Origin of the sequence: Mesorhizobium sp. CU3 (genome assembly GCF_006442965.1) — a bacterium.
GTDB lineage: Bacteria > Pseudomonadota > Alphaproteobacteria > Rhizobiales > Rhizobiaceae > Mesorhizobium.
Genome location: NZ_VFWX01000002.1, coordinates 1 through 56,051, shown reverse-complemented (window position 1 = coordinate 56,051; position 56,051 = coordinate 1). Strand labels below are relative to the sequence as shown.

The 56,051-nt window shown below is 63.8% G+C and carries 56 protein-coding genes (1 of these 56 running past the window's edge); 41 read left to right on the top strand and 15 right to left on the bottom strand.

Annotated features, from left to right (window positions below; all coding sequences use genetic code 11):
• The 7 genes from FJ988_RS03670 to FJ988_RS03640 form a co-directional block, all read left to right on the top strand.
• Positions 1-237: the 3' portion of a metal-dependent hydrolase gene (locus FJ988_RS03670; RefSeq protein ID WP_140815407.1), read on the top strand. 471 nt of this gene lie to the left of the window's left edge; 237 of the gene's 708 nt are visible here — the last part of the coding sequence; the start codon falls outside the window, past its left edge; its stop codon occupies positions 235-237.
• Positions 238-356: 119 nt separating this feature from the next.
• Positions 357-743, top strand: a complete 387-nt coding sequence (locus FJ988_RS03665; protein ID WP_246688429.1) for a hypothetical protein — start codon at positions 357-359, stop codon at positions 741-743.
• 103 nt (positions 744-846) lie between these two features.
• On the top strand, positions 847-1,134 hold the full coding sequence (gatC, locus tag FJ988_RS03660; RefSeq protein WP_140815405.1) for an Asp-tRNA(Asn)/Glu-tRNA(Gln) amidotransferase subunit GatC: 288 nt from the start codon (positions 847-849) through the stop codon (positions 1,132-1,134).
• Between the two features lie 3 nt (positions 1,135-1,137).
• On the top strand, positions 1,138-1,596 hold the full coding sequence (locus FJ988_RS03655; RefSeq protein WP_140815404.1) for a GNAT family N-acetyltransferase: 459 nt from the start codon (positions 1,138-1,140) through the stop codon (positions 1,594-1,596).
• A complete protein-coding gene (locus tag FJ988_RS03650; RefSeq protein WP_140815403.1) occupies positions 1,596-3,161 on the top strand; it encodes an amidase in 1,566 nt (521 codons plus the stop codon). Before FJ988_RS03655 ends, FJ988_RS03650 begins: the two co-directional genes overlap by 1 nt.
• Before the next feature lie 100 nt (positions 3,162-3,261).
• The gene (locus FJ988_RS03645) at positions 3,262-4,047 is read left to right on the top strand and encodes a hypothetical protein (protein ID WP_140815402.1); all 786 of its coding nucleotides are present in this window, start codon (positions 3,262-3,264) and stop codon (positions 4,045-4,047) included.
• Between the two features lie 13 nt (positions 4,048-4,060).
• On the top strand, positions 4,061-4,858 hold the full coding sequence (locus FJ988_RS03640) for a YdcF family protein (protein ID WP_140815847.1): 798 nt from the start codon (positions 4,061-4,063) through the stop codon (positions 4,856-4,858).
• Here the strand turns inward: FJ988_RS03640 and FJ988_RS03635 are convergent.
• A complete protein-coding gene (locus tag FJ988_RS03635) occupies positions 4,831-5,550 on the bottom strand; it encodes a DUF599 domain-containing protein (RefSeq protein WP_140815401.1) in 720 nt (239 codons plus the stop codon). The genes FJ988_RS03640 and FJ988_RS03635 overlap by 28 nt on opposite strands.
• Before the next feature lie 180 nt (positions 5,551-5,730).
• Between FJ988_RS03635 and FJ988_RS03630 the strand changes: the two genes are divergently transcribed.
• The 3 genes from FJ988_RS03630 (at position 5,731) to FJ988_RS03620 (ending at position 8,479) form a co-directional block, all read left to right on the top strand.
• Entirely contained in the window at positions 5,731-7,134 is a 1,404-nt protein-coding gene (locus FJ988_RS03630) for an L-serine ammonia-lyase (RefSeq protein WP_140815400.1), read from the top strand.
• Positions 7,135-7,218: 84 nt separating this feature from the next.
• Positions 7,219-7,656: a DUF1489 family protein gene (locus tag FJ988_RS03625; protein WP_140815399.1), complete on the top strand. Its 438-nt coding sequence runs from the start codon at positions 7,219-7,221 to the stop codon at positions 7,654-7,656.
• A 124-nt stretch (positions 7,657-7,780) separates the two neighbouring features.
• Complete coding sequence (locus FJ988_RS03620; RefSeq protein ID WP_140815398.1) at positions 7,781-8,479, top strand: molecular chaperone DnaJ; 699 nt, start codon at positions 7,781-7,783, stop codon at positions 8,477-8,479.
• A gap of 41 nt (positions 8,480-8,520) precedes the next feature.
• Here the strand turns inward: FJ988_RS03620 and FJ988_RS03615 are convergent, their stop codons facing one another.
• Positions 8,521-9,960, bottom strand: a complete 1,440-nt coding sequence (locus tag FJ988_RS03615) for a D-alanyl-D-alanine carboxypeptidase (RefSeq protein WP_140815397.1) — start codon at positions 9,958-9,960, stop codon at positions 8,521-8,523.
• 286 nt (positions 9,961-10,246) lie between these two features.
• On the opposite strand from FJ988_RS03615, the gene FJ988_RS03610 reads away from it, so the two are divergent.
• The 6 genes from FJ988_RS03610 to FJ988_RS03585 all read left to right on the top strand — a co-directional run bounded on the left by FJ988_RS03610 (position 10,247) and on the right by FJ988_RS03585 (position 15,640).
• Positions 10,247-10,576, top strand: a complete 330-nt coding sequence (locus tag FJ988_RS03610; RefSeq protein WP_059185707.1) for a phasin family protein — start codon at positions 10,247-10,249, stop codon at positions 10,574-10,576.
• Between the two features lie 277 nt (positions 10,577-10,853).
• Positions 10,854-11,180, top strand: a complete 327-nt coding sequence (gene clpS, locus FJ988_RS03605; protein WP_040972327.1) for an ATP-dependent Clp protease adapter ClpS — start codon at positions 10,854-10,856, stop codon at positions 11,178-11,180.
• 6 nt (positions 11,181-11,186) lie between these two features.
• Positions 11,187-13,661 carry an ATP-dependent Clp protease ATP-binding subunit ClpA gene (gene clpA / locus FJ988_RS03600; RefSeq protein ID WP_140815395.1) on the top strand — a complete coding sequence of 825 codons (2,475 nt, stop codon included), beginning with the start codon at positions 11,187-11,189 and terminating at the stop codon, positions 13,659-13,661.
• A gap of 46 nt (positions 13,662-13,707) precedes the next feature.
• Positions 13,708-14,352 (top strand): chloramphenicol phosphotransferase CPT family protein, encoded by a 645-nt coding sequence (locus FJ988_RS03595; protein WP_140815394.1) that lies wholly within the window; start codon positions 13,708-13,710, stop codon positions 14,350-14,352.
• A gap of 203 nt (positions 14,353-14,555) precedes the next feature.
• Positions 14,556-15,293, top strand: a complete 738-nt coding sequence (locus FJ988_RS03590; protein ID WP_140815393.1) for an AzlC family ABC transporter permease — start codon at positions 14,556-14,558, stop codon at positions 15,291-15,293.
• Positions 15,290-15,640 (top strand): AzlD domain-containing protein, encoded by a 351-nt coding sequence (locus tag FJ988_RS03585; protein ID WP_140815846.1) that lies wholly within the window; start codon positions 15,290-15,292, stop codon positions 15,638-15,640. Before FJ988_RS03590 ends, FJ988_RS03585 begins: the two co-directional genes overlap by 4 nt.
• 12 nt (positions 15,641-15,652) lie before the next feature.
• Here FJ988_RS03585 and FJ988_RS03580 read toward each other — a convergent pair whose 3' ends face one another.
• The 4 genes from FJ988_RS03580 to FJ988_RS03565 all read right to left on the bottom strand — a co-directional run bounded on the left by FJ988_RS03580 (position 15,653) and on the right by FJ988_RS03565 (position 18,650).
• Positions 15,653-16,081, bottom strand: coding sequence for an HIT family protein (locus FJ988_RS03580; protein ID WP_140815392.1), 429 nt, complete (start codon positions 16,079-16,081; stop codon positions 15,653-15,655).
• 97 nt (positions 16,082-16,178) lie between these two features.
• Positions 16,179-17,393, bottom strand: a complete 1,215-nt coding sequence (locus FJ988_RS03575) for a GNAT family N-acetyltransferase (RefSeq protein ID WP_140815391.1) — start codon at positions 17,391-17,393, stop codon at positions 16,179-16,181.
• Positions 17,394-17,448: 55 nt separating this feature from the next.
• Positions 17,449-18,177, bottom strand: a complete 729-nt coding sequence (locus FJ988_RS03570; RefSeq protein WP_140815390.1) for a glycerophosphodiester phosphodiesterase — start codon at positions 18,175-18,177, stop codon at positions 17,449-17,451.
• 8 nt (positions 18,178-18,185) lie between these two features.
• Positions 18,186-18,650: a RidA family protein gene (locus tag FJ988_RS03565; protein WP_140815389.1), complete on the bottom strand. Its 465-nt coding sequence runs from the start codon at positions 18,648-18,650 to the stop codon at positions 18,186-18,188.
• Between the two features lie 139 nt (positions 18,651-18,789).
• On the opposite strand from FJ988_RS03565, the gene FJ988_RS03560 reads away from it, so the two are divergent.
• The 4 genes from FJ988_RS03560 to tsf all read left to right on the top strand — a co-directional run bounded on the left by FJ988_RS03560 (position 18,790) and on the right by tsf (position 21,948).
• Positions 18,790-19,620 (top strand): cell envelope integrity EipB family protein, encoded by an 831-nt coding sequence (locus FJ988_RS03560; protein ID WP_140815388.1) that lies wholly within the window; start codon positions 18,790-18,792, stop codon positions 19,618-19,620.
• Positions 19,621-19,645: 25 nt separating this feature from the next.
• Complete coding sequence (locus FJ988_RS03555; RefSeq protein WP_140815387.1) at positions 19,646-19,924, top strand: DUF4031 domain-containing protein; 279 nt, start codon at positions 19,646-19,648, stop codon at positions 19,922-19,924.
• Between the two features lie 203 nt (positions 19,925-20,127).
• On the top strand, positions 20,128-20,907 hold the full coding sequence (gene rpsB, locus FJ988_RS03550; RefSeq protein WP_140815386.1) for a 30S ribosomal protein S2: 780 nt from the start codon (positions 20,128-20,130) through the stop codon (positions 20,905-20,907).
• Positions 20,908-21,027: 120 nt separating this feature from the next.
• Positions 21,028-21,948: a translation elongation factor Ts gene (tsf, locus tag FJ988_RS03545; protein ID WP_140815385.1), complete on the top strand. Its 921-nt coding sequence runs from the start codon at positions 21,028-21,030 to the stop codon at positions 21,946-21,948.
• Positions 21,949-21,999: 51 nt separating this feature from the next.
• Here tsf and FJ988_RS03540 read toward each other — a convergent pair whose 3' ends face one another.
• Complete coding sequence (locus FJ988_RS03540; protein WP_140815384.1) at positions 22,000-22,926, bottom strand: LysR family transcriptional regulator; 927 nt, start codon at positions 22,924-22,926, stop codon at positions 22,000-22,002.
• Positions 22,927-23,038: 112 nt separating this feature from the next.
• Here FJ988_RS03540 and FJ988_RS03535 point away from each other — a divergent pair, with 112 nt between their 5' ends.
• The 13 genes from FJ988_RS03535 (at position 23,039) to lpxB (ending at position 36,197) form a co-directional block, all read left to right on the top strand.
• Positions 23,039-23,566: a nuclear transport factor 2 family protein gene (locus FJ988_RS03535; RefSeq protein WP_140815383.1), complete on the top strand. Its 528-nt coding sequence runs from the start codon at positions 23,039-23,041 to the stop codon at positions 23,564-23,566.
• 39 nt (positions 23,567-23,605) lie between these two features.
• Positions 23,606-24,715: an aldo/keto reductase gene (locus FJ988_RS03530; RefSeq protein ID WP_140815382.1), complete on the top strand. Its 1,110-nt coding sequence runs from the start codon at positions 23,606-23,608 to the stop codon at positions 24,713-24,715.
• Between the two features lie 175 nt (positions 24,716-24,890).
• Positions 24,891-25,613, top strand: a complete 723-nt coding sequence (gene pyrH / locus FJ988_RS03525) for a UMP kinase (protein WP_140815381.1) — start codon at positions 24,891-24,893, stop codon at positions 25,611-25,613.
• 90 nt (positions 25,614-25,703) lie between these two features.
• Complete coding sequence (gene frr, locus FJ988_RS03520; protein WP_140815380.1) at positions 25,704-26,258, top strand: ribosome recycling factor; 555 nt, start codon at positions 25,704-25,706, stop codon at positions 26,256-26,258.
• A 30-nt stretch (positions 26,259-26,288) separates the two neighbouring features.
• On the top strand, positions 26,289-27,008 hold the full coding sequence (locus FJ988_RS03515; RefSeq protein ID WP_140815379.1) for an isoprenyl transferase: 720 nt from the start codon (positions 26,289-26,291) through the stop codon (positions 27,006-27,008).
• A 12-nt stretch (positions 27,009-27,020) separates the two neighbouring features.
• Positions 27,021-27,836 carry a phosphatidate cytidylyltransferase gene (locus tag FJ988_RS03510; RefSeq protein WP_140815378.1) on the top strand — a complete coding sequence of 272 codons (816 nt, stop codon included), beginning with the start codon at positions 27,021-27,023 and terminating at the stop codon, positions 27,834-27,836.
• 105 nt (positions 27,837-27,941) lie between these two features.
• Positions 27,942-29,084 carry an RIP metalloprotease RseP gene (gene rseP, locus FJ988_RS03505; RefSeq protein WP_140815377.1) on the top strand — a complete coding sequence of 381 codons (1,143 nt, stop codon included), beginning with the start codon at positions 27,942-27,944 and terminating at the stop codon, positions 29,082-29,084.
• A gap of 218 nt (positions 29,085-29,302) precedes the next feature.
• On the top strand, positions 29,303-31,678 hold the full coding sequence (gene bamA, locus FJ988_RS03500; RefSeq protein WP_140815376.1) for an outer membrane protein assembly factor BamA: 2,376 nt from the start codon (positions 29,303-29,305) through the stop codon (positions 31,676-31,678).
• A gap of 76 nt (positions 31,679-31,754) precedes the next feature.
• Positions 31,755-32,810, top strand: coding sequence for a UDP-3-O-(3-hydroxymyristoyl)glucosamine N-acyltransferase (lpxD, locus tag FJ988_RS03495; protein WP_140815375.1), 1,056 nt, complete (start codon positions 31,755-31,757; stop codon positions 32,808-32,810).
• Complete coding sequence (gene fabZ, locus FJ988_RS03490) at positions 32,803-33,264, top strand: 3-hydroxyacyl-ACP dehydratase FabZ (RefSeq protein ID WP_140815374.1); 462 nt, start codon at positions 32,803-32,805, stop codon at positions 33,262-33,264. Before lpxD ends, fabZ begins: the two co-directional genes overlap by 8 nt.
• A gap of 15 nt (positions 33,265-33,279) precedes the next feature.
• Positions 33,280-34,116, top strand: a complete 837-nt coding sequence (gene lpxA / locus FJ988_RS03485) for an acyl-ACP--UDP-N-acetylglucosamine O-acyltransferase (RefSeq protein WP_140815373.1) — start codon at positions 33,280-33,282, stop codon at positions 34,114-34,116.
• Complete coding sequence (locus FJ988_RS03480; RefSeq protein WP_140815372.1) at positions 34,103-35,020, top strand: LpxI family protein; 918 nt, start codon at positions 34,103-34,105, stop codon at positions 35,018-35,020. The genes lpxA and FJ988_RS03480 overlap by 14 nt, the downstream gene beginning before the upstream one ends.
• Positions 35,010-36,197, top strand: coding sequence for a lipid-A-disaccharide synthase (lpxB, locus tag FJ988_RS03475; protein ID WP_140815371.1), 1,188 nt, complete (start codon positions 35,010-35,012; stop codon positions 36,195-36,197). Before FJ988_RS03480 ends, lpxB begins: the two co-directional genes overlap by 11 nt.
• Before the next feature lie 62 nt (positions 36,198-36,259).
• Here lpxB and gltA read toward each other — a convergent pair whose 3' ends face one another.
• Both gltA and gltX read right to left on the bottom strand, forming a co-directional pair.
• Positions 36,260-37,588, bottom strand: a complete 1,329-nt coding sequence (gene gltA / locus FJ988_RS03470) for a citrate synthase (protein ID WP_140815370.1) — start codon at positions 37,586-37,588, stop codon at positions 36,260-36,262.
• Positions 37,589-37,768: 180 nt separating this feature from the next.
• Positions 37,769-39,193 carry a glutamate--tRNA ligase gene (gene gltX, locus FJ988_RS03465; protein WP_140815369.1) on the bottom strand — a complete coding sequence of 475 codons (1,425 nt, stop codon included), beginning with the start codon at positions 39,191-39,193 and terminating at the stop codon, positions 37,769-37,771.
• 102 nt (positions 39,194-39,295) lie between these two features.
• Between gltX and FJ988_RS03460 the strand changes: the two genes are divergently transcribed.
• Positions 39,296-41,752, top strand: coding sequence for a ComEC/Rec2 family competence protein (locus FJ988_RS03460; RefSeq protein WP_140815368.1), 2,457 nt, complete (start codon positions 39,296-39,298; stop codon positions 41,750-41,752).
• Here FJ988_RS03460 and lexA read toward each other — a convergent pair.
• The gene (lexA, locus tag FJ988_RS03455) at positions 41,746-42,483 is read right to left on the bottom strand and encodes a transcriptional repressor LexA (RefSeq protein WP_140815367.1); all 738 of its coding nucleotides are present in this window, start codon (positions 42,481-42,483) and stop codon (positions 41,746-41,748) included. The two genes, FJ988_RS03460 and lexA, sit on opposite strands and share 7 nt — an antisense overlap.
• A gap of 461 nt (positions 42,484-42,944) precedes the next feature.
• On the opposite strand from lexA, the gene kynU reads away from it, so the two are divergent.
• Both kynU and FJ988_RS03445 read left to right on the top strand, forming a co-directional pair.
• Positions 42,945-44,192 carry a kynureninase gene (kynU, locus tag FJ988_RS03450; RefSeq protein WP_140815366.1) on the top strand — a complete coding sequence of 416 codons (1,248 nt, stop codon included), beginning with the start codon at positions 42,945-42,947 and terminating at the stop codon, positions 44,190-44,192.
• A 51-nt stretch (positions 44,193-44,243) separates the two neighbouring features.
• Complete coding sequence (locus tag FJ988_RS03445) at positions 44,244-45,074, top strand: alpha/beta hydrolase (RefSeq protein ID WP_140815365.1); 831 nt, start codon at positions 44,244-44,246, stop codon at positions 45,072-45,074.
• A 32-nt stretch (positions 45,075-45,106) separates the two neighbouring features.
• On the opposite strand, the gene glp is transcribed toward FJ988_RS03445, so the two are convergent.
• The 5 genes from glp to FJ988_RS03420 are packed head-to-tail and all read right to left on the bottom strand — an operon-like array spanning position 45,107 to position 50,515.
• A complete protein-coding gene (glp, locus tag FJ988_RS03440; protein ID WP_140815364.1) occupies positions 45,107-46,312 on the bottom strand; it encodes a gephyrin-like molybdotransferase Glp in 1,206 nt (401 codons plus the stop codon).
• A gap of 1 nt (position 46,313) precedes the next feature.
• Positions 46,314-46,793, bottom strand: a complete 480-nt coding sequence (moaC, locus tag FJ988_RS03435) for a cyclic pyranopterin monophosphate synthase MoaC (RefSeq protein WP_140815363.1) — start codon at positions 46,791-46,793, stop codon at positions 46,314-46,316.
• A gap of 2 nt (positions 46,794-46,795) precedes the next feature.
• Entirely contained in the window at positions 46,796-47,608 is an 813-nt protein-coding gene (gene trpC / locus FJ988_RS03430) for an indole-3-glycerol phosphate synthase TrpC (protein ID WP_140815362.1), read from the bottom strand.
• Between the two features lie 4 nt (positions 47,609-47,612).
• Positions 47,613-48,623, bottom strand: coding sequence for an anthranilate phosphoribosyltransferase (gene trpD / locus FJ988_RS03425; RefSeq protein ID WP_140815361.1), 1,011 nt, complete (start codon positions 48,621-48,623; stop codon positions 47,613-47,615).
• Positions 48,620-50,515 (bottom strand): peptidyl-prolyl cis-trans isomerase, encoded by a 1,896-nt coding sequence (locus FJ988_RS03420; protein WP_140815360.1) that lies wholly within the window; start codon positions 50,513-50,515, stop codon positions 48,620-48,622. The genes trpD and FJ988_RS03420 overlap by 4 nt, the downstream gene beginning before the upstream one ends.
• 142 nt (positions 50,516-50,657) lie before the next feature.
• Here FJ988_RS03420 and tpiA point away from each other — a divergent pair, with 142 nt between their 5' ends.
• From tpiA to FJ988_RS03395, 5 genes are all read left to right on the top strand, one after another.
• A complete protein-coding gene (gene tpiA, locus FJ988_RS03415; protein WP_140815359.1) occupies positions 50,658-51,425 on the top strand; it encodes a triose-phosphate isomerase in 768 nt (255 codons plus the stop codon).
• 322 nt (positions 51,426-51,747) lie between these two features.
• A complete protein-coding gene (gene secG, locus FJ988_RS03410; protein ID WP_140815358.1) occupies positions 51,748-52,269 on the top strand; it encodes a preprotein translocase subunit SecG in 522 nt (173 codons plus the stop codon).
• A gap of 214 nt (positions 52,270-52,483) precedes the next feature.
• Positions 52,484-53,608 carry a L,D-transpeptidase gene (locus tag FJ988_RS03405; protein WP_140815357.1) on the top strand — a complete coding sequence of 375 codons (1,125 nt, stop codon included), beginning with the start codon at positions 52,484-52,486 and terminating at the stop codon, positions 53,606-53,608.
• A 174-nt stretch (positions 53,609-53,782) separates the two neighbouring features.
• Positions 53,783-55,420, top strand: coding sequence for a CTP synthase (locus FJ988_RS03400; protein ID WP_140815356.1), 1,638 nt, complete (start codon positions 53,783-53,785; stop codon positions 55,418-55,420).
• Positions 55,421-55,435: 15 nt separating this feature from the next.
• Positions 55,436-56,017, top strand: a complete 582-nt coding sequence (locus FJ988_RS03395; RefSeq protein ID WP_140815355.1) for a DUF1697 domain-containing protein — start codon at positions 55,436-55,438, stop codon at positions 56,015-56,017.
• Positions 56,018-56,051 lie beyond the last annotated feature (34 nt).

Here is a 56,051-nt window from a genome sequence, read left to right as displayed (position 1 = left end):
ATCAACGAGCTGCATGAGCCGAAGATCGGCATAGTGCCTGTCGGCGACCGTTTCACCATGGGCGGCGCCGTGGCGGCCCTTGCCTGCCGCCGCTTTTTCGGCTTCGATACCGTCGTGCCCTGCCATTTCGGCACCTTCCCGATGATCGACCAGACCGCCGACAAATTCGTCGCGGGCATGGAAGGCTCTGGCGTCAAGGTGGCGTTGCCGGAGATCGGCAAGGCGATCACCATCTAGCCTCTTCGTTTTACGCAATTCCAGACGGAAAACCACTCACACTCTTTCTGGAATTGCTCTGTTCGGTTCATCGATTGCGGAATGAAAACATGGCTTTGAGGCGGACACTTTGTGTTTCGATGCTGGTCGCGGCAACGCCCGCGCCGGCGGCCGACGATTTCATCGAAGGCGTCTACCTGCAATCCGAGGAACTCTGCGGCAAGGCCAAGAACGAGACGCTGCAGACCGTGATCGACGCCGGCAACATCGTGCTGACGGCCGAGGGATTGCAAAGCGTCGAGTATAATTGCGAGTTCCTCCAAGTCACCAAGGCACAAAGCGCGCCGAGCTGGGCCGTGACCGCGATCTGCCAGGAACCCGACCATGTGTTTCCGGACGTGCTTTCGGTCACTCAGGTCAATGCAAAGCAGATTGACCTTGTCTCGGTTCGGCCGGTCGACGACGAGGGTGAGTCCGGCAACGGCGGCAGCTACTACCATTGCGAAGGCGTGGCGCTGCCCCAGTAGCCGAACGGGCAACCGCCGTGGCGGTCGGAACCGACATGATCCATGTTGCGCGCCAAGCGCCGCGCCGCTATAGCCCGCTCTGGTTTTCCCGAGGCGATAGAACATGTCCGTTGATCTTCAGACCGTGAAGCGCGTCGCGCGCCTTGCCCGCATTGCGGTGAGCGAGGAGGATGCCCAGCGCATGACCGGCGAATTGAACGCCATCCTCGGCTTCGTCGAGCAATTGAACGAGGTCGACGTCAAGGGCGTCGAGCCGATGACCTCGGTGACGCCGATGGAGATGAAGAAGCGCCGGGATGGCGTCACCGACGGCAACAAGGCCGCCGATATCGTCGCCAACGCGCCGGCCACGGAAGAGAATTTCTTCCTCGTTCCGAAGGTGGTGGAGTAAAGCGTGGCTGTCGAGATCGCCGTCGAGACGCCCTTGCAGGACGACGTGCGCGCGCTGGTCGGCGAGCTCAACGCGGCGCTGCTCGAGCTGACGCCGCCGGAGCATTGCTATCATCTCACCGTCGAGCAGATGGCCGGCGAGGATACGACCGTGTTCATCGCCCGCGACAACGGTATTGCCGTCGGCTGCGGCGCGCTGAAGCGCCATGACGCGGCGACTGGCGAGGTCAAGCGCATGTACACGCGCCCGTCGCATCGCGGCCAAAAGATCGGCGCGCAAATCGTCGGACGGGTCGAGGCGTTGGCCAGGCAGGAAGGGCTGACGCGGCTGGTGCTCGAAACCGGCGATCGTCACCCCGCCGCCTGGACCGTCTATGAGCGCGCCGGCTTCTCGCGTTGCGGACCGGTGCTGGATTATCCCGACTCCGAATGGTCGGTGTTTTACGAAAAGAGCCTTGCCTGATGAGCGATCTCACCCATCTCACCATTTCCGAGGCCCGCGCCAAGCTGCGCGGCAAGGAGATCTCGGCCGCCGAGATCACCGAGGCCTATCTTTCGGCCATCGATCGCGCCAATCCGGTGCTCAACGCCTATGTGACGGTGACCGCCGACAAGGCGCGCGACATGGCGAAGAGCTCCGACGCGAAGCTCGCCAAGGGCGAGGGCGGTGCGCTGGAAGGCATCCCGCTCGGCATCAAGGACCTGTTCGCCACCGAAGGCATCCACACACAGGCCTGCAGCCATGTGCTGGACGGTTTCAAGCCGCGCTATGAGTCGACCGTGACCTCGAACCTGTGGGCCGACGGCGCTGTCATGCTCGGCAAGCTCAACATGGACGAGTTCGCCATGGGCTCGTCCAACGAGACTTCGTACTACGGCCCGGTCATAAATCCGTGGCGGCGCTCGCGGCTCGACACGGTCGTGATGCCGACGACGCATCAGGGCGATGGCGGCTTCGTCTCCGCCGGCGGCACCAAGACCGCGCGTACGCTGGATAACGCCCAGCTGGTGCCCGGCGGCTCGTCCGGCGGCTCGGCATCGTCGGTGGCTGCGTTCCTGTGCGCCGGCGCCACCGCCACCGACACCGGCGGCTCGATCCGCCAGCCCGCGGCTTTCACCGGAACGGTCGGCATCAAGCCGACCTATGGCCGCTGCTCGCGCTGGGGCATCGTCGCTTTTGCCTCGTCGCTCGACCAGGCCGGCCCGATCGCGCGCGACGTGCGCGACGCCGCGATCCTGTTGAAGTCGATGGCTTCCGTCGACCCGAAGGACACGACCTCGGTCGACCGCCCGGTGCCGGACTACGAGGCGGCGATCGGCAAGCCGATCAAGGGCATGAAGGTCGGCATTCCGAAGGAATACCGCGTCGACGGCATGCCGGAAGATATCGAGGCGCTATGGCAGAAGGGCATTGCCTGGCTGAAGGACGCCGGCGCCGAGATCGTCGACATCTCGTTGCCGCACACCAAATACGCGCTGCCTGCCTATTACATCGTGGCGCCGGCCGAGGCGTCCTCGAACCTCGCGCGCTATGACGGCGTGCGCTACGGCCTGCGCGTGCCGGGCAAGGACATCATCGACATGTATGAGAAGACCCGCGCCGCCGGCTTCGGCCGCGAGGTCAAGCGCCGCATCATGATCGGCACCTATGTGCTGTCGGCAGGCTATTATGATGCCTATTACCTGCAGGCGCAGAAGGTGCGCAATCTGATCAAGCGCGACTTCGAAAACGTCTTTGCCGCAGGGGTCGACGTCATCCTGACGCCGGCTACCCCGTCAGCCGCCTTCGGCGTCGCCGACGAGGACATGGCTTCCGACCCGGTGAAGATGTATCTCAACGACATCTTCACGGTGACGGTGAACATGGCCGGCCTTCCCGGCATCGCGGTGCCGGCAGGCCTGGATGGCAAGGGCCTGCCGCTCGGCCTGCAACTCATCGGCCGCCCGTTCGATGAGGAGACGCTGTTCCAGACGGCGCATGTGATCGAGCAGGCGGCGGGCAAATTTCAGCCGGAAAAGTGGTGGTAGCTACCCAACGTCTGTACTGGAAGCCACAAGAATATTTCCAATTATGACTTACTATGTCAATCATGCTCCTCTGATTTGACTTGGGTAAATGGGGGAGCCGATGCACTCAAAAGCCTTGCTCGCATTGATCATTGCCGCAATTGCACCCATGGCGGCGGCTGCGGCTGAGGACCCCGTTGGGTTTGTTCAGCGTGAGTTGGCGAAAAATCTGATTGAGCCCCTAAACTACGAATTGGTCAGCAATCAGAGCAACCGCGCGGTTGTGAGCCTCACCGCGATTGCTCCGGAGGTAGCCTACTTCAAGGAACAGCTCCCCGCTCAGAGGATGAACCTATACGTCTATCTGGTCAGGGATGGGGAAAGCTGGGGTATTTCAGGGTCGGCGAACGCGATGCCGAAACCAGCGCGCATGAGCTTCAGATATGGTCTGTCTCAATCTGCCGCCGATATGACAAATACGTCGTCCGTCACTCTCAAGAGAGCGGAGTGGATACACTCCCATGCGGTGCTTGTTGCGTCTACCGATGATGTGCTGATTGCTCATTTCCGTAAGAAGAGAGAAACCATCGATAGGATACGTGACAAGGTTAGGATTCATGGAAGAAGTCAATATCCGAATATCGATCATGATGCGCTTGGTTACAAGGATCTGCTTGACGAGGCTTCAATCGAGTATGTCGATCTGAAAAACGGCATCGGCGGAGACGAAACGGAAAGTTGCGGCTTCGCTGATTGTTTTGCCTTGATTCTGGCGTTTGACTCACCTCACTACGAAATTGGGTATCTTCACGTGACGCGCCCTGAGGATGTCCCGCCAATTTCGGAGGGCGGATATATCGTCGTTCGCTCTCTCGGCGACGGATGGTATTTTTTCCGCCGCGTGTAAAAGGAAATCAGGTCTGTTTTTCTATCTTTCCAAGGTCTTCTGGTTCTTCATCCAGCCGGTCAACCTGGCGATCTTCCTGCTGTTTGCCGGGCTGCTCATGGGCCTGTTCGGCCGCCGTAAGCTGGCTGCAACCAGCAGTGTGGTCGCCTTCCTGATCCTGGCGCTGTCGGCCTGGACCTCGGTCGGGGCGATGATGCTGACGCCGCTGGAAGAACGCTTTTCGAAGCCCGCACTGCCGGAAAAAGTCGACGGCATCGTCGTGCTCGGCGGCGGCTTCGAGGGCGCCATCAACCTCGCGCGCGGCGGTTATGAGTTGAACAGCAGCGGCGACCGCATGGTGGAGACGGCGATCCTTGCCCGGCGCTTTCCAAACGCCCGGATCGTGGTTTCGGGCGGCAACGGCTCGCTTTTCCTCGACGGCGAGGGCGATGCCGACACCGCACCGCGCCTGCTCGGCGCTCTCGGCGTTGCGGCCGACCGCCTGATCCTCGAGGACAAATCGCGCAACACCTATGAGAATGCCGTCTTCAGCCGCAGCTTGGTCGCTCCGAAGCCCGGCGAGACCTGGCTTTTGATCACCTCCGCCTTCCATATGCCGCGCGCCAAGGCGCTGTTCGACAAGGCGGGCTTCGCGACCATTCCATGGCCGGTCGATTATCGCACCTCAGGGCGGGAGGGCGTCGGTGTCTACCGCGACAATCCGATCGACGCGCTGCAGACGACCAACATCGCGGTTCGCGAATGGATCGGCCTGTTCGCCTACCGGCTCTCCGGCAAAATCGATCAGTTCTTCCCCGGGCCGGGCGGCTGACCGATCACCGCTTGCCGCGCGGCCGAGAAGAACTGGCGGCGCACCAGCACCGCGAGCAACAGCACCGTCGACATCACGAAAACCACCGGATCGACGAACCAGCCGAGATAGCCGATCGAGAAGAAGACGGCGCGCAGGCCGGAATTGAAGTGCTTGCCGGCCAACACGTTCATCCGCGTCGCGCGCCATACCGCTGTCTCGGTGACCGGGTTGCGCGAGGCCGCGCCATGCGGCGTCGGCACGGCGCCGATAAGAATCGTGCAGTAATTGAACAGCCGGTAGGCCCAGCCGAATTTGAAGAAGGCGAAGGCCAGGATCAGCACCAGGCCGAACACTTTGGTCTGGAAGGCTTCGCGTGTCGAAGCCGCGCCGAACGGCAGGTCGGCCAGCACCTGAAGCACGCGGTCCGATGCGCCAAGCAGCGCGAAGCAGCCGCCGAGCGCGATCAGCGAAGAGGAAGCGAAGAAGGCGGTTCCCTGTTGCAGGCCGCTCATGATGGCGGTGTCGACGATGCGCACCTCGCGCTCGGCCATGTTGCGCATCCAGGCCTCGCGATGGACGTTCATTGCCCTGGACAGCGAGATGCGGCTGACCAGCTTACCGTCGGAGGCATAGGTATGCAGCACCCAGACCACCAGGAAGAAGCCAAGTGCTGCGAGATCGGCCGCCGAAAGATGCAGTGAATCGCCCATGCGGTTCCTTCTATCATAAGGCGGGCCGGCGCTTCGACGGGTTGATGCGGCCGAGACCGCCGATGTCGCTGGCGGAGCAAACAAGGTCGGCTGACGTTGCGCCGCGACACGCAAAACAGCACAAACATCATCGGAATTCCTATATGTGAGTTCGACCAGCTATCCGGAGACAGAAGCGCAGTGTTTCTTTCGGTTTTTGACCTGTTCAAGATCGGCATCGGCCCGTCGAGTTCGCACACGATGGGGCCGATGACGGCTGCGCGCCGCTTCCTGGACGAGATCGTCAGCGGCGACTGGCCGCGTCCGGCCGGCGTGAAGGTCGATCGCATCGGCGCCAGCCTGCACGGCTCGCTCGCCTATACCGGCATCGGCCATGGTTCCGACCGCGCCGTCATTCTCGGGCTTGCCGGCCAGACGCCCCAGACCGTCGATCCGGACGAGGCCGACGGCATCGTGGCCCGGATCTGTGCCGACAAACGCATCTCGCCGCCAGGGCACCCGGCCTACCGCTTCGATCCCGCCAAGGACCTCGTGCTCGACCGCAAGACTCCGCTGGCCGGTCATGCCAACGGCATGGCTTTCTATGCCTATGACAATTCCGACCGGCTGCTGCTCAGGCGCATCTATTATTCGATCGGCGGCGGCTTCGTCGTCTCCGAGGAAGAGTTGCAGCGCATGAAGGCCAAGGGCTCGGTGACGACCGAGGGCAGGAAGGTACCGTATCCCTTCAAGAACGCCGTCGAGATGCTGGCGATGGCGGCCAAGAGCGGGCTTTCGATCGCCGAGATGAAGCGCGCCAACGAGGAAAAGCATATGTCGCGCGAGGAGCTCGACGCTGGCCTCGACGCGATCTGGGGCGCCATGAAGGGCTGCATCGACCGCGGCCTGTCGCAGGACGGCATCATGCCGGGTGGGCTCAAGGTGCGGCGCCGCGCGCGCCAGCTACACGACAAGCTGCAGGAACAGTGGCAGCAGAACCGGCCCAACCCATTGCTCGCCAATGACTGGCTGTCGATCTATGCCATGGCCGTCAACGAGGAGAACGCCGCCGGCGGCCGCGTCGTCACGGCGCCGACCAATGGTGCCGCCGGCACGCTGCCGGCCGTGCTGCGCTACTGGCTGCATTTTCACCCTGAAGCCGACCAGCCGAGCATCCGCGACTTCCTGCTCAGTGCGGCCGCTGTCGGCGGCATCATCAAGTCGAACGCCTCGATCTCGGGCGCCGAAGTCGGCTGCCAGGGCGAGGTGGGCTCGGCTTCGGCGATGGCTGCGGCGGGCCTTTGCGCCGTCATGGGCGGCACGCCCGAACAGGTCGAGAATGCCGCCGAGATCGCGTTGGAGCATCACCTCGGCATGACATGTGACCCAGTAGGCGGCCTGGTGCAGGTGCCCTGCATCGAGCGCAATGCGCTGGGCGCGGTCAAGGCCGTGACGGCTGCCTCGCTCGCCATCAAGGGCGACGGTACGCATTTCGTGCCGCTGGACGCCGCGATCGAGACCATGCGCCAGACCGGCCTCGACATGAATGAGAAATACAAGGAAACCAGCCTGGGCGGGCTGGCGGTCAATGTCGTGGAGTGCTGAGGCCCCACTTTCAGACGTGACTGGCCCTGTGGAGAAGTCGCCCAAGGCGTTGACGGTTCTGCCCCGACAGCTAAATCTTGGGCCATGTCTCTCAACATCCTAAAACTCTGTGTCGGCTGCGACAGCGTCGAGGATCTGGAAGAGTGGATCGCTTTCCGCCTCGACGAGCGGCGGCGGGCCGGCGAGCCGGCCGAACACTGGCACACCACCCGCATGGTACCGACACGGGGCGACGAGGTCACCGATGGCGGCTCGCTCTATTGGGTGATCAAGGGCAGCGTCCAGTGCCGGCAGTTGATCACCGAGATCCGGCCCTTCACCGACGGCGAAGGCATCGGCCGCTGTCATCTGGTGCTTGGCCCCGAGGTCGTGCGGACCGAATGGCAGCCGCGCCGTGCCTTCCAGGGCTGGCGCTATCTCAAGCCCGCCGACGCGCCCGCCGATCTCGGCAAGGGCAGGGCGGCGCTCGCCGAAATGCCGCCGAAGCTCAGGCTGGAGCTTGCCGATCTCGGCCTGTTGTAGCGGCGGGCGCAACTACCGGTTTTGCCGCTGGCCCTTCGCCTGGTCCTACCTGGGGCTTGCAAGGGCCGGACCCAAGCCCCATCCTCATTGTCATGCTTACCCATTCGCATGACGGCGCAAACCGATGGGCGTGATCCTCGCGTTGGCGGCAATCCTCGTGGTGCTTTTCGGTGCCGCGATGCTTTTCGTGCGCGCCGATCCGGCAAGGATGGCGGACGGTCTGAGGTCGCTCGGGCCGGCACTGCTTGGCCTTGTCGGCGCGCCGATGCTGATCTTCGGTCGCAGCCTCATCGGCGGGCTGCTGCTTTTGGCAGCGCTTGCCTGGGTCGGCTGGATCCGCACCCGGCGGCCGGCGGCAAGAGCAGCGGCCGCGAAACATTCGACGGTGCGCACGGCGGCGCTGGAGATGGACCTCGATCACGACAGCGGCAAGCTGGAAGGGCTTGTGCTTGCCGGGCGCTACGAAGGCAAGATGCTCGGCGCCATGGGCATTGCCGACCTGCAGCGGCTTTACGGCGAGCTCAGCCCCGACCCGGAAAGCCGCCAGCTTCTAGAGACGTATCTTGACGGCCGTTTTCCCATTTGGCGCAAGGACGCGCAGCCGCACGGTGGCGAAGGGCTGGGTGTTGCGCCAGGTGCGGGCGCCATGACTAAGGAGGAGGCCTACAAGATCCTTGGTCTTGAAGCGGGGGCCGCCGCGGCGGATATCCGCAAGGCGCACCGCCGCCTGATGCAGCGCCTGAACGCCGATATCGGCGGCACGTCTGTCCTGGCGGCGCGGATCAATGAAGCCAAGGACGTCCTGCTCTCCAATCACGACTAGTCTCCTTCGACGCTGAACTTTCCGGGAGTTTCAGGCACCGCCTACTGCTCGACGGCGTAACACGAGATTTTCTTGCGCTTCAGCGCATCGCAGGCCTTCCACGCGGCACTCTTAGAGTCGAAACCGCCGAAGCGAGCGCGGTAGAAGGTGGTGCCGTCCTTGTCGAAAGCGACGGTGAAGCCCGACGCATCGGCCAGGATCCTCGGCGCCTGCTTGGCGGTCTGGTCGAGCAGGCTCTGGGCGCCCGATTTCGTCGGCGACGAGGCGACCTGCACCACCCAGCCGGACGGCACGGACGCGGTCTGGACCGGGTCGATTGCCGGAGCGGCGGATGCCGGTTCGGCATAGGCCGCGACTGTGGTGTCCTGAGGCTTCGGAGCCGGCGCCATGGCGGCCACAGCGATCGTCTTCACCTTCTTGACCTTGATGACGGGCTTGGTCTCTTCGGCAACCTGCTGGGTATCGCTCTGGGCGTCGTCGGCCGAAGCGACACCGTCGTCGGCCGAGGCGACAACGGTGTCGTCGGTTACCGGCTTGGCATCCGGCGTCGGCGCGTCATGCCTCGGCAGCAAGACCTTAGCCAGCGTCTTGATCGGATTATCGCCGCCGGCCTTGGCAATCAGGTTGCCGCCGCCGCGGGTCGAGGTGCGCGGCATGTAGGTGTTGATCAGCGCGGCCATCTGGTTGTCGCGGCTGCGGCCGGACGTGCCGCCCATCACAACCGCGACGAGGCGGCGATCGCCGTCGGCGACGGAGGAGACGAGGTTGAAACCGGAAGCGCGGGTGTAACCGGTCTTGATGCCGTCGACGCCCTTGATGCGGCCGAGCAGGCGGTTGTGACCGTTGATGCGCTGGCGGCCGTAAAGGAAGGAGCGCTGGGAGAAATAGCCGTAATATTGCGGATAGTGCTCGCGCAGCGCGATGCCCAGCATCGCCATGTCGTGCGCGGTGGTGAACTGGCCGGGGTCGGGCAGGCCGTTGGCGTTGCGGAAGACGGTGCCGTTCATGCCGAGCTGGCGCGCCTTGGCCGTCATCATGCGGGCGAAATTCTCTTCGCTGCCGCCGAGCATTTCGCCGAGAGCGGTCGCCGAGTCATTGGCGGATTTCGTCACGATCGACAGGATCGCGATCTCGACCGGAACCGAACTGCCGGCGCGCACGCCAAGCTTGGTCGGCGCCTCGGCGGAAGCGTGCGCGGAAAACGGAACCGGCGTGTTCTTGCTGATCCTGCCCTTCGCCATCGCTTCAAAGGTGAGATAGAGCGTCATCATCTTGGTGAGCGAGGCGGGATAGCGGCGGCCGTTGGCGTCGGCCGAATAGAGAACCTTGCCCGTCTTGGCGTCGATCACGATGGCCGCGGAGCGCGCGGCAAGGGCCGACGCGACATCGGCGGCGACGATCGTCACCGCCAGCGCGGCGATCATGATCGCCTTGAGGGAGAGAGAAGATTTGGAGACGAACCCCGTCAACGCCTGACGCACCGCTACTTACCCTGAATTTTCGTTGCCCCGGAGGCGGCAGAGGGAGTGCCAACCTCGCTTCCGGACAAGCTATCGCGGGCAGCGTTACCAATCCGTTTATGGTAACCAGCGCGTTCACACTTTTTCGGCAAATCGAGCTTCTCTTTAATCGATTTGTACCGGCCGCCGGCGCTGAAGCCCGTGTACCCCAAGGGATTCTTGACTTTTGTGCATCGCACAATATATTGAGGTGCATTGCACAAGGGCGCCCGGGGCCAAAGGGCGTTTCAACCAAGGGAAGAATGAAATGACCCAGACCTATGAGGACTTCACGAAATACGGCAAGGAATTTGCCGACACCGGGCTGAAGAGCTTCGCCTCGCTCACCAAGGGCGCGCAGGCGATCGCTACCGAGGCCGGCGAATACACCAAGAAGAGCTTCGAGGCCGGCAGCGCCGCCGTCGAGAAGCTGTTCTCGGCCAAGTCGATCGAGAAGGCTATCGAGATCCAGACCGACTACGCCAAGCAGAGCTATGAGAGCTTCGTGGCCGAGGCCAGCAAGATCGGCAACCTCTATGCCGAGCTCGCCAAGGAAGCCTACAAGCCGTTCGAATCGGTCGTCGCCAAGGCGAAGTAATTTCGTCCGATCTCATCGGATTCAGGCCCACCGGCCTGTCAAAGGACCCGGTCGCGGAAGCGCGGCCGGGTTTTTTCTTGCTCAATCGCAACCCTGTGCCGCCCGCGGCATTCACGATTGAGAAATTCGCTGAGGTTTGCCCACCTAGCCATATTGTCAGCTAAACAGAAGGGCTTAAAATCGGCCATCGAACACCTACATGTTGAATTCGCATGAGGATCGGAAGAGGCAGGACTAAGTGACGACTGGCTACACTGCCACGGCACACGTGGTGCGAATGCAAAGTGACGGCGACCGCAACGATCCCGGTCGCGGCACCGCCGTCATCACGCGCACCAAGACCAAGACCAAAAAACCCAGCCTCTACCGTGTCCTCATCCTTAACGACGACTACACGCCCATGGAGTTCGTCGTTCATGTGCTGGAACGTTTTTTCCAGAAGGATCGCGAAGCCGCCACACGCATCATGCTGCATGTTCACAATCATGGAGTGGGCGAGTGCGGGGTCTATACATTCGAGGTGGCCGAGACCAAAGTGTCTCAGGTCATGGATTTCGCCCGACAGAATCAGCATCCGCTGCAATGCGTGATGGAGAAGAAGTGAGGTAACATGCCGGCTTTCTCCCAAGGCCTGGAAAAGGCGCTACATCAGGCGCTCACATTCGCCAACGAGCGGCATCATGAGTATGCGACGCTCGAGCATTTGCTGCTCGCCCTGATCGACGACACCGAGGCAGCCGCCGTGATGCGCGCCTGCAACGTCGACCTCGATGAGCTCAAGCACACGGTTCTTACCTATATCGACACCGAGCTCGACAACCTCGTCACCGGTTACGACGAGGATTCCAAGCCGACCGCAGGCTTCCAGCGCGTTATCCAGCGCGCGGTGATCCATGTGCAGTCGTCCGGTCGCGAGGAAGTCTCCGGCGCCAACGTGCTCGTCGCCATCTTCGCCGAGCGCGAGAGCCATGCCGCCTATTTCCTGCAGGAACAGCAGATGACCCGTTACGACGCGGTCAACTATATCTCGCACGGCATCGCCAAGCGCCCGGGCGCTTCGGAGCAGCGCACGCCACGCGGCGCCGAGGACGAGCAGGGTGGCCAGAGCGGCGCCGAGCCGCAGGAGGACAACGGCAAGAAGAAGCAGCAGGACGCGCTGACCGCCTACTGCGTCAACCTCAACAACAAGGCCCGCGCCGGCAAGATCGATCCGCTGATCGGCCGCGACAGCGAGATCAACCGCACCATCCAGGTGCTGTGCCGCCGTTCCAAGAACAACCCGCTCTATGTCGGCGATCCCGGCGTCGGCAAGACGGCGATCGCCGAGGGCCTGGCCAAGCGCATCGTCGAAGGCGATGTGCCGGAAGTGCTGCAGGATGCCACCATCTTCGCGCTCGACATGGGCACGCTCTTGGCCGGCACGCGCTATCGCGGCGACTTCGAGGAGCGGCTGAAGCAGGTCGTCAAGGAGCTCGAGGATTATCCGGGCGCGGTGCTGTTCATCGACGAGATCCACACCGTGATCGGGGCAGGGGCGACGTCGGGCGGCGCCATGGATGCGTCGAACCTTCTGAAGCCGGCGCTGTCGTCCGGCGCCATACGCTGCATTGGATCGACCACCTACAAGGAGTTCCGCCAGTTCTTCGAGAAGGACCGCGCGCTGGTGCGGCGCTTCCAGAAGATCGACGTCAACGAGCCGACCATCGAGGACGCCATCGAGATCATGAAGGGCCTGAAGCCTTATTTCGAGGAGTTCCACAAGGTCCGCTACACCAGCGAGGCGATCAAGGCTTCGGTGGAGCTTTCGGCACGCTACATCAACGACCGCAAGTTGCCGGACAAGGCGATCGACGTGATCGACGAGACCGGCGCCTCGCAGATGCTGGTGCCCGAGGCCAAGCGCAAGAAGACGATCGGCATCAAGGAGATCGAGGCGACCATCGCCACCATGGCGCGCATCCCGCCGAAGACGGTTTCGGCCGACGACGAGAAGGTGCTACAGGGCCTCGATGTCGAATTGAAGCGCGTCGTCTACGGCCAGGACACCGCGATCACCGCACTGACCTCGGCGATCAAGCTGGCGCGCGCCGGCCTGCGCGAACCGGAAAAGCCGATCGGCTCCTACCTGTTCTCGGGCCCGACCGGCGTCGGCAAGACCGAAGTTGCCAAGCAGCTTGCCGCCTCGCTGGGCGTCGAACTGATCCGCTTCGACATGTCGGAATATATGGAACGTCACACCGTCTCGCGGCTGATCGGTGCGCCTCCCGGCTATGTCGGCTTCGATCAGGGCGGCCTGCTCACCGACGGGGTCGACCAGCATCCGCACTGCGTGCTCTTGCTCGACGAGGTCGAGAAGGCGCATCCGGACCTGTTCAACATCCTGTTGCAGGTGATGGACCACGGCAAGCTGACCGATCACAACGGCAAGCAGATCGATTTTCGCAACGTGATCCTGATCATGACCACCAATGCGGGCGCTTCGGATGCACAACGCGCGGCGATCGGCTTCGGCTCGACCAAGCGCGAAGGCGACGACGTCGAGGCGATCAACCGGCTGTTCACGCCGGAGTTCCGCAACCGTCTCGATGCGATCATCCCGTTCGGCTCGCTGCCGGTGCCGGTGATCCACCAGGTGGTGCAGAAGTTCGTCATGCAGCTCGAGGCGCAGCTCTCCGAGCGTGGCGTCACCTTCGACCTGTCGCAGGACGCGATCGCCTGGCTGGCCGACAAGGGCTATGACGAGCGCATGGGTGCCAGGCCGCTCGGCCGCGTCATCCAGGAGCACATCAAGAAGCCGCTGGCCGACGAGGTGCTGTTCGGCAAGCTCAAGAAGGGCGGCACGGTGCGCGTCACCGTCGAGAAGAAGGAAACCGGCGAAACCGGCCTGAAGCTCGAATCGCTCGCCGACGAGGCGCCGGTGCAGCCTAAGCAGGAGCCGGAAGAGGCGGAGGCACCGAAACCCCGCAAGGCAGTGGCCAAGAAGCCGGTTGCCAAGAAGGCCGTGACGCAAAAGCCGGAACCTAAGGGCAAAGACGGCAGCAGCAAGCGCAGCCTGGTGCCGCAGTTGCCGCGCAGCAAAGGCTGATCAGCCTTATCCCGAATTGCATAAAAGCCCCGGCGACGGGGCTTTTATGTTGCAAGGAGAAGAGCGGGTGGAAACCGGGCAGATCATTATCCTCAACGGCGCGCCACGTGCGGGAAAGTCGAGTATTTCCGGGGCGATCCAGCAAACATTCGACGGTGTCTGGATGAATCTCGGCGTTGACGCTTATGCGCGCATCACGCCGCCTGAACTCCTGCCGGGAATTGGACTGCGCCCCGGCGGCGAGCGTCCCGATCTCGAAGCGTTCGTGTCGTGCTTCTATGCAGCCCTTTACGAATCGATCGCGACGCATAGCCGACTCGGCTTGAACGTCGTCGCAGATGTCGGCCATCACGATGCCTATTCCACTCCGCTGCAGATTCTTCCGCAATGCGCGAGGCGCCTGGCTGGTCTGCCGGTGCTGTTTGTCGGCGTCCGTTGCCCGATAGACATCATCCTGCAGCGGCGTGCCGCCGCAGCGGAAGGAGCCTATGTCGTCGCGTCGAAGCAGGATCCGCTGCCGCTGCCGGTGCGACGATGGCAGGACGAGGTACACAGACCCGGCATCTACGACCTGGAGGTCGATACGTCGCTGCTGAGCCCGAAGGATTGCGCCGAGGCAATACGGCAGCGCCTTGCCGGCGGACTAGAGACATTGGCGTTCCGTACGCTGGCGCAATTGCCGATTGGCTGAAAGTAGAGGTCAATTCCCCGGCACCACGCTAATCCTACCGAGATTTTCGACCATGGACTGTCGCTGCACTGGTAGCTGGTGTCCTGCCAGGTCGTCTCCGACGCGACCAGGGCCGACTGCCACAAGTTTCGTGGATCAATGGAAAGGCGATCGGCGGCTTTTGGTGCGGTCGCATCCCATGGCCGCGCATGCTATGCCGGCACATGTCGACTTGGACTTCGGACGTCACAGTGCCTCGTTCCACATGGTTCCTGCGTGGTGTTCGCGCAGCCTATTCTCTGCCTGGCCTGATCCTCATCAGCTCGTTCATCGGCTTTGCCGCATTAGCCAAGGACGCAGGGGTCACCGTGACGCAGGCCGCTTTCATGGTCGGAGCAGTGTGGGCGCTGCCATCCATGGTCGTGCTGGTTGGCGCGATCGTATCGGGAGCGGCGCTGCCCGCGGCGATGTTCGCCGTCACCTTGTCCGCCATACGGCTGATGCCGATGGTGATGGCGCTGATGCCAGAGATGCGCGCTGGGAAGACCCGGCAATGGGTGCTCTATGTGCTGGCGCATTTCGTCGCCGTGACCTCGTGGGTGCTGGCAATGGAACGCCTGAAGCGCGTCCCGCCTGACATGCGAACGACATATTATGCTGGGCTCGGCGGCACGCTGGTGACGACGAACATGATCGTGGTAACCGTCGTCTACGCGGTGGCGGATGCGCTGCCGTCCGCGATTTCGGCGGCTTTGCTGATGCTGACGCCGATGTATTTCCTGACCTCGTTGTGGGGTTCCGCACGCGAACGGGCAGGACATATGGCAATGATCCTGGGCCTCGTCCTAGGACCGGTCTTCCACATCGTGTTGCCACAGATCGATTTGCTGGTTGCCGGACTGATTGGCGGAACGGCGGCCTATGGCTGGCACTTGTGGCGGCGCAAGGCGCGCGTGGCGTGAGTTACTTTTCCAACGGCGCCTGGTGGTGGCCATACCTGTTCATTCTCGTCGCCGGGTTCGCCGCGACCGATGTCTGGCGCTTCCTCGGTGTCTATCTCGGCGGCAAGCTTTCCGAAGATTCAGACCTGTTGGTGCTGGTTCGCACCATGGCGACGGCGCTCGTAGCGGGCGTCATCGGCAATCTCATTGTCTTTCCAGGCGGGGCGCTTGCGCACACTTCGTTCGCCTTGAGGATAGCGGCGGCGGCCCTGGGTTTCGCCGTCTATCTGGCGTGGGGAAAGCGGATGATCGCCGGCATCGCCACCGCCGAGCTTCTGTTGCTGGCAGGACTTTATCTGAACTTTTAATTGCTCGCCGCGTCAGCCTGCCAAAGCCGCCCGAATCTTGCCGGCGTTCTCGGCGAGAATTTCCGGCTTTTCCATCTGTCCAGTATGCGGCTTGAGCGGCACGCCTTCGAAGCGCGGAACGACGTGGACATGCAAGTGGTAGACGGTCTGCCCGGAAGCCGGCTCGTTGAACTGCATGAGGGTGACGCCGTCGGCGTTGAAAGCCTTTTTCACGGCCACCGCCACTTTCTGCACGACCGTGAACAAGGCGCCGAGCGTTGCCGGGTCGACGTCCAGCAGGTTGCGCGAGGGCGCTTTCGGCACCACCAGCGTGTGGCCGGTCCCTTGCGGCATCACATCCATGAAGGCGACGACGGCATCGTCCTCATAGACGCGGTGCGACGGAATCTCGCCGCGCAGGATTTTGGCGAAGATGTTGCCGGGATCATAGGCTTCGGCCATGGCGGACGCTCCGATCGTGGGGTTGCCGCCCGGTGTAGCGAAGCCGTCACTTGGCAGCAAGGCGCGTTGACGCTGGTCGCCATGCGCAGCCGAATGATTAATCCTGGAGATCTTTGCGGAAGGGCGTGTGCTCTTCGAGATACTCGCCCATGCGCTCGACCTCGCGCCGTTCGCGCCTCAGATAGTCGGCGACGGCGTTGCGCAGGCCGGGGTGAGAAATATAGTGCGCCGAATGCATGGTCACCGGCCGGTAGCCGCGCGCCAGCTTGTGCTCGCCCTGCGCGCCGGCCTCGACCACCTTCAGCTTGCGCTCGATGGCGAAGTCGATCGCCTGGTGGTAGCAGACCTCGAAATGCAGGAAGGGGTGGTCCTCGATGCAGCCCCAGTTGCGGCCGTAGAGCGCATCGGAGCCGATGAAGTTGATGGCGCCGGCGATGTAGCGGCCATTGCGTCTGGCCATCACCAGAAGGATGTCGTCGGCCATGCGCTCGCCGATCAGCGAGAAGAACTGCCGGTTGAGATAGGGCCGGCCCCATTTGCGGCCGCCGGTATCCATGTAGAAGGCGTAGAAATCATCCCAGGCGTGCTCGGTGATGTCCTTGCCGGTCAGCCAGTCGATCGAGATGCCGTCGGCCAGCGCCTCGCGGCGCTCCTTTTTCATCGCCTTGCGCTTGCGCGAGGCGAGCGTGGCGAGGAAGTCGTCATAGGTCGAAAAACCTTCGTTGAAGAAATGGAACTGCTGGTCGGTGCGGTGCAGGAAGCCGGCTGCTTCCAGTGTGGCGACATCAGGCTCACTGGCGAAGGTGACGTGCGCGGACGAAACGCCGAGCTTGTCGGTCACCAGTTTCAGGCCCTCGGCGAGGCCGGCCTTCACGGCGCCTTCATTCTCGCCCTTGCCGACCAGCAGGCGAGGGCCGGTGACCGGCGTGAACGGCACCGAGCATTGCAGTTTTGGATAGTAGCGACCGCCGGCGCGTTCGAAAGCGTCGGACCAGCCGTGGTCGAAGACATATTCGCCCTGGCTGTGCGATTTGAGATAGCAGGGCACCGCGCCGAGCAGTCTGCCTTGCGCGGTCTCCAGCCTCAGATGGTGCCCCTGCCAACCGGTGCGCCGCACGGCGCAGCCGGAATCCTCCAATGCGCTCAGAAAAGCGAATGAAACCAGCGGGTTGTAGCCGTTTTCAGTATCGTCGCGCGTGGTCCCAGCAAAGCCGTTCCATTCCTCGCAGGTGAAGGCGCCGATGCCTGCGGCGACGCGGACCGCATAGTCCGCATTCGCCGCCCGTCCATCATCGTCGTCACCTTGATCCATGGGGCTTATTTAAGCTTCGCCCGAGCCGCTACAAGTCACGTTTGAGGTACTCAGTTCAGGCGACTTTCACCAGGTCGGGCTCAAAGCCCTCGAAGGTCATCTGGTCGGCGTATTTGAAGGTGAGGTCGACCGCCGGCTGGTCATGCACGGTCCAGGTGATCACCGGCATTTTGAGCTTTTCGCGCACGAAGCTGACGAACGGGTTCGGCAGATCGCCGGCGGCATAGGAGGTGAAGGCGAGGTCGTGCGCGAGCATGGCGAAATGCGCTTCGATCAGCTGGTTGTCCTTGCCGTAGGCGGTGAGCCCGGCCGGAATGCCAGGCGCGTCCTTGGCGAAGTCGCGGATCAGCCAATGGTCGAAAGACATGATTGCGACCTTGCCCTTGTAGCGCTTGAGCAGCCGGCCGACGCTCGCCACCAGGCCCTTGTCATGACCGGGAACGCCTTTCAGTTCGACCACAAGCGGCACACGGCCGTCGATCAGGTCGAGCGCTTCCTGCAGTGTCGGCAGGTGGTCCTTCGTGCCGCCGACCTTGAGCGCCGTCAGCTCGGCGGCGGTGCGCTGCCAGATGAAGCCGTCCTGGCCGGTCAGGCGCTTCAGGTCGTTGTCGTGGATGATGATCGGAACGCCGTCGGCCGAGATGTGGACGTCGCATTCGATGGCATAGCCGCGCTCGGCCGCGGCGGCGAAGGCCGACAGCGTGTTCTCCCAGCGCGTCTTGTTCATGTCGTGGAAGCCGCGATGCGCGACCGGGCGGGCAATCAGCCAGGAAAGATCGGTCATTTCAGGCCTCACTCGACTTCGAAGATCGCTTCGATCTCGACCGCGGCGTTGAGCGGCAGCGAGGCGGTGCCGACGGCCGAACGGGCATGTTTGCCGCGCTCTCCGAGCACAGCGACCAGGAAATCGGAGGCGCCGTTGGCGACGAGATGCTGCTCGACGAAATCCGGCGCCGAGGCCACGAAGACCGTGATCTTGACCAGGCGGCGAATCTTCTCCAGATCGCCGAGCGCGGCCTTGGCCTGCGCAAGGATGTTGATGGCGCAGAATTTGGCGCCTTCCTTGCCGGTGGCCGTATCGATATCGCGGCCGAGCAGCCCGCTTGCCTGCAGCTTGCCGTCCTTGAGCGGCAATTGCCCGGCGGTGAACAGCGTGTTGCCGGTGCGGCAATAGGGAACGTAGTTGGCGGCGGGTGCTGCGGCGGCCGGCAGAGTGACGCCAAGATCGCTTAGCCGCTTTTCGATTGTTTCGCTCATTGGTTTTCCCTATTGCTGGAAGGCGCCGCGTTGGCCGGGCCGAAATTGCTATTTTTGCCTCGCTTCCGCCACGACTTTTTTTAAGCTGGACCATCTTTCCCTGCGGCCTGCCCCCCAGCCGCGACGATCGGAGTAACGCATGCGCGCAACGCGCCTTTTCCTTGCCGCCGCCTGTCTTACGGCGGCGTTGCCGATGGCTCCGGCCTTCGCGGTGCCCGCGCTGCAGGCGCATCGCGCCGTCTACGATCTGACCCTCAACAAGGCGTCCGACCGCTCCGGCATCACCGGCATCACCGGCCGCATGGTCTACGAGTTCAACGGCTCGGCCTGCGAGGGCTATACGGTAAAATTCCGCTTCGTCACCCAGATCGTCACCAACGACAACACCAGGCTGACCGACCAGCAGACGACCACCTTCGAGGATGCCGAAGGCAAGACCTTTTCCTTCGTCACCAAATCCTTCGTCGACCAGAACCTCGACAAGGAGGTCAAGGGCACCGCGGTCAAGGAGGCCAAGGGGCTCAAGGTCGATATCGACAAGCCGGAGAAGAACAGCCTGGAGCTGGCGGCCACGCAGTTCCCGACCCAGCATCTGGTCGAACTGATCGGCAAGGCCGAAAAGGGTGAGAATTTCTATCAGACCAATCTGTTCGACGGCTCCGAGGACGCCAACAAGGTGATGACCACGACCGTCATCGTCGGCAAGAAGACGGATGGCGACAAGGCGGACCCGGAAGCGCCGGCGCTGGCCAAGCTCGCCACCGACAAATACTGGCCGGTCGACATCGCCTATTTCGACGACAGCGACAACAAGGGCGAAGAGGTGCCGGAATACCGGATAAGCTTCAAGCTGCACGAGAACGGCATCACCCGCGACCTGGTCATGGACTATGGCGACTTCTCGATGACCGGCAAGCTCGTCAACCTGTCGTTGTTCGACCAGACCAAGCCTTGCCCGGCTTCGAAATAACGCCAAGCGATCGCCGGCGCGCCTGATGGCGGTCTATGTCGATGCGGCGATCTGGAGATGGGCCGGACACCGCTGGTGCCATCTGCTCGCCGACGACACCGATGAGCTGCACCGCTTCGCCTTCGAGCTCGGCCTCAAGCGCTCGACCTATCAGGGCCCGCCCAAGACATCGGCGCCGCATTACGATATCACTGGTTTCGAGCGCGACCGGGCCGTCAGGCTCGGCGCCATCGAATGCAGCCGCGAGGAGATCGTTGCGGTCTTCCGCCGCGTGCGGGTGCCCAACGGAAAGGTAAAACGATGACGGTCGGGCGGATCGCCGCAGGGCGAGCGCGATTTCCGGAGCGCCGCTTGCGTTTACAGCGCTTCCCCTCTATATGCGCGCTCATTCCACACACGGACTTTGGTGTCTGCCCGGGAGAAATCCGGCTGAAACCTCCGGTGGCATCAGGACATCTGTCCGAAGTGCCTGTGTCCGTGGAGGCCAACCGGAAAGGAAACTAAAGAATGGCTCTGCCTGATTTCAGCATGCGCCAGCTTCTGGAAGCTGGTGTTCACTTCGGCCACCAGACCCACCGCTGGAACCCGAAAATGGCGCCCTACATCTATGGCGCCCGCAACAACATCCACATCATCGACCTGTCGCAGACGGTGCCATTGCTGCACCAGGCGCTGAAGCAGGTGTCGGACACCGTCGCCAAGGGCGGCCGCGTGCTGTTCGTCGGCACCAAGCGCCAGGCGTCCGACATCGTCGCCGACGCCGCGCAGCGTTCGGCCCAGTATTATGTCAACTCGCGTTGGCTGGGCGGCATGCTCACCAACTGGAAGACGATCTCGAACTCGATCCAGCGCCTGCGCAAGCTCGACGAGCTGCTCGCTGGCGAGGCTCAAGGGTTGACCAAGAAGGAGCGCCTCAACCTCGACCGCGAGCGCGAGAAGCTCGACAAGGCGCTGGGCGGCATCAAGGACATGGGCTCGACTCCGGACCTGATGTTCGTCATCGACACCAACAAGGAAGCGATCGCCATCCTCGAGGCCAAGCGCCTGGGCATCCCGGTCGTCGCCATCATCGATTCGAACTGCGACCCGGACAAGATCGACTTCCCGATCCCCGGCAATGACGACGCGGCCCGCGCCATCCAGCTCTATTGCGACCTGATCGCCAAGGCTGCCATCGACGGCATCGCCCGCCAGCAGGGCGCGCTCGGCGTCGACATCGGCGCTTCGGCCGAGGCTCCGGTCGAGCCGGCGCTCGATGCTCCGGCTGCCGAGACCCCGGAAGCCTGATCAAGCGAAGGCCGGTTCCGGCCTTCATCTTTCAATAAATTGGCGCGCTAAAGCGCTTCTGCCGAGCGCATCATCGAATCCCGATGGTGCGTCGGCGCATTTTGAACCAAAGAGGCGACAATGAGCATTTCGGCTGCACAGGTCAAAGAACTCCGCGACTTGACCGGCGCGGGCATGATGGACTGCAAGGCGGCGTTGAACGAAACCAACGGCAATATGGAAGAGGCCGTCGACTGGCTGCGCAAGAAGGGCATTTCCAAGGCCGACAAGAAGGCCGGCCGCACGGCCGCCGAAGGCCTGATCGGCGTCGATTCTGGCGTGCGCGAAGCTGCTGTCGTCGAGGTGAACTCCGAGACCGACTTCGTCGCCCGCAACGCGGCCTTCCAGGAGATCGTCGCCAACGTCGCCAAGGTGGCGCTCGCCTATGGCACGACCGAAGCGGTGGCCGCCGCCAAGTATCCGGGTTCCGACAAGTCGGTGACCGACACGATCAAGGACGCGGTCGGCACCATCGGCGAAAATATGGGCTTCCGCCGTTCGGCCAAGCTCACCGTGCCGCACGGCGCGGTGGCGACCTATGTCCACAACGCGGTTGCCGATGGCCTCGGCAAGCTCGGCGTGCTGGTCGCGATCGAGACCACCGGCAATGAACACGCCGCCAACGCCTTCGCCCGCCAGGTCGCCATGCATGTCGCCGCGACCAACCCGCTGGCGCTGACGGCAGAGCAGATCGATCCGGCAGCGGTCGAGCGCGAAAAGGCGATCTTCGCCGACCAGGCGCGCCAGACCGGCAAGCCGGAAGCGATCATCGAGAAGATGGTCGAGGGCCGCTTGCGCAAGTTCTACGAAGAGGTGGTGCTTCTGAAGCAGGCCTTCGTGCTCAACCCCGACATCACCGTCGAGAAGGCGCTGAAGGATGCCGAGAAGGAGATCGGCGCTCCGGCCAAGATCACCGCCTACCTGCGTTACGCGCTCGGCGAAGGCATCGAAAAGGAAACCACCGATTTCGCGGCGGAAGTCGCGGCAGCGGTCAAGAAATAACCCTTACCCGATGGGAGCGCTGTGCGCTCCCTGACGTGAAGGGTTACCAGCTCAGGCAACTCGGCCGGGTGTCCGCATGGATGCCCGGCCGATTTCTTGTGCGGTGTCGATAAAGGCCCTGAGCTTCGGCGCCATCGACGCGCGACGCGGAAAGTAAAGGAAGAGGCCGGGCTCTTCGATCGCCGTCTGCGGCAGGATTTGCGCAAGCCGGCCGGCGGCGAGGTCGGCACGCACCAGCGGCTCGAAGACATAACAGAGGCCGACGCCGGCCAGCGCCAGGTCGATTGCCGCCAGCGAATCCGTGACGACGACCGTGCCACGCGTCTCGACGACGAGATCCTTGCCGTTCTCAGTCAGGTCCCAGCGATACAGGGCGCCGGAACGAACCAGCCGGTAGCCGATGCAGTTATGGTTGGCGAGGTCGGCCACGTCGCGCGGACGGCCGTGCGTTCCGATATAGGCCGGCGAGGCGACGATCACGGCCTTGAATGGCGGCGTCAGCCGGATCGTCACCATGTCCTGCGCGATCATCTCGCCCAGCCTGATGCCGGCGTCGAAACCTTCGCCGACGATATCGACCAGGCCCTGGTCGGTGAGCAGCTCGATCGTCACGTCCGGATAGCGCTCGGCCATCGCCGCGACCACCGCTGTCACGGCCAGCGGAACCGCAATGTTGGGGACATTGATCCTGAGCAGGCCGGACGGCCGGCCCTTGACGGCGCGGATACGGTCCATCCGCTCGGCGATGTCTTGCAGGGCAGGGGCCGCCGTGTCCACCAGCGCCTTGCCGGCCTCCGTCAAGGAAACGCTGCGCGTGGTGCGGGCGAAAAGCGGCTGGCCGACGCGCTCTTCCACCAGCCGCACCGCATGGCTGACGGCCGAAGGGCTCATGCCGAGTTCAGCAGCGGCGAGCGCGAAGCCGCCGCGGCGCGCCACGGCGACGATGACAGGCAGATGCGTGAGGAGATCGCGATCCATTCATGAGCGATATCGCATAGTCCATGCGAACAATGCAATCTTCTCGATGACAGCACTCCGGTCCACATTGTCCACCAACACGGCATTGCGCCGTCACAAGTGGAGAAGAGCCATGAACGCCTTGAGACACGTCACCTTCGTTGCCGGCATGGCGCTGGCGCCCATTGACGTCGGCGGTGCCGAGCCGGCAGGCTGGCAGGCGCTTGCCGACGAGCGCGCCGTCATCCGCATCGCCGACGCCATCGACCGCGCCGTCGATGCGCAGGACTGGAAGCTGGCGCGCAGCTATTTCACCGACCGCGTGACCGCCGATTTCAGCAGCCTTTCCGGTCAGCCGGCGGCCAACATCTTATCCGACGACCTGATCGGCGCCTGGGCCGGCAATCTCAAGGGCAGCAAAACCAGCCTGCATCTGCGCACCAACCATCAGGTCGTGCTTGAAGCGGGCGCCGCGACGGTCCGCTCCAACGGCTATGCCTGGAACCGGATGGAAGGCAATGGCGATCCGCTCTGGGAGGTCTGGGGCACATACGAGCACCACCTGATCCGCTCCGGCGCGGGCTGGAAGGTGGACGGCTTTACCTTCCGCATGACGCATGAGCGCGGCAACCCCTGGGTCAAGGGGACGCCCGGCCAGTGATCTGCCCCTGAACGCCAGCATTTGAGATCGGAAAACATCATGAGCATGAGCTACTACACGCTCGGCAACAGCGGGTTGCGCGTCAGCCGGCTGGCGCTCGGCACCATGACCTTCGGCACCGAATGGGGCTGGGGCGCGGACCGGGACACTGCCCGCGCCTTGTTCGACACCTATGTCGAGGCCGGCGGCAATTTCTTCGACACGGCCGACCTTTATACCGGCGGTACCAGCGAAACCTGGCTCGGCGAATTCGTCGCCGAGCGCGGTTTGCGCGACAAGGCGGTGATCGCCACCAAATTCACCTTCAACGCGGAGCCAGGCAATCCCAATGCCGGCGGCAACGGCCGCAAGAACATCATGCGGGCGGTCGAGGCCTCTCTGAAGCGGCTCGGCACCGACTATATCGATCTCTATCTCATGCATGTCTGGGACAGGATCACGCCGGCCGAGGAGGTGCTGCGCGCGATGGACGACCTCGTCCGCACCGGCAAGGTGCGCTACGTCGGCCTGTCCGACGTGCCGGCCTGGTACGCCAGCCGCGCCCAGGCGATCGCAGAATTGCGCGGCTACGAGCCGGTCTCGGCGCTGCAGCTCGAATATTCGCTGGCCGAGCGCAGCATCGAGCATGAATATGTGCCCTTCGCGACCCGTCACGGCGCCGGCATCATGGTTTGGAGCCCTTTGGCCAGCGGCCTGCTCAGCGGCAAATACAAGCCGACGCAGGACGGCAATGCCGGCCGGCTCGACGGCTTCCGCAACACCACGCATCCCGGCTTCCAGAAATTCAGCGACCGCAACTGGGCGATCGTTGCGGAGCTCGAAAAGGCGGCCGCCGAGATGGGCCGCAGCATGGCCCAGGTCGCGCTCAACTGGGTGGCGACACAGCCTGGCATCGCTTCCGTCATCCTCGGCGCGACGAAGCTCAGTCAGCTCGAGGACAATCTCGGCGCGCTTGATTTTTCGATTCCGCCGGCGCTGCGCATACGGCTGGAGGCCGTCAGTGCCGTGCCGGCGCCGTTCCCGCATTCCTATTTCGGCGCCGACATTCAGGCCCGCGTCACCGGCGGCGCGGTGACCGGCGACAAGCCGGCCGGTTATTCGCCGCCGATTCTGATTGAGGGCGACGCCGTCAGCATCACAAGCAACTGAAGGCGGGCAACTGAAGGCGGGCAACTGATCGAAAAAGCCTGGAATTTTGCGCAAGGGCGCGGCGTGACATCGCCGCGCCCTTCGTGTATCGGGTCGAGCCATCATGACAGCACCGCCTGGCGAAGCGGGGCCGGTTCGCCGCCCGATCGCCGCGCCGCGATTTTCGAGGATTGAGATGACGGTGAAGCCTCTCTATCGACGCGTCCTTTTGAAAGCTTCGGGCGAAGCGTTGATGGGCGAACAGCATTTCGGCATCGATGTCTCGGTGGTGGACCGGATCGCGGCCGACATCGCCGAGGCGCGCCAGCTGGGCGTCGAAGTCGGCGTCGTCATCGGCGGCGGCAACATTTTCCGCGGCGTAGCCGTCGCCTCGAAGGGCGGCGACCGCGTGACTGGCGACCATATGGGCATGCTCGCCACCGTCATCAACTCGCTGGCGCTGCGCACCTCGCTGAACAAGATCGGCGTCGATGCCGTCGTGCTGTCGGCGATCGCCATGCCCGAACTGTGCGAAAGCTTTTCGCAGCGCCAGGCGACCGCCTATATGAACCAGGGCAAGGTGGTGATCTTTGCCGGCGGTACCGGCAATCCGTTCTTCACCACCGATTCGGCAGCCGCCTTGCGCGCCGCCGAGATCGGCGCCGACGCTTTGTTCAAGGGCACGCAGGTCGACGGCGTCTATTCGGCCGATCCCAAGAAAGACCCCGATGCGGTCCGCTTCGACCGCATCAGCCACGCCGAAGTCATCAAACGCGGGCTTGCGATCATGGATACGGCCGCGATTGCACTTGCGCGCGAAAACAACATTCCGATAATCGTCTATTCGATCCACGAAAAAGGTGGTTTCGGCGATATTCTTAGGGGCGGCGGCCATTGCACGGTCGTCACGGACAAATAATCGGGGCAGGGATCCGTCAAACGACTGCGGAACCGCCGACGGCACAAAGACACAAGCAGCGAACCCGGTGAACGGGTCGAGGAGATGATCATGAGTGGCGAGTACGAAGACCTCAAACGGCGCATGGACGGGGCGATCGCGGCCTTCAAGCACGATCTGGCCTCGCTGCGCACCGGCCGCGCCTCCAGCAACCTGCTCGATGCCGTCCAGGTACAGGCTTACGGCACGACGATGCCGATCAACCAGGTTGCCAATGTGACGGTGCCGGAGCCGCGCATGATTTCGGTCTCAGTCTGGGACAAGTCGATGGTCAGCGCCGTCGACCGCGCCATCCGCGAAGCCAATCTCGGCTTCAATCCGATCGTTGACGGCACCAATCTGAGGATTCCGCTGCCCGAGCTCAACGAGCAGCGCCGCAAGGAACTGGTCAAGATCTCGCATGGCTATGCCGAGAACGCCCGCGTCGCGGTGCGCCATGTGCGCCGTGACGGCATGGATTTCCTCAAGAAAGCGGAAAAAGACGGCACCATCGGCGAGGACGACCAGCGCAAGCGCTCCGACCAGGTGCAGAAGCTGACCGACGAGATGATCAGCACCATCGATCACCTGCTTTCCGATAAGGAAGCTGAAATCATGCAGGTTTAGGGTCGGGTTTTCCGGCTCGAAAGCGAGACCATGGCAACGCCCGCGCATGTCGCGATCATCATGGATGGGAATGGACGCTGGGCCAAGGCGCGCGGCCTGCCGCGGCTTGCCGGCCACCGCGCCGGCGTCGAGGCGCTGCGCAAGACGGTGCGCGCCGCGCCCGAACTCGGCATCTCCTATCTGACCGTCTACGCATTTTCCTCGGAAAACTGGTCGCGGCCGAAATCCGAGGTCAGCGACCTGATGGGGCTCTTGAAGCTGTTCATCCGCCGCGATCTCGCCGAACTGCATCAGAACGGCGTGCGGGTGAGGGTGATCGGCGACAAGGACGGGCTGCAGCCCGACATAAGAGGGCTGCTGCAGGAGGCCGAATCGCTGACCGCCGGCAACGAGGCGCTGACGCTGGTCATTGCCTTCAACTATGGCGGCCGCGACGAGATCGTTCGCACGGCGCGCAGGCTGGCGGAGGCCGTGTCGCGCGGCGAGATGGCCAGCGATGCGATCACGGCGGAAAGCTTTGCCGGTTTGCTCGACACCAAGGGCATTCCCGATCCGGAACTGGTGATCCGCACCAGCGGCGAGCTCAGGCTGTCGAATTTCCTTCTCTGGCAGGCGGCCTATAGCGAGCTCGTCTTCCTGCCTTGCTACTGGCCGGATTTCAGCCGCGAGCATCTGGCCGACGCGCTGCGCGATTTTGCCGGCCGCGAGCGCCGATTCGGCGGGCTCGCCGCCCGCGACGTCGCCCTCTAGCGCCGCCCGCCAATGAGCAACCTTCAGCAGCGCGTCATCTCGGCAATCGTGATGGCGGTCGTGACGCTTGCCGTCACCTGGTTCGGCGGCTTGCCGTTCCGGCTGTTTAGCGGGGCGATCGCGGCACTGATCTTCTACGAATGGACGCGCATGTCGCGCCATGCTGGGGGTGCTACGCTTGGCGTTCTGCCGGAGGTGTTGACGCTCGTCTTCATTGTGGCGCTGATTGCAGGCCTGCCTGCCCACTGGCTGCTGCTGCTCGGCGCGATTGTGGTAGCCGCCGTCGCGATTGCCGCGCGGATGCGAGGGGCGGGGAGATGGGAGGCCTCGGGATTGGCCTATGCGGCCCTGTCGGGCTTTTCGTTGGCCTATCTGCGCGACGACAGTCATTCGGGGCTGGTCGCGATTCTCTTCCTCTTCGCGGTGGTGTGGGCGACTGACATCGCGGCCTATTTCGTCGGCCGCGCGGTTGGCGGGCCGAAGCTGGCGCCTTCGATCTCGCCCGGCAAGACGCAGAGCGGAGCTCTCGGCGGCGCAGTGGGCGGCGTCGTCGCCGGATTGCTGCTGGCATTTGCGGCAGGGGCCGGCAATCTGTTGTTGCTCGGCTTCGTCGCGCTGGCGCTCTCGATCGTCTCGCAGATCGGCGATCTGTTCGAATCCTGGGTCAAGCGCCGGCATGGCGCCAAGGATTCCAGCAATCTGATCCCGGGCCATGGCGGCGTCATGGACAGGGTAGACGGGCTTGTCGCGGCGGGTTTTGCCCTGTACGTCATCGGTTGGGTCGCGGCGGGCGCGGACCATCCGGCACTGGGGCTGTTTCCGAGCTGAGACGACGTTGCGGCAGCGGTGAAAAACGGTGCGCGCCACGGATTTGCCCGGATTGAGCCACAGTCGCGGGCGAGTGTCGCGCGGCGGTGAATTTGAGGGCATGACTTGAACGACATCTTCCACGCGCTCTTCAGCACGCAAGGCTTCGTCCTTGGCACGCTGGTGCCGTTCCTGTTCGTGCTGACCGTGGTCGTATTCGTCCACGAGATGGGGCACTACCTTGTCGGCCGCTGGTGCGGCATAGGCGTAAAGGCCTTTTCCATCGGCTTCGGCCCCGAACTCCTCGGATTCTATGACCGTCACGGCACGCGCTGGAAGCTTTGCGCCATTCCGCTCGGCGGTTACGTCAAGTTCGTCGGCGACATGAACGCGACGTCGAGCCAGCCGAGCACCGAGGAGATCGAATCGCTGACCGATGCCGAGCGCGAGGTCGCATTCCACACCCAGCCGATCTGGAAAAGGGCGGCGACCGTCGTCGCGGGGCCGCTCTTCAATTTCCTTTTGACCATCGCCGTCTTCGCGGTGCTGTTTTCGCTTTACGGCCGCCCGGTCATGGAGCCGACGGTGGCGGAAGTCACGGCGGGCAGCCCCGCGGCGCGGGCCGGGATCCTGCCCGGCGACCGATTCGTCAAAGTCGACGGCAGCAAGGTCGAAACCTTCGCCGACGTGCAGCGGCTGGTTCAAGGCCGCGCCGGTGACGCCATCGCCTTCACGATGCTGCGCGACGGCAAGGAAATCACGGTTACAGCGACGCCGGAGCCGATGGAACAGCAGGATCCGTTGGGCAACAAGGTCAAGGTGGCGGTGATCGGCGTCGTCAACAATGCCGAGGTCGGCCAGCCGAGACTGATATCCTACACGCCCGCCGGCGCCGTGGCGGCGGCGGTCGAGGAAACCGGGCATGTCATCGAGCGCACCGGCCAGTTCCTGCAGCGCTTCGTGGTCGGACGCGAGGACAAGTGCCAGTTGGGCGGCCCGATCAAAATCGCAAAAATGTCGGGTCAAGCGGCCAAACTGGGCTTTGAGTGGCTGGTGCAGCTTGTGGCATTTCTGTCAGTCGGGATAGGGATTCTCAATCTCCTGCCGATTCCCCCTCTCGACGGCGGCCACCTGTTGTTCTACGGCGTGGAGGCCATCATAAGGCGGCCGGTTTCGGAACGGATGATGGAGATGGCCTACCGGACCGGCCTGTTCCTGGTGCTCGGCTTCATGGGGTTCGTTTTCTGGAATGACCTGTTTGGGTGCTGAAATCATGAAGAAATTTGGCCTCGGCGCCGGTCATGTTGAGATGCCGTTTACCATGCGTGGGGATATGCGTGACGCGAAAGCCACGCGGTACGGTTAAGTAAATACAAATTAACCGGGAGCCTTGCGTGTAGGGAAAATCCGGTTAATACGGTAAGGGAAAATACCGCACGTCCGGTTTTCTCGCCGTGGGGACTACGAGAAAAAGGTACAAAAGCCCGATGAAGGCAGCATCTAAGTTTCTGAGCGCCGCTTCCGCGGCGGCCCTGTCCGCCGCCCTGGTCGTGCCAGGCGCGCTCGCAGTGCAATTCGTTGCCACATCGGTAGCCGAGGCTGCCGTCGTCAGCAGAATCGAGGTCAGCGGCAACCAGCGCGTCGACGCCGAGACCATCCGCAACTACATCACGATCAAGCCGGGCAAGCCGTTCTCGAGCGCCGACATCGACGACGCCGTCAAGGCGCTGTTCGGCACCGGACTGTTCTCGGACGTGCAGATCAACCAGGTCGGCTCTTCGCTTGTCGTCAAGGTTTCCGAGTACAAGGTCGTCAACCAGGTCCTGTTCCAGGGCAACAAGAAGATCAAGGACAATGCGCTTCAGATGGGCATCCAACTGAAGCCGCGCTCGACATTCTCGCAGCAGGCGCTCGACGCCGATGTCGAGGCGATCAAGCAGGCCTACAAGCGTATCGGCCGCGACGACGCCGGCGTGACCACGCAGGTCATGGACCTCGGCGACAACCGCGTGAACGTGGTCTTCAACATCACCGAAGGCGACCGTACCCAGATCGCCGCGATCAATTTCGTCGGCAACCACGCCTATTCCAGCCGGCGCCTTTCCGACGTCATCAACACCAAGCGTTCGACCTGGCTGTCCTTCGTGCTGCGCGACGACGTCTATGACGAAGACAAGCTGCGCGCCGACCAGGAGTTGCTGCGCCGCTTCTACTACAATCACGGCTATGCCGACTTCCAGGTCGTGTCGGCCGTCGGCGAGCTCGACAACGCCACCAACAAATACACGGTCACTATCACTGTCCAGGAAGGCGATCTCTATACGTTCGGCGACGTCAGCGTCGAGAGCACCATTCCCGAGGTCGATTCGAAGTCACTGCAATCGGTGGTCGAAACCCACAAGGGCGACAGGTACAACGCCAAGGATGTCGAGGATTCGATCATAGCGCTGACCGAGCGGGTCGCGGGTTCGGGCTATGCCTTTGCCCAGGTGACGCCGCGCGGCGACCGCAATTTCGAGAACCACACCATTTCGGTGGTCTACACCATCGATCAGGGCACCAAGGCCTATATCGAGCGCATCGAAATCCGCGGCAACGACCGCACGCGCGACTATGTCATCCGTCGCGAATTCGACGTGAGCGAGGGCGACGCCTTCAACCAGGTCCTTATCCAGCGCGCGAAGAAGCGGCTGGAAGCTCTTGATTATTTCCAGACTGTCGACATTTCCACGGTGCCGGGTTCGGCTCCGGACCAGGTCGTGCTTGTGGTCACCGTGGTTGAGAAGTCGACCGGTGCGTTCTCGGTTGGCGCCGGCTACTCGACGGGCGGCGATACGCCCGGACCGTCTGTCGAAGGTTCGATCACCGAGCGCAACTTCCTCGGCCGCGGCCAGTACATCAAGCTGTCGGCCGGCGGCGGCAAGAATTCGCGCGATTACAGCCTTTCGTTCACCGAGCCCTATTTCCTCGGACGGCGCATCGCAGCTGGTTTCGACATTTACAAGTCGACCAGAGAATACAACAACAGCTACGACGTCGACACCACCGGCGCGACTATTCGTTTCGGCCTGCCGATCACCGACAGCATCTCGACCCAGTTGGCGTACAACATCTCGCAGGAGAAGTATGCCATTGATGACAGTTGCTTGGTCAATGGCGTGTTCACTCAGGGCAGCCCCTGCAACATTTCGCAGGCCGTCCTGAACGGCATACAAGAGAGCCCATGGGTCAAATCGTCGGTTAGCGCCGGTCTGGTGTATAACACCATCGACGACATGAAGAACCCGCATGAAGGTCTCTACATCACTGGGACGACGGAATTCGCGGGCCTCGGCGGCGATGCCAAGTGGGTAAAGCTTACCGGCCGCGGAAGTGTCTACAAGACCTTGTCTGAACAGTGGGACCTGGTCGGCCTGGTTTCGGGCGGCGCCGGCTATATCGCAACCTATGGCAGCCAGGATCTGCGTATCTTCGACTACTTCCAGAGCAATGACCGCATGATTCGCGGTTTCGAATATGGCGGTATCGGTCCGGTTGCTGCTGGAGGCAGTGGCGACCATCTCGGCGGTACGACCTATTTCAATGCCTCGGCGGAAGCCCAGTTCCCGCTGCCGGCCATTCCTGAGAGCTTCGGGTTGCGAGGCGCCGTCTTCGCGGACGCGGCAACCCTCTATGGCAACAAACTCGGCTCAGGTCTTGTCGATCCGGCCACTACCGGCATGCAAGTGCGTGCCTCGGTCGGTGTCGGCCTGATGTGGGCGTCGCCGTTCGGCCCGATCCGCATCGACTATGCGATCCCGGTCAAGAAAGAGCCGACCGACGACGTGCAGGAATTCAACTTCGGTATTGCGACCCGCTTCTGATTTGGTGGTCGCGATTTTCCGGGCCGGTCGACGGCCCGGAGTGGACTGATCCGACCCAGCTGGATATTGCTTCTGGATGACCGATCCGGTGTTCTTCGCGCCTTCACGCCGGTATACGGCTGGCGAGGTCGCGAATCTGACCGGCGCGAGCTTGGTCGATTCTGCGCAGGCCGAAATTGCCATCGATGCCCTGGCCCCTGCCAATGAGGGCGGCAACGGCGCGCTTGTCTTCGTCGACGGCAAACGCAATTTCGCGCTGATGCAGTCGCTCAAGGCTGCCGCGGTGCTGTGTCCCGCCGATTTTGCCGGCAAGGCACCGCAAGGCATCGCGGTGCTGGTGCATCCGCGGCCGCAACAGGCTTTCGCGATGGTCGGGCGCCTGCTGTTTCCGCAGGCAGCCACTCCAGGACCAATGACCGGAGAGACGGGCGTCTCGCGGCATGCTTTCGTCGATCCATCCGCGCATATCGAGGAGGGGGCGATCATCGAGGCGGGCGCCGTGATCGGTCCCGATGTCTCCATTGGCAGCGGCACGGTGATTGCGCCTCATGCGGTGATCGGCCGGTCCTGCAAGATCGGCCGTGACGGCTTTGTCGGCCCGGGCGCCAGCGTTCAGTATGCGCTTGTCGGCAATCGGGTCATCATTCATGGCGGCGCCAGGATCGGCCAGGACGGTTTCGGCTTCGTCGGCGGCGCCAAGGGGCCGGAACGCGTACCGCAGATCGGTCGTGTAATCATCCAGGACGACGTCGAGATCGGCTCCAACTCGACCGTCGATCGCGGCGCGATGTCCGATACGGTCATTGGCCAGGGCACCAAGATCGACAACCTGGTGCAGATCGCCCACAATGTTCGTATCGGCCGCAATTGCATTATAGCCGGCCTTTCGGGTATTTCCGGTTCCGTTGTCGTCGGCGACAATGTCACCATGGGTGGCGGCGTCGGCCTTGCCGACCATCTGACAATTGGGCCAGGAGCTAAGCTTGCTGCGAGAAGTGGGTTCATGAACAACGTGCCGGCAGGCGAGGTCTGGGGTGGTTATCCGGCACAGCCCATGGCCGAGGCCATGCGCGAGATAGCGATGCTGCGCAAGATGGCCCGAACGCGCAAGCAGGGCGACGGAAATGGCTGATACCGTGACGACGACACTCGAGGCGGTAGACATAATGGGGCTGCTTAGGCTCCTGCCGCACCGCTATCCGTTCCTGATGATCGACCGCATCATCGATATCGACGGCAATGACTCGGCCATCGGCATCAAGAACGTGACGATGAACGAGCCGCATTTCCAGGGCCATTTCCCCGAACAGCCGGTGATGCCTGGCGTGCTGATCATCGAGGCCATGGCGCAGACGGCCGGCGCCATCTGTATCCGCAGCCTCAAGACCGCAACGCCGTCGCTGGTCTACTTCCTGACCATCGATAATGCGAAATTCCGCAAACCGGTCGTCCCAGGCGACCAGTTGAAGATCCATGTCAAGAAGATCAAGATGCGCGGCAATCTGCTTAAATTCGCCTGTGAGGCCATGGTGGACGGCGCGAAGGCCGCGGAGGCCGAGATATCGGCTATGATGGTCACCGGCTGACGGTTCGAAATGCTCATGAAAGTCCAGACATCCATCCATCCTTCCTCGGTCGTCGAGGAAGGCGCCCAACTCGGTGAAGGCGTCCGCATCGGACCTTTCTGCTATGTCGGCGCCGACGCTGCGATCGGCGACCGCGTCGAACTTGTCAGCCACGTTTCGGTGCTGGGCGCCACGACCATCGGCGCCGCTACCAAGGTCTATCCGATGGCGACGCTCGGCGCGCCGCCGCAGAACACCAAGCACAAGGGCGGGCGCACCACGCTGATGATTGGGGCCAATTGCACCCTCCGCGAAGGTGTCACGATGCATCTCGGCACCGACACCAGCCGGGGCGAGACGACCGTCGGCGACAACGGCAATTTCCTCGCCTACGCCCACATCGCCCATGACTGCGTGGTCGGCAAGAACGCTACTTTCGCCAATGGCGCGACGCTGGGCGGCCACTGCGAGATCGGCGACAACGTCTATATCGGCGGCCTCAGCGCCGTTCATCAATTCGTACGCGTCGGCGACAATGCATTCCTTGGCGGGTGCTCGGCCTTCGTCGGCGATGTCATTCCCTATGCGATCGCTGTCGGCAACCGCGCCAGCCTGCGCGGCTTGAACATCGTCGGCCTCAAGCGCGCCGGTCTGCCGCGCTCCGAAATCTATCTGCTTCGTAAGGCTTACAGGACGATTTTCGACCGTTCCCGCACCGTCGGGGAGAATGTTGAGATTGCCCGTGCAGAATTCGCTGCGTCGCCGACGGCCATGAAGATCATCGATTTCATCTCCAGCCGCGGCAAACGGCACTACGCCGTCCCGTCGCTCAAGGGCGGCGGCGACGATGACGATGGCGATGACGAGGGCTGAACCCGCGACGTCCAGGCTTTCACTCGCGCCGGGGGCAAAGGTCGGCATCATTGCCGGTGGCGGCAGCCTTCCCGTGGAGGTCGCCAACGGCCTCGCCGCTCAAGGTTATCCACCTTTTATCCTGTTGATGGCGGGCGAGTCTGACCGCGAGCAAGCCCTGCGCCGCTACGAGCATGCCACCCTTGCGCTCGAGCAGGTCGGATCCCTTGTGGGGACACTCAAAAGCCACGGCGTCACACATCTCGTCATGGCCGGCCAGATCAAGCGTCGGCCAAGACTGAGAGACATGCGTCCCACGCTAGGGCTGCTGGCGATCGTGCCATCGGTGGTCATGGCCCTGGCTCGCGGCGATGACGGTCTGCTCAAGGTGCTGACGCGCGGCCTGGAGAAGCGAGGCATCGCGGTTTTGGGCGCGCATGAGGTCGTTCCGGAACTGACGGCCGGCGCCGGCACGCTGACGGCGATTGCGCCGTTGCAATCGGACTGGCGCGACATCGAGGCCGGCCGCGCCGCCGCCAAGGCGATCGGCGCGCTGGATATCGGCCAGGCTGCGATTGCGATCGGCGGACGGGCAATTGCGCTGGAAGGGATCGAAGGCACCGCCGGCCTGCTGGAAAGAACGCGAGAGTTGCGCGGTCACGGCCGGCTTGCCGGCAGGACGCGCGGCGTTTTGGTCAAATGCGCCAAGCCCGGGCAGGAATTGCGCGCCGATTTACCGTCTATCGGGCCGGAGACGGTTGAAGCCGCACACGCCGCCGGATTGGCCGGCATCGCCGTCGAAGCCGGCCATGCGCTCATCCTTGAAGGCCCGACGACGCTGGCGCGCGCCAATGCGCTTGGCCTGTTCATCTTCGGTCTGCCGGCGATGCAGCCGGTTAATGGGGCGCCGGCTCATGGGCAATGACAAGCCTCTGAAGATCGCCATCGTCGCCGGTGAGGAATCCGGCGACCTGCTCGGCGCCGATATCGTGGGCGCGCTCGAGCGATCGACCGGCCGCAAGGTGCAGCTGGTCGGCATCGGCGGCCGGCATCTGCAGGAGCTGGGTTTGAAGCCGCTGTTCGACGGCGCAGAGATCGCCTTGATGGGCTTCAGCGCGGTGCTGCGCGACCTGCCGCGGCTGATGCGGCGCATCAGCCAGACGGCGGCGACGATCGCGGCCGAGCGGCCGGATTGCCTGATCACCATCGACAGCCCCGATTTTTCGCTGCGCGTGGCGAAGAAGGTGCGCGCGGCCAATCCTGCCATCCCGATCGTCCACTATGTCTGTCCAAGCGTTTGGGCCTGGCGGCCGGGCAGGGCGGTGGCGATGAAGCCCTATGTCGATCACATCCTGTGCATCCTGCCCTTCGAGGTGAAGGCGCTTGCCCGTCTTGGTGGACCGCCGGGGACCTATGTCGGCCATCGCCTGACGCAGGATGCGGGCGTGCTCGCCGCCGCCCGGGCGCAGAGCCAGCCGCGCGACCTGTCCGATGATCGCGTCAAGACGCTGCTGGTGCTGCCCGGATCGCGGCGCGGCGAAGTGCGCCGGCTGATCGAGCCCTTCGGCAAGGCGATCTCGGCGCTGCGCCAGCGCGGCCACCGCCTGCGTCTGCTGTTGCCGACGGTGCCGCATGTCGCCGACCTGGTGAAGGCATCGGTCGCGAGCTGGGACGAGAAGCCGGAAATCATCACCGAGCCGGAACGCAAATGGCAGGCCTTCGGCAAGGCCGATGCGGCGCTGATCGCGTCGGGGACCGTTTCGCTAGAGCTGGCGCTTGCCGGCGTGCCGATGGTTTCCTGCTACAAGCTCGATCCGATCGCGCGGCAGCTGCTGCAGCATATGGTGACCACATGGTCGGCGCTGCTGCCCAATCTGATTTCCGACCGCGCTCTGGTTCCGGAGTTCTACGACCAGTATGTCCGGCCGGACAACCTGGCCCGGCAACTGGAAGCTCTGTTTGCCGACACCGGCGCGCGCGCCTGGCAGAAGGCCGGCTTTGCCGAGATTGCCAAACGAATGGCGACCGAGCGGCCATCCGGCGAGATCGCCGCCGAGGTGGTGATGGGATGCGTGAGGAAGGCAGTAGCGAGTAGGAATTAGTGAGTAGTGAGCGGCTCAAAGCGCTCCAACACTCTACTCACTACTCCCTATTTGCTACTCACTCACCGCTTTGCAATCGGCACGTAGTCGCGTTCCGTGGCGCCGGTGTAGAGCTGGCGCGGACGGCCGATCTTCTGGTGCGGATCCTCGATCATTTCCTTCCACTGCGCGATCCAGCCGACGGTGCGGGCGACGGCGAACAGCACGGTGAACATGGTGGTGGGGAAGCCCAGCGCCTTCAGCGTGATGCCGGAATAGAAGTCGACATTCGGGTAGAGCTTCTTCTCGATGAAGTACTCGTCGGTCAGCGCGATCTTTTCCAGCTCCATGGCGATATCGAGCAGCGGATCGTCCTTGATGCCGAGCTCGCCCAGCACCTCATGCGCGGTCTTCTGCATGATTTTCGCACGAGGATCGTAATTCTTGTAGACGCGGTGGCCAAAGCCCATCAGCCGGAACGGATCGTTCTTGTCCTTGGCGCGGGCGATGAATTCCGGGATGTGATCGACATGGCCGATCTCGCCCAGCATGTTCAGCGCCGCTTCGTTGGCGCCGCCATGGGCCGGGCCCCACAGGCAAGCGATGCCGGCGGCGATACAGGCGAAGGGATTGGCGCCCGACGAACCGGCGAGGCGAACGGTCGAGGTCGAGGCGTTCTGCTCATGGTCGGCATGCAGGATGAAGATGCGGTCCATGGCGCGCGCCAGCACCGGATTGATCTTGTACTCCTCGCAGGGCACCGCGAAGCACATGTGCAGGAAGTTGGCGGCGAAGCCGAGATCGTTCTTCGGGTAAATGAAGGGCTGGCCGATGTGGTACTTGTAGGCCATCGCCGCGATCGTCGGCATCTTGGCGATCAGGCGCATCGAGGCGATCATGCGCTGGTAGGGGTCGGAGATGTCGGTCGAGTCGTGATAGAACGCCGAAAGCGCGCCGACCACGCCGCACATCACCGCCATCGGATGCGCGTCGCGGCGGAAGCCGGTGAAGAAGCGCGACATCTGCTCGTGCACCATGGTGTGGCGCGTCACTCGGTAGTCAAAGTCGTCCTTCTGCGCCTTGGTCGGCAGTTCGCCGTAGAGGAGGAGATAGCAGACTTCGAGGAAGTCGCCATGCTCGGCGAGCTGGTCGATCGGGAAGCCGCGATGCAGCAGGATGCCGGCGTCGCCATCGATGAAGGTGATGCCGGACTCGCAGCTTGCCGTCGAGGTGAAGCCCGGATCGTAGGTGAAGGCGCCGGTGGTGCCGTAGAGAGCGCCGATGTCGATGACGTCAGGCCCGACCGTCCCGCTTCGTACCTTGAATTCGTGGGTCTTGCCGTTCAATTCGAGCGCGGCGGTCGCCGGGTGCGCCTTGCTGACCGTATCCAGTTTCTTCGCAGCTTCGCTCATTCTCAAACTCCTTTTGTATTCCTCATGCCGGCAAGGCAATCCTGCCAACGACACGTGAAGTCACCGGAATGCGCGAACTCGCCACCGCATTTTAGGAGGTGCGTGCCAGATTGGGCCAAGGCCTAATGTTGCACTGCGAAACACACCTTTCAATGCCAATCTTCTTGGGCCAGTTCACACCTAATCGATTTGATCGCCGATCCGCGCCAGGCTCTCCTCGCGGCCGAGCACGGCAAGCACGTCGAAGACGCCGGGCGAGGTGCTGCGGCCGGTCAGCGCCGCACGCAGGGGCTGCGCCACGGCGCCGAGCTTGTGGCCGCCGGCCTGCGCGAAATCGCGGATCGCGGCCTCGGCCGCAGCCGCGCTCCAGTCGCCGGAAACCGCGGCCAGCGCCTGATGCGCGCCGCGCAGAACCGCGCGCCCATCGCCGTTGACGAGGCCCGCGGCCTTCTCGTCGAGCGACAGCGGCCGCTCGGCAAACAGGAACGCCGCGCCGTCGAGAAGCTCGACCAGTGTCTTGGCGCGCTCCTTGAGGCCGGGCATGGCGGCAAGCAGCTGCGCCTTGCGCTTGTCGTCGAGCTTCACTGCAAGTGTGGCGCCGCCTTCGAGATAGGGCAGCGTGGCGACAAAGATGTCGAACAGCGTCTGATCGTCCATCTTGCGCATATGGACGCCGTTCAGCGCGTCGAGCTTGGCGAAGTCGAAACGCGCCGCGCCCTTGTTGACGTCGCCGATGTCGAACCAGGAGACCATGTCCTTGACCGACATCACCTCGTCGTCGCCATGGCTCCAGCCGAGCCTGGCCAGATAGTTGAGCAGCGCCTCGGGCAGGTAGCCCATGGCGCGATAGGCCTCGACGCCGAGCGCGCCGTGCCGCTTCGACAGCTTGGCGCCGTCAGCACCGTGGATGAGCGGGATATGCGACATCGACGGCACATCCCAGCCCATGGCGTTGTAGATCACCGTCTGGCGCGCGGCGTTGGTCAGATGGTCGTCTCCCCGGATGATATGGGTGACGCCCATGTCATGATCGTCGACGACGACGGCATGCATGTAGGTCGGGACGCCATCCGAGCGCAGGATGATGAAGTCGTCGAGATCCTTGTTGGGGAAGCGCACCTCGCCTTGCACGCGGTCGTCTACAACGGTCTCGCCGGCGGTCGGCGCCTTGATGCGGATGGCGCCCTTGACGCCAGCGGGCGCCTCGGAAGGATCGCGGTCGCGCCAGGCGCCGTTGTAGCGTGGCGGCAAGCCCTTGGCCCTGGCTGCCTCGCGCATCGCCTCGAGCTCCGCCGGCGTCTCGTAGGCATAGTAAGCCTTGCCCAGCCGCACCAGCTCCTCGGCCACCTCGCGGTGGCGCGCCGCGCGCGCGAACTGGGAGACGGCCTCGCCGTCCCAAGAAAGGCCGAGCCAGGTCAGCCCGTCCAGGATCGCGGCGGTCGCCGCCTCGGTGGAGCGTTCGCGGTCGGTGTCCTCGATGCGCAAGAGCATCGTGCCGCCAGTGTGCTTGGCGTAGAGCCAGTTAAACAGCGCTGTGCGCGCGCCGCCGATATGCAGGTAGCCTGTCGGCGAGGGGGCAAAACGGGTGACGACCTTGTCGGACATTTAACTCTCGAAGAAGCGCTGAAACAGGCATGTTTTGCGCGGGCTTTCGCGCGGGCTGCGTTCATGTAGCATAGGCGGTCTGGGGCGCAAGGGGCAGACCCGATGGCTGGACGTGGCCGGGCTGGTGGAGAGGGCGAGGGGGCGATGGCTGGCGTCAGCGAACGCCTGCTGTTTGCCCATGCCGCGCCCGCCGAAGAAGCGTCGGTTTCGCCACCGGACACCCGTCCATCGGCCGAGCTTTCGCCTCCCGCCGACGGAGCGCTACGGCCAGTCGCGCCGGCAGCCGCCATCCGCCGGATCCGCAAACAGCTTGGCCGCGTTTCGTTTTCTGCGCTGAGCCAAAGCATAGCGGTCGCGGCCACCACCGAGCTAGATCGCGGCATCGGCTTCCTGCTGGTGCCGGTGTTTCTCGCCGCCGGGGTCATCTACTATTTTTCGCTGAGCACCGAGCCCGATCTCTACAGGCCGCTGGCGGTTGTGGCGCTGATGGCCGTTTGCGCGGTCGTCTCCCGTTCCCGGCCGCGCACGCATCTCATCTTCATGGCGACGCTTGTCTGTGCCCTGGGTTTTCTCGCCGCCAAGGTCGAGACCTGGCGCGCGGCGACGCCGATGACCGGGTCAGAAATCCAGACGCGGCTCACCGGCCGCCTCGTCATCGCCGAGCCGACGGCCAATGGCCGCGTCAGGCTGACCATTGATCTGATCTCGACCGAGCATCCGACGCTGCGCTATGCGCCCGACCGCGTCAGGCTTTCGGCGCGCCGGATTCCGCCTGATATGAAAGCCGGGTCGATCCTGACCGGTTACGCCAAGCTGCTGCCGCCGACCGGTCCGGTGCGGCCGGACAGCTATGACTTTTCGTTCGACAGCTATTTCACCGGCATCGGCGGCAGCGGCTTTTTCCTGGGCGACCCGAAGCTGGTATCGACGACCGACGCCGCACCGTTTTGTTCAAGTATTGCCCTCGCCATCGAGAATGCGCGCGAAGGGATTGCCGATCATATCCGCAGCACCGTCGGCGGCGCCGAGGGCGAGATCGCGGCGGCGCTGATCGTCGGCGTGCGCGCCGGCATTCCGGAAGAGATCAACGAGTCGATGCGCCGCACCGGCATCTATCACATCATCTCGATTTCCGGCCTGCACATGGCACTGGTCGCCGGCACGATCATGGTGCTGCTGCGCGGCGCCTTTGCGCTGTTCCCGGATTTTTCCTCGCGCCGGCCGGTCAAGAAATATGCCGCGGCGATAGCGCTGGTCTCGATCGCCGCTTACCTCGTCATCTCCGGGATCGTGGTGGCGGCCGAGCGCAGCTTCATCATGCTGGCGGTGATGCTGGTCGCCGTGCTCTTCGACCGCGCGGCGCTCACAATGCGCAACCTGGCGATCTCGGCGATCGCCGTCATCCTGGTCTCGCCGCATGAAGTTGTCGGCCCGAGCTTTCAGATGTCCTTTGCCGCTACGGCGGCACTGGTCGGCGCCTATGCCGGCTGGGCCGACTATCGCGTCGGCAAAGTAGCCGTGCCGTCGGCAAAGCGTTCGTTCCCGCGATTCCTGGCGCGAAAACTGGCGGCTGGTGTCGGCGGCGCGGCCATGACGTCGCTGATCGCCGGCAGCGCGACGGTGCTGTTCGCCATCTGGCATTTTCAACGTGTATCGCCGCTCAGCCTGGTGGCGAACCTCGCGGTCATGCCCATCGTCTCGCTCATCGTCATGCCGTTCGCCGTGCTGAGCGCGCTCACCATGCCTTTCGGCTTCGACGGTCCGTTCCTCTATGTGATGGGCAAGGGCCTGACGGCAATGGTAGCGATCTCGGCGTGGATTTCCGAACGCTCGCCGGTCGACGCCGTCGGCCTGATCTCGATCCAGTCTGTGCTCCTGGCAACCGTCGCGCTGGTCATCGCAACCATGGCGACCACTTGGCTCAGGCTTGCCGCCGTGCCCTTCGCGCTTGCAGCACTTCTGGCAATTCCGGACGTGCGCACGCCGGACCTGCTCATCTCCGAGGATGCGCATCTGGTGGCGATGCCGATCGGCGGCGGCGAGCTTGCCATCAACCGCGCACGCTCCAACGAGTTCACCACCGACAATTGGAAACGCGCGCTGCAATCCGAAGCGATCGTGCCGCCGGAGATTTTCGCCAAGGGCGCGCTGGACATCGCCGATCCCGTCGACCTGCCGTCCGGATCGCCCTTCTATTGCACCGGAGATCTTTGCATCGGCCGGCATCCTTCGGGCGCGATCGTGGCGCTCGCCGAGACCCGCGACAGCGCCCGGCCGGCCTGCGGCTTCGCCGACCTCATCGTCATCAACGACGCCACGGCCTACAATCCTTGCCGCGATCCACGCATCCTTGTCGTCACCAAACGGCAGCTCGCGCAGGACGGCAGTGCCGCCGTCTTCTTCGACACGCAATCGGCCACGGCTCGGCCAACCATCCGCTATGCGGTCGAACAGCCGTACCGGCCCTGGCACGAGCAGCGGAAATACACTCGCGAGGCGAGAGGGCTGCCGCCGTATAAGAAGCCTGAGAAGGCGACGTCCCCGCCAGCGGATCAGTAGCGCCTGATGAGCCCGACGAGCTTGCCCTGCACCTTGACCCGGTCCGGCCCGAATATGCGGGTCTCATAGGCCGGGTTGGCGGCCTCGAGCGCGATAGAGGCGCCCTTGCGGCGGAAGCGTTTTAGCGTCGCTTCCTCGTCGTCGACCAGCGCCACCACGATCTCGCCCGGGCTCGCCGTATTGGCGTTGCGGATGATGACGGTGTCGCCGTCGAAGATGCCGGCCTCGATCATGGAGTCGCCCTTGACCTCGAGCGCATAGTGCTCGCCGCCCATGATCATGTCCGGCGGCACGGAGATCGAATGCGTCTGGTGCTGGATTGCATCGATCGGCACGCCGGCGGCGATGCGGCCCATCACCGGTATCGAGACGGCGGAGCCGGCATCGTCATTGCTCGGCGTCGGCGCGCGCGATGGGCCCGCAGGCTTGATCTGCCGGCCGAGATTGCCCTGGCCTTGTCCACCCTGGATGACGCTTGGCGAAAATTTCTTCGCCGCGTTGAGGCCGGGGGCGATCGAGTCGGGCAGGCGCAGCACTTCGAGAGCGCGCGCCCGGTTGGGCAGCCGGCGAATGAAGCCGCGTTCCTCCAGCGCCGTGATCAGCCGGTGGATGCCGGACTTCGACGCAAGGTCTAGCGCTTCCTTCATCTCGTCGAAGGACGGGGGAATGCCGCTTTCCTTGAGACGTTCGTGGATGAACATCAGGAGTTCATGTTGTTTGCGCGTCAGCATCGGCGGTCCCCGCGGGTTCTGAAAACCAGAATCAGAAAAACAAACCCAGAACAAACACTATCTGTTCCAGTTGTGTTCCGCAACCGTTTAAAGTTTAGTGAATTTGTTAGGACGGCCGAAACTATGTTGCGCCGGCGCGGGCGCTGTCGCGAAGGCCGGGTGGCCCTTAAGCCTTGATTCCGCTCCGTTTTACAACCCCGTCTCTTATATCAAACGGGATGCGGCGCCTTCGCCGACGTGGTCGCGGCATTGCGCGGGCTTTACGGTTTGGGCCGGCACCGTGAACGAAACGAAGTCAAAACGCCAACTTTGGGCCTGATTCCAGTCCGCCGCTTGCGAGGCGATGGACCAGCGCTCAAGGGAAAAAAGGGCCTTGCGGTATCGGCGACGGCGGTGAGACAACCCGTCCATGATTGGCCTGTGGCGTCGTTCGCCGGCCGAAAGGGAGAGGCGTTGGCAGAATGGCGAAAATTCCAGATCTCGCTGAAGTCGAGGCGATGGATGCCGCGGATCCGCTTCGCTCCATGCGCGACCGCTTCATTCTGCCGGAAGGCGTGATCTATCTTGATGGCAATTCTCTGGGTGCGGCGTCGGCTAATGTCTTCAACGAAATCGAGAACGCCGCGACGCGCGAATGGGCGCAGGATCTGATCCGCGCCTGGAACACGGCCGGCTGGTTCGACATGCCCATCGCTTTGGGCGACCAACTCGGGCGGCTGATCGGCGCGGCGGCCGGCCAGACCGTCGTCTGCGACACGACCTCGATCAACATCTACAAGGTCCTGCACGCCGCGCTGGCGATGCGGCCCGAACGGTCGGTGATCGTCGCCGAGGGCGACAGCTTTCCGACCGACCTCTATATGGCGGAAGGGGTGGCATCGACGCGGCCCGGCACAAGGCTGCGGCTGGAAGGCGTCGATGCGCGGACGATCGAGGAACTGATCGACGATCGTGTCGCGGTCATTCTGGTCAACCAGGTCAACTACAAATCCGGCCGGCTGCGCGACATGGCGGCACTGACGCGCAAGGCGCATGAGGCCGGCGCGCTGATCGTCTGGGACCTCTGCCACACGGCGGGCGCGCTGCCGGTCGACCTCGACGGCTCGAATGCCGACTTCGCCATCGGTTGCACCTATAAGTATCTCAATGGCGGACCGGGCGCGCCGGCCTTCATCTATGCCGCGCACCGCCACCACGGCGATATTTCCCAGCCGCTCAGTGGCTGGTGGGGCCACGCCCGGCCGTTCGCGTTCGAGCAGGGTTATGCCGCCGGCAGCGGTATTCGCCGGTTCCTGTGCGGCACGCAGCCGGTGCTGTCGATGCGGGCGCTGAAGGGCGCGCTGGATCTCTGGGACGAGGTCGACATGCAGGCGGTGCGCGCGAAAAGCATCGCCCTGACGGATCTGTTCATCCGGCTGGTCGAGGCCAGATGCGGCGCCTTCGGCCTCGAATTGGAAAGCCCGCGCAATGGCGCCGAGCGCGGCAGCCAGGTGTCATTCGCCCATCCCCATGGCTACCAGGTGATGCGTGCGTTGATCGAGCGCGGCGTGATCGGCGATTTCCGCGCGCCGTCGACCATCCGCTTCGGCTTCACGCCACTCTATGTCGGCTATCGCGATGTCTGGGACGCGGTCGAGGTGCTGGAAAACATTCTGCGCGCTGGCGCCTGGCAGGACCCGCGCTTTGCGGTCAAAACCGCCGTTACCTGAGGCGATGAGCTGAAGTTCGTCTCGGGGTGTAAATGTTCGTGGGAGGAGTTGGTGGCCGAGCATCGTATCGCTGACTGGGACAATGCCTATGCCAACGGGGCAAACATCGCCGGCGGCGACCGCTGGCCGGCGGCTTGGGATCGCCCGGCGCGGGCGTTTCGCGACAAGCTCTCCACCGAGGGTAGGGCGCGGCTCGACATCGTCTATGGCGATGCGCCGCGCAATCGCTTCGATCTTTTTCTTCCGCAGGCCACGCCAAAGGGGCTCGTTGTCTTCATCCACGGCGGCTACTGGATGGAATCGGACAAGGCGAGCTGGTCGCATCTGGCGGGTGGCGCGGTCGGGCGCGGCTTTGCCGTCGCCATGCCCGCCTACACCCAATGTCCCGCGACCAGGATCGGTGGCATCGCTGGCGAAGTGGCGGCGGCGATCGGCAAGGCGGCGGCGATGGTCGAGGGACCGCTGATGCTGACCGGACATTCGGCCGGCGGACATCTCGCCACCCGCATGGTGACCGCGGCCACGCCGCTTTCCTCGGATGTGGCGAAACGCATCCGGCAGGTCGTTTCGATCTCAGGCTTGCATGATTTGCGGCCGCTGATGCGCACGGCGATGAACGCTACCCTGGCGATCGACGAACAGGAAGCTCTGAACGAGAGCCCGGCGCTGTTGTGGCCGATGCCAGGCGCGCGCGTCGCCTGCTGGGTGGGCGGCGGCGAGCGGTCGGAGTTCCTGCGCCAGAGCGCCTTGCTTGCCAACATTTGGACCGGGCTTGGCGCCGCGACAAGCTCGGTTGTCGAACCTGACAGGCATCATTTCGATATCGTCGACGGTCTCGCCGACCCCGATCATCCGCTGACGCGCACGCTGGTCGACGAATAGATCGAGCTACGATCGACTGCGTCGACGTATGCTCAGCGCAACATCAAAACGCTGCACTCGGCGCCGGCATGCGCGGCCGGCGCGAAGGGCTCGCGTACGATCAGGCCGTTGGCGTCGGCCAGCATCCGCAGCATCGAGGAATCTTGGATGCCGAAGGGCGTCGCCACTAGGCGGCCGGCGTCTTCATGCACGACGGCGCGCACATAGTCCTGTCGCAGATCGTTGGCCTGCATCGCTGCGCCCAGCCGGGCGGTTCGCAAGTCCTGCTTGTGATCGCGGCCGCCGAGCCGCGCCAGCAGCGGCTTGAGGAAAAGCTGCGAGCAGACGATGCTCGCCACCGGATTGCCGGGCAGGCCGATGCAACGGACATCCCCGAGCCGGCCAAACATCAATGGCTTGCCGGGGCGCATGGCGATCTTCCAGAAGTCGAGCTTCATGCCCTGGCTGGTCAGCACGTCATGGATCAGGTCGTGATCGCCGACCGAGGCGCCGCCCAGCGTGACGATGACGTCGGCGCCGGCTTCGACCGCTTTTTGAACCAGCGCGGCGATCGCCTCTGGCCGGTCGGCGGCAATGCCGAGATCGAGGGCGCGGGCGCCGACCGAGCGGGCGGTGGCGGCCACGCCATAGGCATTGGAAGAGATGATCTGGTCCGGGCCGAGTTCACTGCCCGGCGGCAGCAATTCGTCGCCGGTGGCGATGATCGCGACCAGCGGCTGCCGCACGACTTGCAGGCTCGGATGATTGGCCGACGCCGCCAGCGACAGCGCGGCTGGATCGAGCACGCGGCCTTTGTCGAGCAGGATGTCGCCCTCGGCGAAATCGAGACCGCGGCGCCGCACATTGCGCGCTGCCGTCGTCGGCTCGGTCACCTCGATCTCACCGTTGCCGAGGTCGCGGACATTTTCCTGGATGACGATGGTGTCGGCGCCCTCCGGCAGCGGCGCGCCGGTGAAGATGCGCACTGCCTCGCCCTTGCCGACAACGCCGGTAAAGCCTCGCCCGGCAGGCGCCATGCCGACCACGGCGAGGCGGGCCGGCACTGAGGCGACGTCGGCGGAGCGGGCGGCGTAGCCGTCCATGGCCGAGGCATTGAAGGGCGGCTGTGTGCGCAGCGCCACCACCGGCTCCGCCAGGACCCGGCCGGCCGCATCGGCCAGCGCAACGCTTTCGCCGGGTAGAGGCGTAGCGCCGTCGAGTAGCCGCTCGAGAGCTTCGGCGACGGGAACCAACGGCATCTTACGAACCTGCCTTGTAGTCGCCGGACTTGCCGCCGGTCTTCTCGACCAGCCGGATGCCGGAAATCACCATGGCGCGGTCCGCCGCCTTGGCCATGTCATAGATGGTGAGGCAGGCGACGGAAGCGGCGGTCAGCGCCTCCATCTCCACGCCGGTCTTGCCGGTAACGCGGGCAAGCGCGGTGACTTTCAGCCCAGGCAGGGTACGGTCTGGCTCGATGTCGACGGCAACCTTGGTCAGAAGCAGCGGATGGCAGAGCGGGATCAGCTCATGCGCGCGCTTGGCCGCCATGATGCCGGCGATGCGCGCGGTGCCCAGCACGTCGCCCTTCTTGGCGTCGCCGTCCAAAATCATGTCCAGCGTTTCCGGCCGCATCGAGACGAAGCCCTCGGCGATCGCGGTGCGGGTCGTCTCGGCCTTGCCGCCGACATCGACCATGTTGGCTTCGCCCTTGGCGCCGATATGGGTGAGTGCAGCCATCGTTAGGCAGTCTCGGCCGCTGCCTTGCCCGTCAGCAGCAGTTTCGTCGCGGCGGCCACGTCGGCCTGCCGCATCAGGCTCTCGCCGACGAGGAAAGTGCCGATCTTGCTCTTCTCCAGCCGGCGGCAATCGTCGTGGGTGAAGATGCCGCTTTCGCTGACCAGCAGCCGGTCCGCCGGCACCATGGCCGCCAGCCGCTCGGAAACGTCGAGGCTGGTCACAAAGGTTCTGAGATCGCGGTTGTTGATGCCGATCAGCCGCGACGACAGTTTGAGCGCCCGCTCCATTTCCTTCTCGTCGTGGACTTCGACCAGCGCATCCATGCCGAGCTCGAAGGCCGTGGCCTCGAGCTCCCTGGCAAGGGCGTCGTCGACGCTCGCCATGATGATCAGGATCGCATCCGCGCCCCAGGCGCGCGCCTCATGGACCTGGTAGGCGTCGAACAGGAAATCCTTACGCAACGCGGGCAGGCGCACCGCCGCCCGCGCGGCCGTCAGGAACTCCGGCGCACCCTGGAAGGACGGCGCATCCGTCAAAACGGAAAGGCAGGCAGCGCCGCCTTGCTGGTAGGCTTTGGCGAGCAACGGCGGATCGAAATCGGCGCGGATCAGGCCCTTCGAGGGGCTGGCCTTCTTGATCTCGGCGATCAGCGCGAAGCCGCCGTCCCGGCGCTTTGCCTCCAGCGCCGCGAGAAAGCCGCGCGGCGCGTCGACGTCCTTCGCCTGGGCCTTGATCTCGGCCAGAGGCGCTCGCGCCTTCGCCGCCGCGATTTCTTCGCGCTTGTAGGCTTCTATCTTGCGCAGGATGTCGGACAAGGCTCTACCCGTTCGAAATCTCGATCAGTTTATCGAGCACGCCAAGCGCACGGCCGCTGTCGATGGCTTGTGCTGCCGCCGCGATGCCGTCGGCAAGCGTCGTCGCCTTGCCGGCCACGACCAGCCCGGCGCCGGCATTCATCAACACCGTGTCGCGATAGGCGCCGGCAACGCCGCTCAGCATGTCGCGGAGCGCCTTGGCGTTGTAGGCCGCTTCGCCGCCGCGCAGATCTTGCTTCGAATGGCGCTTCAGCCCGAATGCTTCCGGGGTAAGCGTAAAGGTGCGAATCTCGCCACCTATAACCTCGGCAACGTGCGTCTCGCCGGTGGTGGTGATCTCGTCGTAACCGTCGCCGTGGACGACCCAGGCGTGATCGGTGCCCAGCGCCTTCAGCGTCTCGGCCACCGGCATGATCCATTCCGGCAGGAAGACGCCCACCATCTGGCGGCTGACGCCGGCCGGGTTCGACAATGGGCCGAGCAGGTTGAAGATGGTGCGCGTGCCTAGCTCGACCCGGGTCGGCCCGACATGCTTCATCGCCGGATGATGCGCCGGCGCGAACATGAAGCCGACGCCGGCCGCCTGGATGCAGCGTCCGATCGTCTCCGGGGAAATATCGACCTTGACGCCCAGCGCCGTCAGCACATCGGCCGCGCCGGTCAGCGAGGACAGGCCGCGATTGCCGTGCTTGGCGACCGGCACGCCCGCCGCGGCGATGACGAAGGCGGACCCGGTCGAGATGTTGACCGAATGCGAATTGTCGCCGCCGGTGCCGACGATGTCGATGGCGCCGTGCGGTGCCTCGACCCGCAGCATCTTGGCGCGCATAGTGGCGACCGCGCCGGAGATTTCGCCGACGGTTTCGCCGCGCACGCGCAGCGCCATCAGGAAGCCGCCGATCTGGCCGGGCGTGGCGTCGCCGGACATGATGATGTCGAAGGCTTCGCGCGCCTCCTCGAAGGAGAGCGCGGCGCCGGTCGCGACCTTGGCGATGTGTGTCTTCAGCGCGCTCATCGTGTCTGCGCTTGAGAAACTGCGTTCGGATCGACGCGAACGTTGTATTGCGACTGCAATTGCGCCACCAACTGGTCGAGCAGGTCGTCCGACATGCCGGCGCCGAAGGATTTTTGCGCGTCGTCGGGCACGGAGCTGCCGTCGGCGCCTGCCGGTTCGAAGACTTCTGCGACCTTGAACAGGATCTGGCCGTCGCCGGTGGGCGAGGGGACCAGGCCGGTGCCGCCTTCGCCGACGCCGAACATGGTTGCCGCACCTTCCTTGCCGAAATCGGCATCATCGGCTTCGCGCTTCAGGCCGCGCTTGGTCTGCTTGTCGAGCTTGAGCTCGCTCGCGATCACGTCGAGCGTGGTGCCGGCCTTGAGGCGCTTTTCCAGTTCCTGGGCCTTCGCGTCGAGCCGCTTGTCGGTCTCGGCCTCGGTCCAGTCGGCCACCACCTTCTTGCGCACCTCGTCCAGCGTGCGGTCGCGCGCCGGCGTGATCGACTGCACTTCGTAGAAGACGAAGCCGTTGTCGGTGGTGGTCAGGCCCTCGTTCTCGGTGTTCGGCTCGGCCGCGAACACCGACTTGATGAGATCGGCCGATTCCGGCAGGTCGTTGACGATGGTGCCGTCCGGCCGCTGCCCGGTTCGGTCGATGGCGTCGATGGTGACCACCTTGAGCTTCAGCTTGTCGGCCGCCTGGGCGAGCGAGGCTCCGGAAGCACGGGTGTCCTCGTAGCTGTCATGCACGTCGAGCAGGATGCGGCTTGCTTCGCCCAAGGCGAGATCCTTGCGAATCTGGTCGGAGACTTCCGAAAGCTGCTTCACCACCTGCGGCTTGATCTCGGTGACGCGTAGCAGCACCGGGCCGAAGGCGCCCTGGACGACCTGGCTGACCTCGTTGGCGTTGAGCGCGAAGGCCGCGTCGGCAACCGCCTTGTCGGGAACCTTGTCCTTGGACAGCGTGCCGAGCAGCGTGTCGGCCTGCGTCTTGCCTTCGGCGGTGACCAGCTTGTCGAAGGTAGCGCCGGCCTTCAGCGAATCATAGGCAGCCTTCGCCGCGTCAGGCGTCTTGAACACCAGTTGCTCGATGGTTCGCATCTCGGGCGTCGTGTAGCGCGCGATGTTCTTGGTGTAGTCGTCCTTCACTTGGGCATCGGTTACCGCGGACGGGTCCATGATGTCCTGCGGCTCCAGCCTCACATAGGAGAATTTGCGGTATTCCGGCGCGGCGTAGGTCTTCTTGTTGGCGTCGAAATAGGTGTTCAAGGCGCTGTCGGACGGCGCCTCGATCGGCTGCACTAGCGTCTTCGGCAGCACCAGATAGTCGATGGTGCGGTCCTCGCCGCGGTAGAGCGAAACCGCCTTCAGGAAGGTCTGCGGCACTTTCAGCCCATCGGAGATCGCTTCGACGATCTGCTGGCGCACGGCTACCTGCGAGCGGTTCTTGAGATAATCCTCGGGGCGCATGTTGAGCTGGCGAAGCAGGTATTCGAAGGTCCGGCGATCGAACTGGCCGCTCGGACCCTTGAAGGCCGGGTCCTCGCGGGTGAGCTCCGCAAGGCGATCCTTGGACAGGCCGAGGCCGAGCTTGCGCGCCTGCTCGTCGAGCACCGCGCCCGACACGAGCTGCGCCATGACCTGGTTGTCGACGCCAAGCAGCTTGGCCTGCTCCTGCGTGACGCGCTGGCCGTATTGTTGCGACAACTGGGCGACCTGGCGATCATAGGCGAGGCGGTATTCGTTGATCGAGACCTCCGTGCCGCCGGCGGTGATCACCGCATGGTGGCCACCCAGCACGCCACCCACCATGCGGGTGGTAATGCCCCAGGCGGCGAAGCTGATCACCAGCAAGGACAACAACGCTTTCGCGACCCAGGTACCCGCCGCGCTTCTCAATACACCAAGCATGCATACTTCCGATTTTTGCGCATTTTCGCATGCGCCGAGTCTGAAACAAGCGCAATAGCGCCCTTCCGGCCCACTGTCGATTGCTTTGTGACCTGATTTTGGTAGTGAGGGCGCTGCTTAATGTCGCTCGGAGAACGCGCCCATGACTCCTGGAATCCGCCCACTTGTTGCCGGCAACTGGAAAATGAACGGCACCAGCGCCTCGCTCAACGAGTTGAGGTCGATCGGCAACGGGTTCATGAGCGGGCTCGATACGGAAACCGAAGCGCTGGTGTGCGTGCCGGCGACCTTGCTGCAGCGCGCCGCCGAAATCCTGTCGCGCACGCCGGTGCGGGCGGGCGGCGAGGACTGCCACCCGAAGGAAAGCGGCGCCTTTACCGGCGAGATTTCGGCCGAGATGCTGAAGGACGCCGGCGCGAGCCACGTTATCGTCGGCCACTCCGAGCGGCGCGAGCAGTTCGGCGAGGACGATGCGACCGTCAATGCCAAGGCCTCGGCGGCCTGGCGGGCCGGCCTGGTGGCGATCATCTGTATCGGCGAGACGAGAGCCGAGCGCGAGGCGGGTGCTACGCTCGATATCCTGTCGCGCCAGCTAGATGGCTCTGTTCCCGCCAGCGCCACGGCCGCCAATACCGTCATTGCCTATGAACCGGTCTGGGCGATCGGCACCGGCCTGACTCCGACAGCAAACGACGTAGCCGAGGCGCACGCGCATATCCGCGCCAGGCTGATCGGGCTGCTCGGCGATGGCGCGGCAAAAATGCGCATCCTCTATGGCGGCTCGGTCAAGCCGTCCAACGCGGTCGAACTGCTCGGCGTGGAGAATGTCGACGGCGCGCTGGTCGGCGGTGCCAGCCTCAAGGCGGCCGATTTCCTGGCTATCGCGGAAGCCTATATGCATATGTCGTAAGACGTGCCGATGTTCAGGTGAGGCCGGCCTGCAAATGGCGGTCTCCTGCGCTTCCGGTGCTCACGTACTTAAAGTAGGCTCCGCTCCGGTTCTCGGAAGCCACCTTGTTTGGTCGCTTCGCGCCCGTCTTCGACTCCGACTCGGCCTGACCTGAATCTCAACACGTCTTAAGAGGCCCGGACGAGCCGAAATCGTTGCAATGGCCGCGTTGCTCCCCATATTCCCGGCCACGGGCTTGGAAATGCCGCCAAAGCATTGTAAGGAGCCGCCTCCAAATCACCGGTCGTATGCGCGGCCGCGCAAGGCCTCGCCAGGATAAATTATGGAAACCGTACTGATCGTCGTCCACCTCATGGTCGTGCTCGCCCTTGTCGGCGTGGTGCTGCTGCAGCGCTCCGAAGGCGGCGGTCTCGGCATTGGCGGCGGTTCCGGTTTCATGACAGCGCGCGGCGCCGCCAATGCGCTCACCCGCGCGACCGCTATCCTGGCGGCGGCTTTCTTCGTCACCTCGCTGGCGCTCTCCATCATCGCCCGCTATGGCGAGAAGCCGATCGACATTCTCGACCGTCCGGCGACCTCGACCTCAGGCAGCGGCGTGCTCAACCAGTTGCCGGGGTCCAACGGGCCGGTCGGCACCTCGAAGCCGGCGGCTCCGGCCGGCACGGCGGCTCCGTCGGGTGGCGCAACGACCACCACGCCGCTGGCCAACGGCACGACGCCGCCAGCTCCGGCGCCAGCCCCTGTCAGCGGGGCTCCCGCCGCGCCGGCGCCGGCGAATCCGACCACGCCGCCGGCCACGAACGGTGCCGCTCAGCCGGCCACCCCGCAGGTTCCGAACCAGTAGCCGGACAAGCTTTGCTGCCGCGACCTGTTGTTCTTTGAACACAGTCGCGGCAAATGCGGGCCCAATCACGAAGATTCAACCGGGCGTAGCGCCTGGGTCAGCTTGAGGCCGCCGCGGCTAATCGATTATAGATTCCTTGCGGCACTATCGGCGTCCTTGGGGGGCGCCGGGCGACGCCGTGGGCAACTTGCTTTTGAACAATCGGATCTTCGCCATGCAGCTTCGCAGCTTCATCCTCCTGGGATTCTGTGCCGTCCTCGGCATGGGTTCCGCGGCCTTTGCCGGACCGGCAAATTTGGCCACTTCCCCGTCGGTCGAGACGACCGACGCAATTCCCGTCGTCGCCGCCAAGAGCGACGCATCGCAGCTGAGGCTTCTCAAGAAGAAGAAAAACCCGAGCTCTGAGGATCTTGCGCAGATCAGCAAGCTCGAGGCCAAGATCGCGGCCGACAAGGAAGCCGCCAAGACCAAGGCACTCGAGGCTCGCAAGCTGGCGATGCGCGAGGCGGCCAAGGCCAAGGCCGACACGGCGCGTCAGGAATGGCTCGCCAAGAAGGGCACCGCCGCGCCGGCCGAAGTCGCCGACGCCATGCCGACCAAGAAGAACGGCAAGGTCCTCGATACCACTCTTACGCCGGTGGCGCCGATTGCGCCGGTCGAGGATCCGATCCCGGCCGAGGCGATGAACGTCACCGCCACCGGCAACAATGGCGAGCTGCGAAGCGAGCAGCCCGGCCAGAAGCAGACGAGCAGCGGCGGGCTGTTCGCCGGCCTGTTCGGGGGCTCTTCTGTACGCTCGATCAGCTACCTGCCAGAGACCCGCGCGCTTGATTCGGCGCTGGCCAAGAAGGACGCCAAGCGGCCGTTCAAGGTGAAGCCGGAATTCGTGCCGCAGGATGTCACGTTCACCGGCTACGAGCCGGGCACAATCGTCATCGACACCAGTGCCCGCCGCCTCTACCTCGTCGAGTCGTTTTCGACCGCACGTCGCTACGCCATCGCGGTCGGCCGCGAAGGCCTGCAGTTCAAGGGCACCGTGGCGGTCGGCGACAAGCAGGAGTGGCCGCGCTGGATCCCGACGCTCGACATGCAGAAGCGCGAGCCGAAGCACTATGGCCAGTACAAGGACGGCATGCCCGGCGGCGGTGAGAACCCGCTCGGCGCGCGCGCCATCTACCTCTATGACGGCAAGAAGGACACGCATCTGCGCATCCACGGCACCATCGCGCCGAACTCGATCGGAACCAGCGCTTCCAACGGCTGCTTCCGCATGATCAACGAGCACGTCATGGACCTCTACAGCCGCGTCAAGATCGGCACCAAGGTCGTTATCATCTAACGACCATCGGTCATTATCTGACGCGTTCGATCAAACTGCCGAGAGGGCCGGCACCGCCGGCCCTTTTGTTTTGACTAGACCTAAGGGGCTCCCTTCGGAGCGCTCGAGCCAATTTGGGAAAAAGCCCTCGCGGCGGTTTTTTCTCTGGCGGAATCAATCAGGCCGCGTTAAGCGATGACTCCCATGGCGCGATATGTATTCATCACAGGCGGCGTGGTTTCCTCCCTCGGAAAAGGCATCGCTGCAGCAGCTCTTGGGGCTCTTCTGCAAGCGCGTGGCTATCGCGCGCGCATCAAAAAGCTCGATCCTTACCTCAACGTCGACCCCGGAACGATGTCGCCGTATCAGCATGGCGAAGTGTTCGTGACCGATGACGGCGCCGAGACCGATCTCGACCTCGGCCACTACGAGCGCTTCACCGGCCGCTCGGCCAACCAGCAGGACAACATCACCACCGGCCGCATCTACAAGAACATCATCGAGCGCGAGCGGCGCGGCGACTATCTCGGCGCAACGGTGCAGGTGATCCCGCACGTCACCGACGAGATCAAGCATTTCGTGCTGGACGGCAATGACGACTACGATTTCGTGCTGTGCGAGATCGGCGGCACGGTGGGCGACATCGAGGCGATGCCGTTCCTTGAGGCGATTCGCCAGCTCGGCAACGACCTGCCGCGCAACAATGCGGTCTATGTGCATCTGACCCTGATGCCCTACATCCCGACCGCCGGCGAGTTGAAGACCAAGCCGACCCAGCATTCGGTCAAGGAATTGCGCGGCATCGGCATCGCGCCTGACATCCTCCTGGTGCGCGCCGACCGGCCGATCCCGAAGGAAGAGCGCAGAAAACTGTCGCTGTTCTGCAATGTGCGCGAAAGCGCCGTCATCCAGGCGCTCGATGTGCCGCATATCTATGACGTGCCGATGGCCTATCATCATGAGGGGCTCGATTCGGAGGTACTGGCCGCCTTCGGCATCGACCCGGCGCCGAAGCCGCGCATGGAGCCCTGGCAGGCGCTTTCCAAGCGCATCCACAATCCGGAAGGCGAGGTGACCATCGCCGTCGTCGGCAAGTACACCGGCCTCAAGGACGCCTATAAATCGCTGATTGAGGCGCTGTCGCATGGCGGTCTCGCCAACCGCGTCAAGGTCAAGCTCGACTGGATCGAATCAGAGATATTCGAGAAGGAAGATCCGACGCCCTGGCTCGAGAAGGTGCACGGCATCCTCGTTCCCGGCGGCTTTGGCGAGCGCGGCTCGGAAGGCAAGATCCTGGCGGCGAAGTTCGCGCGTGAGCGCAAAGTGCCGTATTTCGGCATCTGCTTCGGCATGCAGATGGCTTGCATCGAGGCGGCCCGCTCGCTGGCCGGCGTCGAGCACGCCTCGTCGACCGAATTCGGCCCGTCCGACGAGCCCGTCGTCGGCCTGATGACGGAGTGGCTTAAGGGAAACATGCTGGAAAAGCGCAGGGCCACCGGCGATCTCGGCGGGACGATGCGGCTCGGCGCCTACCAGGCCGAGCTCGCCAAAGGCTCGAAGATCGCCGAAATCTATGGCGACACGCAGATTTCGGAGCGCCACCGGCACCGCTATGAGGTCAATATCGACTACAAGCAGCGGCTGGAGGATTGCGGCCTGGTCTTTGCTGGCATGTCGCCGGACGGGGTGCTGCCCGAGACCGTCGAATATCCCGACCATCCCTGGTTCATCGGCGTGCAGTATCACCCCGAACTGAAGAGCCGGCCGCTCGATCCGCATCCGCTTTTTGCGAGCTTTATCTCGGCCGCAGTGGATCAGTCGCGGCTGGTGTAAGCCGTCTGCGGCGCCATGCAGACCTATGTCGCGCTGCTCTATAGCATTGGCCTCGGCGAAGGCCGGCGCCTCGTCATGTCTGACCTGAAGGCGATGGCCGAAGGCCTAGGTTTCAACAATGTCCGCACGCTGGTATCGACCGGCAACCTGGTCTTCGAGGCGCGGGCCGGCGAGGTATCGAAGTTCGAGCAACGGCTGGAAAAGGCTTTTGAGAAAACCTTCGGCCGCCATGTCGACATCATCGTTCGCGGCGCCGTGGATTGGCTGAAGCTTGCGGCTTCGAATCCGTTCCCTGCCGAGTCTGCGCAAGCCGGCGACCAGGTCGCGGTCCGGGTGATGCGCCAAGCTGTCGCCGACGAAGCCTTCTCGGGACTTCAGGCCCGCGCTGATGACGATGAGAAGGTGGTTTTGGTCGGCGGCGACATCTGGCTCGTCTTTTCGCGCGAGCGGCCAAGTTCACGGCTGCTTGCTGCAGCCAATCACAAGCGCCTGGGCATCGGCACATCGCGCAACTGGAACACGGTGCGCAGGTTGGCGGAAATGGTTGGCGGAGCCTTCCCTTCTCCCCTTGTGGGAGAAGGTGGATCGGCGCACTAGCGCCGAGACGGATGAGCAACTGTGTTTGTCAGAA

What these genes read in the sequence shown, in the direction of transcription:
- secG (WP_140815358.1), top strand. Translation starts at nt 51,748, where the DNA reads ATGGAAACCGTACTGATCGTCGTCCACCTCATGGTCGTGCTCGCCCTT.
- pyrH (WP_140815381.1), top strand. Translation starts at nt 24,891, where the DNA reads ATGACGGTGAAGCCTCTCTATCGACGCGTCCTTTTGAAAGCTTCGGGC.
- FJ988_RS03650 (WP_140815403.1), top strand. Translation starts at nt 1,596, where the DNA reads ATGAGCGATCTCACCCATCTCACCATTTCCGAGGCCCGCGCCAAGCTG.
- lpxB (WP_140815371.1), top strand. Translation starts at nt 35,010, where the DNA reads ATGGGCAATGACAAGCCTCTGAAGATCGCCATCGTCGCCGGTGAGGAA.
- glp (WP_140815364.1), bottom strand. Translation starts at nt 46,312, where the DNA reads ATGCCGTTGGTTCCCGTCGCCGAAGCTCTCGAGCGGCTACTCGACGGC.
- rpsB (WP_140815386.1), top strand. Translation starts at nt 20,128, where the DNA reads ATGGCTCTGCCTGATTTCAGCATGCGCCAGCTTCTGGAAGCTGGTGTT.
- clpS (WP_040972327.1), top strand. Translation starts at nt 10,854, where the DNA reads ATGCAAAGTGACGGCGACCGCAACGATCCCGGTCGCGGCACCGCCGTC.
- FJ988_RS03400 (WP_140815356.1), top strand. Translation starts at nt 53,783, where the DNA reads ATGACTCCCATGGCGCGATATGTATTCATCACAGGCGGCGTGGTTTCC.
- lexA (WP_140815367.1), bottom strand. Translation starts at nt 42,483, where the DNA reads ATGCTGACGCGCAAACAACATGAACTCCTGATGTTCATCCACGAACGT.
- FJ988_RS03535 (WP_140815383.1), top strand. Translation starts at nt 23,039, where the DNA reads ATGAACGCCTTGAGACACGTCACCTTCGTTGCCGGCATGGCGCTGGCG.
- FJ988_RS03530 (WP_140815382.1), top strand. Translation starts at nt 23,606, where the DNA reads ATGAGCATGAGCTACTACACGCTCGGCAACAGCGGGTTGCGCGTCAGC.
- gltX (WP_140815369.1), bottom strand. Translation starts at nt 39,193, where the DNA reads ATGTCCGACAAGGTCGTCACCCGTTTTGCCCCCTCGCCGACAGGCTAC.
- lpxD (WP_140815375.1), top strand. Translation starts at nt 31,755, where the DNA reads ATGACCGATCCGGTGTTCTTCGCGCCTTCACGCCGGTATACGGCTGGC.
- tsf (WP_140815385.1), top strand. Translation starts at nt 21,028, where the DNA reads ATGAGCATTTCGGCTGCACAGGTCAAAGAACTCCGCGACTTGACCGGC.
- FJ988_RS03645 (WP_140815402.1), top strand. Translation starts at nt 3,262, where the DNA reads ATGCACTCAAAAGCCTTGCTCGCATTGATCATTGCCGCAATTGCACCC.
- bamA (WP_140815376.1), top strand. Translation starts at nt 29,303, where the DNA reads ATGAAGGCAGCATCTAAGTTTCTGAGCGCCGCTTCCGCGGCGGCCCTG.
- gltA (WP_140815370.1), bottom strand. Translation starts at nt 37,588, where the DNA reads ATGAGCGAAGCTGCGAAGAAACTGGATACGGTCAGCAAGGCGCACCCG.
- FJ988_RS03625 (WP_140815399.1), top strand. Translation starts at nt 7,219, where the DNA reads ATGTCTCTCAACATCCTAAAACTCTGTGTCGGCTGCGACAGCGTCGAG.
- frr (WP_140815380.1), top strand. Translation starts at nt 25,704, where the DNA reads ATGAGTGGCGAGTACGAAGACCTCAAACGGCGCATGGACGGGGCGATC.
- moaC (WP_140815363.1), bottom strand. Translation starts at nt 46,793, where the DNA reads ATGGCTGCACTCACCCATATCGGCGCCAAGGGCGAAGCCAACATGGTC.
- tpiA (WP_140815359.1), top strand. Translation starts at nt 50,658, where the DNA reads ATGACTCCTGGAATCCGCCCACTTGTTGCCGGCAACTGGAAAATGAAC.
- clpA (WP_140815395.1), top strand. Translation starts at nt 11,187, where the DNA reads ATGCCGGCTTTCTCCCAAGGCCTGGAAAAGGCGCTACATCAGGCGCTC.
- trpD (WP_140815361.1), bottom strand. Translation starts at nt 48,623, where the DNA reads ATGAGCGCGCTGAAGACACACATCGCCAAGGTCGCGACCGGCGCCGCG.
- FJ988_RS03665 (WP_246688429.1), top strand. Translation starts at nt 357, where the DNA reads ATGCTGGTCGCGGCAACGCCCGCGCCGGCGGCCGACGATTTCATCGAA.
- FJ988_RS03575 (WP_140815391.1), bottom strand. Translation starts at nt 17,393, where the DNA reads ATGGATCAAGGTGACGACGATGATGGACGGGCGGCGAATGCGGACTAT.
- FJ988_RS03610 (WP_059185707.1), top strand. Translation starts at nt 10,247, where the DNA reads ATGACCCAGACCTATGAGGACTTCACGAAATACGGCAAGGAATTTGCC.
- FJ988_RS03405 (WP_140815357.1), top strand. Translation starts at nt 52,484, where the DNA reads ATGCAGCTTCGCAGCTTCATCCTCCTGGGATTCTGTGCCGTCCTCGGC.
- gatC (WP_140815405.1), top strand. Translation starts at nt 847, where the DNA reads ATGTCCGTTGATCTTCAGACCGTGAAGCGCGTCGCGCGCCTTGCCCGC.
- lpxA (WP_140815373.1), top strand. Translation starts at nt 33,280, where the DNA reads ATGAAAGTCCAGACATCCATCCATCCTTCCTCGGTCGTCGAGGAAGGC.
- FJ988_RS03515 (WP_140815379.1), top strand. Translation starts at nt 26,289, where the DNA reads ATGGCAACGCCCGCGCATGTCGCGATCATCATGGATGGGAATGGACGC.
- FJ988_RS03540 (WP_140815384.1), bottom strand. Translation starts at nt 22,926, where the DNA reads ATGGATCGCGATCTCCTCACGCATCTGCCTGTCATCGTCGCCGTGGCG.
- fabZ (WP_140815374.1), top strand. Translation starts at nt 32,803, where the DNA reads ATGGCTGATACCGTGACGACGACACTCGAGGCGGTAGACATAATGGGG.
- kynU (WP_140815366.1), top strand. Translation starts at nt 42,945, where the DNA reads ATGGCGAAAATTCCAGATCTCGCTGAAGTCGAGGCGATGGATGCCGCG.
- FJ988_RS03480 (WP_140815372.1), top strand. Translation starts at nt 34,103, where the DNA reads ATGACGAGGGCTGAACCCGCGACGTCCAGGCTTTCACTCGCGCCGGGG.
- FJ988_RS03460 (WP_140815368.1), top strand. Translation starts at nt 39,296, where the DNA reads ATGGCTGGACGTGGCCGGGCTGGTGGAGAGGGCGAGGGGGCGATGGCT.
- FJ988_RS03510 (WP_140815378.1), top strand. Translation starts at nt 27,021, where the DNA reads ATGAGCAACCTTCAGCAGCGCGTCATCTCGGCAATCGTGATGGCGGTC.
- FJ988_RS03570 (WP_140815390.1), bottom strand. Translation starts at nt 18,177, where the DNA reads ATGACCGATCTTTCCTGGCTGATTGCCCGCCCGGTCGCGCATCGCGGC.
- FJ988_RS03555 (WP_140815387.1), top strand. Translation starts at nt 19,646, where the DNA reads ATGGCGGTCTATGTCGATGCGGCGATCTGGAGATGGGCCGGACACCGC.
- FJ988_RS03395 (WP_140815355.1), top strand. Translation starts at nt 55,436, where the DNA reads ATGCAGACCTATGTCGCGCTGCTCTATAGCATTGGCCTCGGCGAAGGC.
- FJ988_RS03560 (WP_140815388.1), top strand. Translation starts at nt 18,790, where the DNA reads ATGCGCGCAACGCGCCTTTTCCTTGCCGCCGCCTGTCTTACGGCGGCG.
- FJ988_RS03565 (WP_140815389.1), bottom strand. Translation starts at nt 18,650, where the DNA reads ATGAGCGAAACAATCGAAAAGCGGCTAAGCGATCTTGGCGTCACTCTG.
- FJ988_RS03590 (WP_140815393.1), top strand. Translation starts at nt 14,556, where the DNA reads ATGTCGACTTGGACTTCGGACGTCACAGTGCCTCGTTCCACATGGTTC.
- FJ988_RS03420 (WP_140815360.1), bottom strand. Translation starts at nt 50,515, where the DNA reads ATGCTTGGTGTATTGAGAAGCGCGGCGGGTACCTGGGTCGCGAAAGCG.
- FJ988_RS03635 (WP_140815401.1), bottom strand. Translation starts at nt 5,550, where the DNA reads ATGGGCGATTCACTGCATCTTTCGGCGGCCGATCTCGCAGCACTTGGC.
- FJ988_RS03620 (WP_140815398.1), top strand. Translation starts at nt 7,781, where the DNA reads ATGGGCGTGATCCTCGCGTTGGCGGCAATCCTCGTGGTGCTTTTCGGT.
- FJ988_RS03580 (WP_140815392.1), bottom strand. Translation starts at nt 16,081, where the DNA reads ATGGCCGAAGCCTATGATCCCGGCAACATCTTCGCCAAAATCCTGCGC.
- FJ988_RS03595 (WP_140815394.1), top strand. Translation starts at nt 13,708, where the DNA reads ATGTTGCAAGGAGAAGAGCGGGTGGAAACCGGGCAGATCATTATCCTC.